Consider the following 55,065-nt stretch of genomic DNA (forward strand, 5'->3'; position numbering starts at 1 on the left):
TGGCCGAGTCCATCCCGCAGGAGTTCCTGGACGAGATCGCCGCGCGCTGACCGTAGATTGCCCGCATGGCGCGGACGATCAGGTTCCACGAGACCGGCGGGCCCGAGGTGCTCCGCATCGAGGACCTGCCGGTCCGCGCGCCCGGTCCGGGCGAGGTCCGGATCCGGGTCGACGCGGTCGGGCTGAACCGGGCGGAGGTCAACTTCCGCCGCGGGACCTACCTGGAGCAGCCGGTGCTGCCCGCCGGGCTCGGGTCCGAGGCGGCGGGTGAGGTGCTGGAGACCGGCCCGGACGTGCCGCGCTGGCGGCCGGGCGACCCGGTCTGCGTGATCCCGGCGTTCTCCCAGAACGACTACCCGGTCTACGCCGAGGAGGCCGTGGTCCCGGCCGCGGCGCTGCTGGCCCGCCCGCCCGGGATGGACGCCGTCACGGGCGCGGCGGTCTGGATGCCGTTCGTGACCGTGTACGGGATGACCCAGGAGATCGTGCGGGTCCGGCCGGGCGACCACGTCGTCGTCACCGCGGCGGCCAACAGCATCGGGCTCGCGGCGGTGCAGGTGCTGCGCCACCTCGGCGCGGTCCCGGTCGCCACGGTCGGCACCGACGCGGGCCGGGACGTGCTGCTCGACGCCGGGGCCGCCGCCGTCCTCGTCGACGACGGCTCCGACCTGGCCCCGGCCCTGCGCGCGGCCACCGGCGGGGCGGGCGCCGACCTCGTCCTCGACGCCGTCGGCGGGCCGCGGGTCGCCGAGCTCGTCCGGGCGTGCGCGCGCGGGGGCGCGGTGATCGTCCACGGCGGGCTCTCCGGCGAGCCCACTCCCCTGCCCGGCGGCCGCTACGCCCCGGTCTGGATGCGCCGCTACACCGTCTTCGAGATCACCGGCGACCCCGCCGCCCTGCGCCGCGCGGAGCACTTCGTGCGGGCCGGGCTGGCCTCGGGCGCGCTGGTGCCGTCGGTCGACCGGGTCTTCGACCTCGACGACGTCGCGGCCGCGCACGCCTACGTCGACTCGCCCGACCGGGCGCCGGGCAAGCCGGTGCTGCGGACTACTTCCCGGAGATGATGCCGCCGGAGCCGCCGTCCTTCTTGTCCCTCTTCTCGGCGCGCTTCTCCTTGATGGACTTGCCGGACTTCTTGCTCGCGGACTGACGGGGCGACTTGTCGGACACGGGAACTCCCTGGTCGCGCGCGGGGCGCAGTGGGGTGGGACCGCCGGGAACCGGTCCGGGCGCACATCCTTCGCTGCTGCCGGACCCGGTGTGCGGGACGGGAGGAGCCCCGGGCGGCCGGAGACCCGACGCTACGCGCGACCGGGACCGGGGTCCAGGTACTCGGGCTGCAGGATCCCCATCCGCAGGGCGTTGCGGTAGCGGCCGTCGGCGAAGAACTCCTCGCGCAGCTCGCCCTCGGTCACGAACCCGACCTTCCGGTAGACGTGGATGGCCGCGGCGTTCTCGACGTCGACGACGAGGTACACCTTGTGCAGGTTGAGCACCGCGAACGCGTAGTCCAGCGCCGCCCGGGTCGCCTCGCGCGCGTACCCGCGACCCTGGTGGGCGGGGTGCACGATGATCTGGAACTCGGCGCCGCGGTGGATGTAGTCGATCTCCACCAGCTCGACGATCCCGGCCCGCTCCCCGTCGGCCTCGATGACGAAGCGGCGCTCGCGGTTGTCGTGGACGTGCCGGTCGTAGATGTCGCGGAGCTCCACCAGCGCCTCGTAGGGCTCGGTGAACCAGTAGGACATGATCCGGGAGTCGTTGTTGAGCGCGTGCACGAACCCGAGGTCGTCGCGCTCGAGGGCCCGGAGCCGGATCGTCATGGCGCCATCCTCCCCGCTACCCGCCGACGACCTCCAGGCCGTCCGCCACGGCGCCCCGGCGGCCGAGGACCTCGCCCACCCGGGCGCGGGTCGCCGCGTCGGCCGGCACGACCCGCACGGCGTCGGCGCCGAGGTCGATGTGCAGCGGGACGGCCTCGGCCCGGGTCACGGCGAACCCGCCGTCGGCGCCGCGGGTGAAGGTGAACCGGGCGATCACCGAGTCCTCCGTGGCGAACCCGCGGGTGGAGTGCTGGGCGACGTGGTTGCCCAGCCCGTACGCCGCCCACTCCCCGTCGACGCGCTCGAACGGCTGCACGACGTGCGCGTGGTGGCCGAGCACGAGGTCGACGTCGGGCGAGACCAGCAGCGCGCGCACCGCCTCCACCTGCACCGGCGACGGGTCCGGGTCGTACTCGCTGCAGCAGTGCACGCTCGCGACCACCACCTCCGCCCCGGCCGCCCGCGCCCGCGCCGCGGCCCGCAGCGTCGCCGAGACGTCCGGGGCGTCGAACGTGTCGACGGCCCACTCGCGGCCGGCGGGCGGTGCCACCCCGTTGAGCGAGAACGTCACCGCGACGTGCCCCACCCGCACCCCGCCCGCGTCGACGACCGTCGGGGGCTCGTCGGCGCTGCGACGGGTGCCGGTGTGCGCCACCCCGGCGGCGTCGAGCGCGTCGAGCGTGCGGACCAGTCCGTCGAACCCGTCGTCGAGGGAGTGGTTCGACGCCGTCGAGCACACGTCGTAGCCGGCCCCGGCCAGCGCGTCGACGATCTGGGGCTGCACCGCGAAGCTCGGGTAGCCGCGGAACGGCCCGTCGGGCCCGGCGACCGGCGTCTCCAGGTGGCAGATCGCCAGGTCGGCGGCCTGCAGCAGCGGGGCGACGGGGGCCAGCACCCCCGAGAAGTCGTACCCGCCCCCGCCGGCCGCACCGGCGGTGAGCGACCCGCCCTGGTGGATCAGCACGTCGCCGGTGGCGACCAGCGTGAACTCCTGCGGCGCCGCAGCCGCGACCGGCGGAGCGGGAGGGGCGGGCGGCGCGGGCGGCGCGGCGCAGGCCGCGAGCAGCGCGCAGCCCAGCAGCCCGGCGCGCAGGCGCCCGCTCACCGGTCCGACGGCGGCGGCAGCACGCCCGGGGCCGGGCGCAGGCCGTCCACCAGCAGCGCGAGGTAGCGGCGCACGTCGGCGGGGTCGGCGTCGTGGTCGCGCACGGTGGCGAGCGCCATCACCACGACGGCGGCGAGGTCGCGGGCCAGCAGCTCGGGCCGCACCAGCCCGGCGTCGGCGGCGCGGCGCAGCGGCCGCTCCATGGAGCGCAGGTACCCGTCGACGAGGTCGACGTCGATCGCGCCCACCTCACGGGCCAGCCGCAGCACCGTGCGGTGCGCCGCGAACGACTCGACCGACGCCTCGAGCATGCCGACGAGGTCGCGCCACGGGTCGTCGGTGACGACCTCGGTCGCCGGGGAGATCTCCGTGGTCAGGACGTGCTCGACGACGGCGCGCACGAGCTGGTCGCGGTTGCGGAAGCGCCGGTAGAGGGTGGCGGCGCCGACCCCGGCGCGGCGCGCGACCTCGTCGAGCGCCACACCCGGGCCGACCTCCTCGAACGCGACGCCCGCGGCCGCGACGATGCGCTCGTGGTTGCGCGCGGCGTCCACGCGCATCGCCCGGCCCGCCGTCATGGGCGGACTATCTCACCCGATGACCCGCAGCGCCCCGGACGGACAGAGCGAGACGGCCTCGCGGGCGGCGGCCTCGTCGGCCCCCTCCGGCTCCTCGACGAGCACGAGGACGATCCCGTCGTCGTCCTGGTCGAACACGGCCTCGGCGTTCATGACGCACAGGCCCGCGCCGATGCACACGTCCCGGTCGGCGGCGATCTTCACGGCGTCCTCCTCATCGGGGCTCTCCTCACCAGGTGACGGGCAGCGAGTGCAGCCCGTAGACGAAGTGGAACGCGCGGAACGCGACGTCCTCGATCGGCACCGCGACCGCGAGGTCGGGGAACCGGCGCAGCAGCGCGGGGAACGCGATCCGCATCTCCATCCGCGCCAGCGGCGCGCCCAGGCAGTGGTGCACGCCGTGGCCGAACGCGAGGTGGCCCATCGCGCCGCGGGACACCTCGAGCACGTCGGGGTCCTCGACGTGGGCCGGGTCGCGGTTCGCGGCGGGCAGGGCGCACAGGACCAGCTCCCCCGCCGGGATCGTCCGGCCCGCGAGCTGGACCTCGGTCGTCGTCGTCCGCGCGACGCCGGTGTGCACGATCGAGAGCCAGCGCATGAGCTCCTCGACCGCGGCGTCGACGACGGAGGGGTCGTCGCGGACCTGCGCGAGCTGGTCGGGGTGGCGCAGCAGCGCGAGCGTGCCCAGCCCCAGCATGTTCGACGTCGTCTCGTGCCCGGCGACGAGCAGCAGCGACGCGATGCCGGCGAGCTCGTCGTCGCTCATCTCCTCGCCGTGCTCGCGCACCAGCATCCCGAGCACGTCCTCGCCCGGGTCGGCCTTGGCCCCCGCGACCAGCCGGTCCATGTACGCGCGGCTCTCCCGCTGCAGCGCGATCCGCTCGTCCATCGGGATGGAGAGGTCGAGCTGGCGGCCGGTCCGGTGCTGGAACTCGGCGCGGTCGGCGTAGGGCACGCCGAGCAGCTCGCAGATCACCAGCGACGGGATCGGCAGCGCGAAGGACGGCACGAGGTCGGCCGGGCTGCCGGCCGCCTCCATCGCGTCGAGGTGCTCGTCGACGATCTCGACGATCCGCGGCTCCAGCCGCTTCATCCGGCGCACCGTGAACTCCGGGGTGAGGAACCGCCGCAGCCGCGTGTGGTCGGGCGGGTCGGCGGCGAGCATCTGCCCGGCCATCGCCCGGCGCTTCTCCTGCTCGGAGCGGGTGTCTCCCGGCATGCGCAGGGCGAGGCCACCGGCGTTGCTGAAGCGGGTGGCGTCGCCGAGCACCTCGCGCACGTCGTCGTGGCGCGCGATCAGCCACGCGGGCACGCCGAACATCGACTCGACGCGCCGGATCCCGTCCCCCTCGCGGACCTCCGTCAGCTCGGCGGCGGGATCGAAGCGGTCGCGCCGCATGTGCAGCGGCGGAACGGGTGGTGCCTGGGTCATCCGATCGTCCTCTCCCCGACGTGCTCGACCCACCCGACGCTACCACCGAAGTGAGAGTGCACTCTCAGTTAGGACGAACCGGGCGATCTACGTGAACAGCGCCGCCCGGAGCACGCGCACCTGCTCCGCCCGGAACGCCCGCGCCACCGGACGGTCCGCGAACAGCGCGTCGAACCCGTGGAACGCGCCGGGGACGACGTGCCGCTCGCACGGCACCCCCGCCGCCTCCAGCCGGTCCGCGTACGCGAGGTCCTCGTCGTGGAACAGGTCGAGCGTCCCCACGCCGATCCAGGCGGGCGGCAGCCCGGCCAGGTCGGAGCGGCGGGCCGGGGCCGCGTACGGCGGCACGTCGGCCGAGCCGGGCTCCCGTCCGAGGTAGGACGTCCAGCCGTAGCGGTTGCTGCGCGGGGTCCACACGCGCACGCCGCGCGTGTCGACGTCGGTGCGCAGCACGGTGCGGTCGTCGAGCATCGGGTAGACGAGCAGCTGGAACGCCGGCCGGACCGCCGCGCGGTCGTGGGCGCACTGCGCGAGCGCCGCCGTGAGCCCGCCGCCCGCGCTGGCCCCGCCGATCGCGATCCGCTCCGGGTCGACGCCCGGCTGGTCCGCCAGCCACCGCAGCGCGGCGTGGGCGTCCTCCACCGCCGCGGGCGCCGGGTGCTCCGGGGCCAGGCGGTAGCGGATCGCGGCGACGGTGATCCCGAGCTCGCAGGCGAACGCGACGCTGCCGGCCTCGTCCTGCTCGGGCGACCCGACGAGGTACCCGCCGCCGTGGCTCCACAGCAGCGCGGGCGCGGTTCCCCGCAGCGAGCGGGGCCGGTGGAGCCGCAGCGACACCCCGGGCGCGGTGACGTCGGAGATCTCGACGTCGTCCGGGGCGGGCGGCGTGCGCACAGGAAGCCGCCGGGCGAGCGCGACGGTGCGGGGGCCGAAGGACAGGGGCGGGATGAACCGCCCGAGCCTCAGGTCGTGGTGGAAGGTGGGCACGGCTCCTCCTCGGGTGGTCCGGCGATCATGCCGCACCACCCGAGGGGGGCGGATCAGAGCAGCTCGAGGATGGTGGCGTTGGCCTGGCCGCCGCCCTCGCACATGGTCTGCAGGCCGTAGCGGATGCCGTTGTCGCGCATGTGGTGCACGAGCGTGGTCATCAGCCGGGCACCGGAGCCGCCGAGCGGGTGGCCCAGCGCGATCGCGCCGCCGTTGGGGTTGAGGGCCTTGGCGTCGGCGCCGATGTCGGCGAGCCAGGCCAGCGGCACGGGGGCGAACGCCTCGTTCACCTCGAACGCGCCGATCTCGTCGATCGACAGGCCGGACTTCGCCAGCGCCTTCTGCGTCGCCGGGATCGGCGCGGTCAGCATGATCACCGGGTCGGCGCCGGCGAGGACGGCGGTGTGCACGCGCGCGATCGGCGTCAGGCCCAGCTCGCGGGCCTTCTCGCTGGTCGTCATGAGCAGGGCCGCGGAGCCGTCGGAGATCTGCGAGCTGTTGCCCGCGGTGATCGTGCCGCCCTCCGGCCTGAACACGGTCTTGAGCCCGGCCAGGCCCTCGACGGTGCCGCCGCGGCGGATGCCCTCGTCCTTCGCGACGCCGGCGACCGGCGCGATCTGGCCGTCGAAGCGGCCCTCGTCCTGCGCCGCCGCGGCCTTCTCGTGGCTGGCGATCGAGTACTCGTCGAGCTGGGTCCGGGACAGGCCCCAGCGCTCGGCGATCATCTCGGCCCCGACGCCCTGGTTGGGCCGCGCACCGTCGTAGCGGGCGGCGAAGTCGGCGCCGTACGGGTCGGCCCCGTTCAGCGAGGACCCCATCGGCACCCGGCTCATCGACTCGACGCCGCCGGCGACGACCACGTCGTACTGGCCCGCGACCAGCCCGGCCGCGGCGAAGTGCACCGACTGCTGGCTCGACCCGCACTGGCGGTCGACGGTGACACCGGTGACCGTCTCGGGCCAGCCCGCCGCGAGCACGGCGGTGCGCGCGATGTCGAAGGTCTGCTCGCCGATCTGGCTGACGCAGCCCCAGATCACGTCGTCGACCACCGACGGGTCGACGCCGCTGCGCTCGGCCAGGCTGCGGAGCGCGTGCGCCGACAGGTCGACCGGGTGCACCCCGGACAGGCCGCCGTTGCGCTTGCCCACCGGCGTGCGCACGGCCTCCACGATCACTGCGTCCCGCATGACCCACTCCGTCTCCCGCGGGGCCTCGTCACCCCGGCGTAACAGTCAGTCCTGACCCTACCTCCGCGGAGGTCGCCGTCAACCCCGGTGCGGAACGCGCGACGCGCGTCACAGCGGGGTGCCGGGGAGGGGGCACGGGGGCGGCGGCCGCCGGGTGGCCGCCACTCCGTTGTGGCGGCCGGTCGTGCCCGTGGAGTAGACCAGACCGGCGCCCCCGATCTCTACGGCTGGGGTGGCTCAGGTCTCCAGGAGCACCCGGGCGGTGTCGACCCACTGGGCGATGTGCGGGTCGCGGCGCGGGTCGCGCCGGTCGAAGGCGTAGACCAGCGCCACGCCCCGCATGCTGGTGAGCAGCAGTTCCCGGAGCTGGGCGTACCGCGGGTGACCGGCCAGCTCGGGGCCCCACATGGCGTCGACGCTCGCCCGGATCGCGCCGCCCAGGCGTCGCTCGTTCGGCAGGAGCGACTCGGCGATCCCGTCGTTGGTGCGCGCCGCCGTCCACAGCTCGACGGCGGCCCAGAAGTAGGGCTCGTGGTAGGTCAGCCACATGAACTCGATGACCTGGGTGATCCGGTCGACGCCCGCCACCCCGGCGTCCAGGCCGATCCGGTCGGCGGCCTCGCGCACGCGCCGGCCCGCGAGGTGCTCGGCCGCGGCGACGAGCAGCGCCTCCCGCGACGGGAAATGGTGCAGCAGCCGCCCCCGCGACACCCCGGCCCTGGCCTGGATCGCCAGCGTGCTGGCCGCGCTGAACCCGTCCTCCACCAGGCACTCCACGGCCGCCTCGAGGATGCGCGACCGGCTGTCGACGGTGCGCTGCTCGCGGCGGGTCCGCTCGGTCGAGGAGGTGGGCACGGGGTCAGCCTACGGAGCACCGCGCGAAACGGTCAACGCTGATCGTCACGCCGGGCGGTGCGCGAGGGCGTCGACGTCCCAGCCGGCCCGGGTCGCCCCGGCCCGGTACGCGGCCTCGTAGAACTCCAGCACCGCGACGCGGCGGTCCGGGGCCGCGCGCGCGACCTCGTAGGGCAGGACCGCGAGGTGGCTCGCGCCGCGCTCGACCCAGCCGGCCCCGTGCGGCAGCGGGTCCTCGGCCAGCCCGGCCGGCTCCGGGGCGGTGTAGGAGTAGAACGCGGGCTCCGGGAACGTCGGGTCTCCGAACCAGAACCCGGAGCTGACGACCTCGCGGGAGTAGGCCTCGCGCGTCACGCGGTCGGTGCCCGGCGGGTGCTGCACGACCGTGTCGGAGAAGCGCGTGAGTGCGATGTCGAAGGTGTGCCAGAAGTGGTGCACCGGGCTGGTCTTGCCGGTGAACGCACCCGCGAACTCCTCCAGCAGGAGGTTCACCTGGCTGAGCACCTGCCAGTACCGGGTGACCGCGGCCGGGTCGTAGGTGGCGTGCTCGGTGTCGTCGGCGAAGGGCCGGTCGGCGTCGGGCAGGTCGAACGGGCGGGCCCCGTCGAGGACGGAGCCGTCGGCCCCGACGGCCGTCAGCGCGTCGACGAGGCCGGCGTGGAAGTCCGCGACCGAGCGCCCGACCAGCGGGAACGACGCCCGCCGCCCGTCGAGCGCGTCGACCGTCAGCCGGTGGTCGAGGAAGTCGAGGTCGATCGAGAAGGTCGGGTCCAGCCCCATCGGCCGGGTGGTCGTGCCCCGGCCGGTGAGGTGCAGGGGCACGTTCCACCAGTGGTTGCGCAGCGGGCTCGCGGCGAGCCGCACCTTGCCCACGACCTGAGCGAACCGGTGCAGGGTCGGGATCGTGCCGGACCAGCTCTCGTACGGGACGGCGGGGAGGAGTTCCACGGCCGTCGACGCTACCGCTCCCCCGCGTCCCCGCCCGCGGCCCGCACGATCGGGGCGACCTTCGTGCCGAGCAGCTCGATGCCGTGCAGCAGGTTGTCGTGGGCGAGGCGGACGTTCGTCATCTGCAGGGAGATGCGGTCGACGCCGCCCAGCGCGTCGGAGACGGCGAGCATCTTCGCGGCCACGGTCTCGGCGTCGCCGATGAAGTAGGCGCCGGTCGGGCCGGTGGTGGCCTCGTAGGCGCCGCGGGTGGGCGCGGACCCGCCGCGCTCCTTCGCGATCTTGGTGAAGATCTCCGACCAGCCGGGGTAGAAGTCGTCCTTCGCCTGCTGGGAGGTGTCGCCGACGAAGCCGAAGACGTGCAGCCCCACCTTCAGCGCCGCGGCGTCGTGGCCGGACCGGCGCCCGGCCTCGCGGTAGGCGTCGATCAGCGGCCGGAAGCGGTGCGGTTCGCCGCCGATGATGGCCACCATCAGCGGCAGCCCGAGCATCCCGGCCCGGATGAACGACTCCGGCGTGCCGCCGACGCCCAGCCAGATCGGCAGCGGGTCCTGCAGCGGCCGCGGGTAGACACCCTGCCCGGTCAGCGGGGCGCGGTGCTTGCCCGACCACGTGACCGTCGGGGACTCCCGGATGCGGAGCAGGAGGTCGAGCTTCTCGGCGAACAGGGAGTCGTAGTCGCGCAGGGACAGCCCGAACAGCGGGAACGCCTCGGTGAACGACCCGCGCCCGACGACCATGTCCATGCGGCCGCGCGAGATCAGGTCGAGGGTGGCGAAGTCCTGGAACACCCGCACCGGGTCGTCGGCGCTGAGCACGGTGACGGCGCTGTTGAGCCGGATCCGGCTGGTCCGCGCCGCGGCGGCGGCCAGCAGCACCGACGGCGCCGAGTCGTAGTACTCGCTGCGGTGGTGCTCGCCGATGCCGAAGGAGTCGAGCCCGACCTCGTCGGCGCGCTGGACCTCCTCCAGCAGGTGCGCCACCCGGTCCACCGGGCTGACGACCTCACCGGTGCCCGGGTCGGTGACGGCGGAGACGAAGCTGTCGATCCCGATGTGCATGCCTCCTATCCTGGCCCGATGGACCTGGAGTTCGCCGGTGAGGTGTGGCACTGGCGCGGCCCGGCACCGTACTTCTTCGTCACGGTCCCCGACCCCGAGTCCGCCGCCATCGAGTCGGCCTCGGCGCAGGTGACCTACGGCTGGGGCATGATCCCGGTCCGCGCCCGCATCGGCGCGACGCGGTGGACGACGTCGCTGTGGCCCAAGGACGGGCGGTACGTCGTGCCGCTGAAGGTGAAGATCCGCGCGGCCGAGGGCATCGAGCTGGGCGACGTCGTCACGGTGGGGCTGAGGGTGGACGTCTGAGGTCGGCGCCGCCCACCGTGCGGACGGCGACAGGGCGCGTACGCGACCGCTGTACTGCACTGTGCTGCGTTCCGCGGAACGCGCTGACCTGGGGTTGTTGCTCCTCCGACTGGATTCGAACCAGTAACCGCCCGATTAACAGTCGGGTGCTCTGCCGTTGAGCTACGGAGGACCGTATCGACGGGGCGCTAGCCCCGTCCGGCCCCGGAACCATAGCGCACCGCCACCGGGCGGACGGGCGGGGGTGGGTCGGGCAGGATGGGGTGGTGCCGGGGAGGTTCGTGCGCTACGTCGCCCTCGACGAGGACGCCGCGGGCACCGGCTACCCGTTCGACCTCCCCGTCGTCGACGGCCTGCGCCGCGCGTGGCTGACGCTCGGGCCGGGGGTCACGTTCCTGGTCGGTGAGAACGGGTCCGGCAAGTCGACGCTCGTCGAGGGCATCGCGGTGGCGGCCGGGTTCAACGCCGAGGGCGGGTCGCGGTCGTTCCGGTTCGCGACGCGCAGCAGCGAGTCGTCGCTGGGGCGGGCGCTGCGGGTGGGGCGGGCGCCGGGGCGGGAGAGGACGTCGTTCTTCCTGCGCGCCGAGTCGTACTACAACGTCGCGACGGAGCTCGAGAACATCGGCGGCGGGGTGCTCGACGGCTACGGCGGCGTCTCCCCGCACGACCGCTCCCACGGCGAGTCGTTCCTCGACCTGCTCACCCACCGCTTCCACCCCCGCGGCCTCTACCTCCTCGACGAGCCCGAGGCCGCCCTGTCCACCCGCGGCTGCATCCGCGCGCTGCGCCGGATCGACGAGCTGGTCCGCGGCGGGTCGCAGTTCCTCGTCGCGACCCACTCCCCCGTCCTGCTGGCCGTCCCGGGCGCCCGGATCCTGGAGATCGGCGACGACGGGTCGCTCACCCCCGTCCGCTACGACGACGCGCTGCCCGTCCGCACCACCCGTGCGTTCCTCGCCGACCCGGGCCGTCATGTGTGAAAATGTGGGAAAACGTTCGACTCTGACGTAGAGTGGGCCGGTGCTCGCCCGCCAGCGCCAGGAGCTGATCCTCGACGAGGTCCGCAGCACCGGCGGCGCGCGCGTGTCCGACCTGGTGGAGCGCCTCGGCGTGTCCGACATGACCGTGCGCCGCGACATCGAGACCCTCGCCGCCCGCGGCCTCGTCACGCGCGTGCACGGCGGGGCGACGGCGGTGGGGTCGAGCGTGGAGGAGCCCGGGTTCGCGGCCAAGTCGGCGCTGCGCACGGCGGCGAAGCAGGCGATCGCGACGGCCGCGGCGCGGCTGATCGAGCCGGGGGCGTCCGTGGCCCTGTCGGCGGGCACGACCACGCACGCGGTCGCCTCGGCGCTGCTCGGGGTGGCGGGGCTGACCGTCGTCACCAACTCGGTGCGCGTCGCCGAGGTGCTGTGGGCCGGCGACACGACGGTCGTGCTGACCGGCGGCGAGCGCACCCCGTCCGACGCGCTCGTCGGCCCCGTCGCGACGGCCGCGCTGGCGGACCTGCACGTCGACTGGCTGGTCATGGGCGTGCACGGCATGGACGCCGAGGCCGGGTTCACCACACCGAACCTGGCCGAGGCGCAGGCGAACCGCGCGCTCGTCGCGAGCGCGCGCCGGGTGGCCGTGGTGGCCGACAACTCGAAGTGGGGAGTGGTGGGGTTGAGCACGATCGCGGCGCTGCACGAGGTCGACGTGGTGGTCAGCGACGACGGGCTCGATCCCGCCGCGCGCACCGTCCTCGACGAGCGGTGCGGACGGCTGGTGCTGGCGTGATCCGCACCGACGCCCCCATGGCCGACGGCCGCACCCTGCGCTACTACGACGAGTCCCCCGGGCGCGTGCCGCCGCCGGACACCCGCGACCTGCCCGTCGTCGAGCACGGCTCGGTGATGCGCTACGACGTGCTCACCGGCGAGTGGGTCACGATCGCCGCGCACCGCATGAACCGCACGTTCATGCCGCCCGCCGACCTGTGCCCGCTGTGCCCGACCAGGCCGGGCGGCGAGGCGTCGGAGGTGCCGTCGGACCACTACGACGTCGTCGTGTTCGACAACCGCTTCCCGTCGTTCGGCCCGGGCAGCGGGCCGGTGCCCACCGAGGTCGACGGCGACCCGCTGTGGCCCCAGCGCCCGGCCACCGGCACCTGCGAGGTCGTCTGCTTCACCTCCGACCACAGCGCGGCGTTCTCCGAGCTGCCCGTCGGGCGGGTGCGGACGGTGATCGAGGCGTGGGCCGACCGGACGACGGAGCTGTCCGGGCGCGAGGGCGTCGAGCAGGTGTTCCTGTTCGAGAACCGCGGCGTCGAGATCGGGGTGTCGCTGCAGCACCCGCACGGCCAGGTCTTCGGCTACCCCTACGTCACCCCGCGCACCGCGCAGCTGCTGACGCGCTCGGCGGCGCACCGCCAGCGCACCGGCCGCGACCTGTTCGACGACGTGCTCTCCAGCGAGCGCAGGGCAGGCACCCGCGTGGTGATCGACGCCGAGCACTGGACGGCGTACGTGCCCGCCGCGGCCCGCTGGCCCGTCGAGGCCCATCTCGTGCCGCACCGCGCCGTGCCCGACATGGCCGCCCTCACCGACGACGAGCGCGCCGAGCTGGCCGTCGTGTACCGCGACCTGCTCGGCCGCGTCGAGCGCTACTTCGGTCCCGAGTCCACCGACCCGCCCTACATCGCGGCCTGGCACCAGGCCCCCGTCCACACCGGGCGCGACCTCACCCGCGTGCACCTGCAGCTGTTCTCGCTGCGCCGCGCACCGGGCAAGCTCAAGTACCTGGCCGGGTCGGAGTCGGGCATGGCGGCCTGGCTCAACGACGCCTCGCCGGAGAGGATCGCCGCCCGGCTGCGGGAGGTCGGCCCGTGACGTGGTCGGCGCCCGGGCGCGTCAACCTCATCGGGGAGCACGTCGACTACGCCCAGGGGCTGTGCCTGCCGTTCGCGCTGGCCGAGCGGACGGTCGTGGAGGCCTCGGTGCGCCCCGACGGGCGGTTCGTCGCCCGCAGCGACGCCGAGCGCGGCGCCACCGACCTCCCCCTCGACGACGTCGGCCCGGGCTCCCCCGCAGGCTGGGCCGGGTACGCGGCCGGGGTGCTGTGGGCCCTGCGGGAGGCCGGGCACGGCGTCGGCGGGATGGACCTGACGGTCACCGCGACCGTGCCGCTGGGGGCCGGGCTGTCGTCGTCGGCGGCGCTGGAGTGCGCGGTCGCGGTGGCCGCCGACGACCTGTTCGGCCTCGGCCTGGACCGCACCGACCTGGCCCGGGCGTGCGTGCGCGCGGAGAACGAGGTCGTCGGGGCGGCGACCGGCGGCATGGACCAGGCCGCGTCCCTGCTCTGCACGGCCGGGCACGCGCTGCTGCTCGACACCCGCGACGGCGCGGCGCGGCAGGTCCCCTTCGCCCCCGCCGACGACGGGCTCGCCGTCCTGGTGATCGACACCCGGGTCCGGCACCACCTCGCCGACGGGCGGTACGGGGCGCGGCGCTCGGCCGTGGAGGAGGCCGCGGCCGCGCTGGGGCTGCCGAGCCTGCGCGACGCGGCACCCGACGACCTCCGCGGGCTCGACGCGGACCTCCTGGCGCGCGCCCGGCACGTCGTCACCGAGATCGCGCGGGTCCGCGAGGTCGTGGACCTGCTCGACGACGGGCGGCTGCGCGACGTCGGCCCGCTCCTCGACGCCTCGCACGCCTCGCTGGCCGGCGACTACGAGGTGTCCTGCGCGGAGCTGGACCTCGCCGTCGAGGTGGCCCGGGCGGCGGGGGCGCTGGGGGCGCGGATGACCGGCGGCGGGTTCGGCGGGTCGGCGATCGCGCTGGTGCCGCTGACGAGCGTCGACGCGGTGACCGACGCCGTGCGGACCGCGTTCGCCCGCGCCGGACTCGCGACACCGGACGTGCGGGCGGCCGAGCCGAGCGCGGGGGCGCACCGCGACGCGTGAGCGGAACGCCACGGCTGTCCGATCACCCCCGGAGGACCGTGGTGTTCCGCTCACGCGCGGTCCCTACGCTGGCGGCATGACCCACCGCGCCCCGGGGACGCGCGAGCCCGTCACCGCCGGCGACCTCGCCGCCGCCGTCGCCGGGTCCGTCGACGCGCTGCGGGCGGGGCTCGACGCCGACTGGTCGGTCCGCGCCGGCGGGCTGGAGTGGTCGTGCCGGGACACCGCCGAGCACCTGGCCGACGACCTGTTCTGCTACGCCGCCCAGCTCGGCTCCGGCATCACCGACCACCCGCTCCCCCTGGCGGTCGCGGCCACCCGTCCCGGCGGCTCGGTCGGGAGCATCCGGGCCGCACCGGACGCCGGGCCGGAGGGGCTCCTCGAGATCGTGGCCGCGTGCGGGGCGCTGCTCGTCGCCGTCGTCTCCACCGCCCGGCCCGGGCAGCGCGGGTTCCACGTGTTCGGAGCGGCCGACGCGGTGGCGTCGGCGGCGATGGGGATCCTGGAGACGGTCGTGCACACCCACGACCTCGCGCAGGGCCTCGGGCTCGCCTACCGCCCGGACCCGGACGTCTGCGCCCGCGTGCTCGCCCGGCTGATGCCCGCCGTCGACCCCGGCGACGACCCGTGGGAGGCCCTGCTGCGCGCCACCGGCCGCCGCGGCGACGTCGGTCGCTGGCGCTGGTGGAACGAGGTCAGTTGAGGACGTCCCCCGCGTGCTCCACCGCCGTCCGGATCTGGAACGACGGCCGCAGCATCATCGTCACCTCGGTGCGCTCCAGCGCGTCGGCGAGGCGGTGGGCGTCGGCCGCGCTCAGCCGCCACGGCAGCAGCACCCGCCGGTAGAGCAGGGTCGGCGGGCCCGCGTCGAGGGTGACCAGCACCTCCAGCTCGCCGATGTCGCCGTCGCGGGCCAGGTGGGTGCGCGCCGACATCGCGCTGCACGCCGCGAGGGCGCCCGTCATGAGCTCGAGCGGGCTGGGGCCGGCGTCGCCGTGGTCGACGACGACCGTGTGCGCCCCGAGCCCCAGCGCGACCGGGCCGGTCGGGGCGATCCGCGCCTCGGCCGCGGCCAGCGGCATCTGCATCGTCACGCGGGGACCTCCGTGAGCGGCAGCCGCACCTGGAACCGGGTGTCGCCGGGCACGGAGTGCACCGCGATGTCGCCGTGGTGGCGCGAGACGACCACCCGGTAGCTGACGTCGAGACCGAGCCCCGTGCCCTTGCCGACGCCCTTCGTCGTGAAGAACGGCTCGAAGATCCGCTGCCGGACCTCCGGCGGGATGCCCGGACCGGTGTCGGCGATCTCGACGAGCACCCGGTCGTCGTCGAGCGCGGTGCGGACGGTGAGCGTGCCCGAGCCGTCCATCGCGTCGATCGCGTTGTCGATGATGTTGGTCCACACCTGGTTGAGCTCGGCGGAGTAGACCGGGACGGCCGGCAGCGTCCGGTCGTAGTCCTTGACGATCTCCACGCCCCCCTCGTCACCCAGCTTGCGGCCGAACATCACCAGCGTGGCGTCGAGGCCCTCGTGGATGTCGACGAAGCGGTGCGGCGCCCGGTCCATCTGCGAGTACTGCTTCGCCGCCAGCACCAGGTCGGAGATCCGGGAGGTGGCGTCGGTGATCTCCCGGAGCAGGCTCTCGGTCTCCACCGTGTAGGCCAGCCAGCGGATCGCGCCCTCCAGCACAGCCGGGTCGGACGCGGTGCGCACGGCCTCCAGGTCGTCGACCTCCAGCCCGCCCGCGACGAACACCGGCGCGAGGTCCCAGCCGCCGCTGATGCCGGCGTCGTCGAGCCAGTCGCCGAGCTCGTCCTCGCGGTCGGAGGTCTCGATCGGGGAGAGCGACGGGGCGTGGCGCACCTTCTTGACGAACTCGTCCTGCGCGAGCACCAGCTTGTGCAGCTGCGGCCCGGCGATGCGGCCGTCGGCGATCATCGCCAGCTTGTTGCGCATCCCGGTGACCTTGTCGCGCAGCGCGTCGGCCGCCCGGCCCGCCGCCGCGGCGGGGTTGTTCAGCTCGTGCGTCAGCCCCGCGGAGAGCTTGCCCAGCGCCAGGAGGCGCTCGCGCTCCGCGGTGATCTGCCCGCCCTTGCGCAGGCCGAGGATCATGCCCTCCAGCAGGTGGACGGCCATCGGGAACCACTGCTGGAACACCTGCGCGAACTCCGCGGCGGGCAGGGCGAGCACGCAGCAGTCGGTGACCGCCCGCACCGAGGCCGGGTAGGTCCGGGCGCTCTCGTCGTCGAGGTAGAACTGCACCGCCCCGAAGTAGACGCCGCGGTGGTCGGTGCGGGTGGTCTCCACCGGGTCGCCGCCGATGACCCGGCTCATCGCGATCGTGCCGGAGAGCAGCACGTAGAAGCAGCTCGCCGGATCGCCCTCCGTGACGACGGCGCCGCCCGCGGCCACCTCGACCTCGTCGGCGTGCTCGGCGATCCACGCCATCTGCTCGTCGCCGAGCGCCTCGAACAGGAACAGGCTGCGCAGATCGACCTGCGTGCTCACTGCTCCGCCAGGTAGCGGTGCACCAGCGTCACCGCCATCGCACCCTCGCCGACCGCCGACGCCACCCGCTTGACCGACTCCGACCGCACGTCGCCCGCCACGAACACCCCGGGGACGCTCGACTCCAGGTGGTACGGGTCGCGGTCGAGGGTCCAGCCGGGCGGCGGGGAGCCGCCGCTGAGCAGGTCCGGGCCGGTCGGGACGAAGCCCCGTGCGTCGCGGACGACCACGCCGTCGAGCCACTCGGTGCGCGGCGCGGCCCCGATGAACACGAACATCGCCCCCGCCCCGACGGTCTCCTTCTCCCCCGAGTTCCGGTCCGACAGCACCAGCCGCTCGAGGTGCCCGTCGCCGCACGCCTCGGCGACCTCGGTACCGGTGCGGACGTGCACGTTCTCGATCGCGTCGAGCTGCTTGATCAGGTAGTGCGACATCGACGCCTCCAGGTTCGGCCCGCGCACCAGCACCGTGACCGTCGCCGCGTGCTTGGAGAAGAACACCGCGGCCTGTCCCGCCGAGTTGGCGCCGCCGACGATGTAGACGTCCTCGCCCGCGCAGGCCGGGGCCTCGGTGGCCGCGGAGCCGTAGAACACGCCGCGCCCGGTGAGCTCGGCGACGCCCGGCGCGTCGAGGCTGCGGTAGGCGACCCCGGTGGCGAGCACGACGGCGTGCGCCGCGATCTCGGTGCCGTCGCCGAACCGGACCACCCGCGCCGAGCCCCGCGCCTCCAGCGCGACGACGTCGCGGGCGGTCAGCACCTCGGCGCCGAACTTGGCGGCCTGGCGCCGCGCGCGGTCGGTGAGCTGGGCGCCGGACACGCCGTCGGGGAAGCCCAGGTAGTTCTCGATCCGCGAGCTCTGGCCGGCCTGCCCGCCGGTGGCCTGACGCTCGACGAGCACCGTGCGCAGCCCCTCCGACGCCCCGTAGACCGCGGACCCGAGCCCCGCCGGTCCCCCGCCGATCACGATGAGGTCGTAGAAGTCGGCGACCGGGTCGACGGTGAGCCCGCACGCGGCCGCGATCTCCGCGTCGCTCGGGGCGCGCAGCGCCGTGCCGTCGGTGGTGATGACGACCGGCAGGTCGTCGGTGGAGGCGCCCGCGGCGTCGAGCAGCCGGGCCCCCTCGCCCTCGTCGCAGGAGTACCAGCGGTAGGGCACGGAGTTGCGGGCCAGGAAGTCGCGCGCGGCGAACGACTCCGCGGACCACCGGTGGCCCACCACCCGGATCTCGTCGACGGGCCTCTGGCCCACCGCGCGCCAGGTCTCCACCAGCGCGTCGACGACGGGGTAGAGCTTCTCCTCGGGCGGGTCCCACGGCTTGAGCAGGTAGTGGTCGACGTCGACGACGTTGATCGCCTGGATCGCGGCGTCGGTGTCGGCGTAGGCGGTGAGCAGGGCGCGGCGGGCGTGCGGGACGACGTCCATCGCCTGCTCGAGGAACTCGATGCCGTTCATCCCGGGCATCCGGTAGTCGGCGAGGATCGCGGCCACCGGCTCGCCGCGCAGCGTAAGCTCGCGCAGGGCCTCCAGCGCGTCGGCGCCGGACTCGGCGCGGACGATCCGGTGGTCCTGCCCGTAGCGGCGCCGCAGGTCGCGGGCCACCGAGCGGCTGACGCCGGGGTCGTCGTCGACCGTGAGGATGACGGGCTTGCTGACGGCGGGTTGGGTCAACGGATCTCCCTGGTGCGGCGACGGTGCGCGCGCGACACTGCACGGCCGCCACCGAAACTAACCCTCCCGGCGCGGCTGTGCGAGCACCTTCACGCCGTGCGGGCGACCGCGAAGATCCGGCGGAACGGGAACCAGGTGCTGCCGTCGGGCCGGGCGGGGTAGGCGGCGCGCAGGCGCGGGGCCAGCTCGGCGCGGAAGGCGGCGTAGTCGGCGGGCTCCAGCGCGTCGCGGACCGGGCGCAGGGCGGTGCCGCTGATCCACTGCAGCACCGGGTCCTCGCCGGTGAGGCGCTGCAGGTAGGTGGTCTCCCAGGCGTCGACCGCGGCGCCGGAGAGCAGGTCGGCGTAGCCGGCGGGGTCGAGGACCGCGGTGCCGTCGCGCAGGTCGGTGGTGCCCGCCCAGCGCGGCTCGGTCAGCAGCTCCCGGACCAGTGCGTGCGACGGGGCCTCGAGGTTGCCGGGGACCTGCATCGCGAACCACGCCCCGGACGGCAGCGCCGCGAGCCAGCCCGGCAGCAGCGCGACGTGCTCGGGCACCCACTGCAGCACCGCGTTGTTGACGACGACGTCGGTGTCGGGGGCGGGCGTCCAGTCGCGGACGTCGAGCTGCTCGGCGTCGACGTCGCGCGCACGCGCGGCGTCGACCATCTCCGCCGAGGAGTCGAACGCGCCGACCGCCGCACCGGGCCAGCGGGCGGCGAGCACCGCAGTGAGGTGGCCGGGGCCGCAGCCCATGTCGACGACCCGGCGCGGCGCGACCGCTCCGATGCGCGCGAGCAGGTCGTGGAACGGGCGGGACCGGTGGTCGTCGAAGTCCAGGTAGAGCGCCGGGTCCCAGGAGGTGGAGGTCACGACCCCAGGCCCAGCGCCGCGGCCGCGTCGGCCGCGACCTGGCGGGCGGCGGCGGGGTCGGTGCCCGGGTCGGGGCGGACCTGCAGCACCGTCCCGTCGCGGCCGGGGACCTTGCGCTGCACGAACCACGCCCCGCCGCCGGGCAGGTCGCGGTGGTGGCGGCTGCGGATCGAGCCGGTGACGCGCTCGTGCACGATCTCCGGCACCCGCCCCGGGTCGGCCAGGCGCAGCCGGCGCACCGGCCGGTCGACGAGCAGCACCGCCCCTCCGGCCCGCTCCTCCTCCGCCTCGACGAGCTCGATCGCGCCGTTGCCCCAGGCCGCCCGGCTCACCAGGTGCCAGCCGACGCGGCGGACGTCGCCGTCGTCGGCGGGGATCCACAGCCCCCAGGACGTGACGACCAGGTGCCCGCCCCCCGTGAGCACGGCGACGGCGAGCACCCGCTCGTCGGCCTCCAGCGTCGCCGGGAACCCCTCGGGCAGCTCGTCGCGACCCAGCACCCGGCGGATCGCCTGCAGCGGGCTCAGCCTCGCGGGCCTCATCGGCGTCCACCCCTCGTGCGCGGAAACGGCTGCCCCGGCGCGCTCTTCCGCGCACGGGTGGTCATCGGGACGCCTGCTCACGCAGCGCGATCCGGTACTGCTCCAGCGGCACCAGGTCGCCGAAGAGCTGGTGGTAGGCGTCGGCGTCCTCCAGCGGGTTGGTGCGCTGCAGCCGACCCTTCAGCTCGGCCACCTGGGCCTCGACCAGCGCCAGCTTCACCCCGGCCACCACGCTCCCCACGTACCGCGCCTCCTCCATCCCGCGCCGCGGCATCTGCAGCGGCTCGACGGCCAGCTCGTGCACCAGCGGCCGCACCTCCGGCACGCACTCCACGCTGACGGCCTCCAGCCACGTCGGGCCCTCCAGCCCGGCGCAGACGCCGCCCGCGGCCTGCACCGCGCGGTGCACCCCGGCCAGCGCCGGGTGGCTGAACACCTGCTCGGGCAGCTCGTCGTAGGCGGGGCCGGCGATCGCGGGCAGCTGCAGGGCGGCCTTGAGCGCCTCGCGCTGCAGGTGCAGGCGGGGGTCGTTGCGCGGCGGCGGGGCCGGGACCTCCCGGCGCCCGCGCACCTTGTCCGGCGGCACGCCGGCCTCCTCGCGCACCCGCCGCACGACGGCGAACTCGTCGGGCCAGCCGGTCCAGCCGGCGAGGCGGCGCGCGTACTCGTCGCGGAGGTCCTCGCGCTTGATCCGCGCGACCAGCGGCACCGCGCGGCGCAGGGCCGCGGTCTGGCCCTCGGCGGTCTCCAGGTCGTGCTCGCGCAGCATCGAGCGGATGACGAACTCGTAGAGCGGTTCGCGCCGCGCCACGAGGTCGCGGACCGCGGTGTCGCCGTGGGTCTGGCGCAGCTCGCACGGGTCCTGGCCGTCGGGGGCGATCGTGACATAGGTCTGGCCGGTGTAGCTCTGCTCCCCCTCGAACGCCTTGAGCGCGGCGGCCTGCCCGGCCGCGTCGCCGTCGAAGGTGTAGATCACCTCGCCCAGGTCGAACGAGTCGTCGCCGATCAGCCGGCGGATCACCGCGATGTGCTCGGTGCCGAACGCGGTGCCGCAGGACGCCACCGCGGTGGTGACGCCGGCGAGGTGCATCGCCATGACGTCGGTGTAGCCCTCCACCACCACCACCTGGCGGCGCTTGGCGATCTCGCGCTTGGCCAGGTCGAGGCCGAACAGCACGTTGGTCTTCTTGTAGACCGGCGAGTCGGAGGTGTTGAGGTACTTGGCGTCGATGCCGTCGTCGTCGAAGATCCGCCGCGCCCCGAACCCGACGACCTCGCCCCCGAGGTCGCGGATCGGCCACAGCAGCCGGCGGTGGAACCGGTCGATCGGCCCGCGGCGGCCCTCCTTGGACAGCCCGGCCTTGACCAGCTCGTCGACGGAGAACCCGGCGGCGAGCAGGTGCTTGGTGAGGGTGTCCCAGCCGGCGGGGGCCCAGCCGCAGCCGAACGTGGCCGCGGCCGCCGCGTCGAACCCGCGGGAGGTGAGGAACTCGACGCCCTTCGCGGCCTCGGGCGTCTGCAGCTGCGCGGCGTAGAACTCCGCGGCCCGCTTGTTGGCCTCCAGCAGCCGCGACCGGGTGCCCTTGTCGCGCTGCACCGACGCCCCGCCGCCGGTGTAGGTGAGCCGGAACCCGATGCGGTCGGCGAGGCGCTCCACGGCCTCCGCGAACCCGACGACCTCGATCTTCATCACGAAGTCGAAGACGCTGCCGCCCTCGCCGCAGCCGAAGCAGTGGAACGTGCCGTGCGTGGGACGGACGTTGAAGCTCGGCGACTTCTCGTCGTGGAAGGGACACAGGCCCTTGAGCGACCCTGCGCCCGCGCGCCGCAGGGCCACGTAGTCGCCGATCACCTCGTCGATGCGGGTGCGGTCGCGGACCTCGGTGATGTCCGAATCCCTGATGCGTCCCGCCACGGGGCCGAGTCTAGGCGCGTTCGGTGAAGGTCAGCTCCAGGGCGTCCAGCACGGGGCGGTAGCCGATCCGGGGGTAGATCGCGTTGCTGACCGGGTTGGCCAGGTCGGTGAACAGCACCACCTCGCGGGCCCCCGCGTCCTGCGCCCACGCCGTGGCCGCGGCCGTGACGGCCGAGCCGTAGCCGTGCCCGCGGTGCTCCGGTGGGGTGTAGACGGGCCCGACCCGCGACATCGGACCGACCGGTCGGCGCGCGGCGGCGTAGGCGACGGGGCGGCCGTCGACCTCCCACAGCAGGTGCCCCCCGCCCCGCTCCATCGACTCGACGACGCCCGGCCGCGCGTCGGCCGGCGGGCCGAGCGACCGGATCGCCTCCGCCCCGAACGCCGCCTGCCACCGCGCCACGAGGTCGACGTCGGCCGGCCCCGCGACGCGCGCGCACCCCGGCACCCGCGGCGGCGGCGTGAGCGCGACCAGCCGGAACAGCCGCATCCGCATCGCGACCTCGCTGCCCCGGCCGGTCCGGGCGGTGTACGCGGCCGCGAACGCCTCCGCCTGCGGCACCTCCCCGTTGACGGCGGGCAGGTCGGTGCCTGCCCGCTCCGCCACCGCGGCGGCGAGCCCCGGGGGCAGCGCGGAGGCCACCGCGGGCCGCCGGACCTCCTGCAGCAGCGCGCCGACCGTCTCCCCGGCCCGGGCGACCGTCACCAGCAGGGCGGCGCGGTCGGGCCGGTCGCGGAGCCGGTCCAGCACGGTGTGGGCGAGCGTGTGCCGGACCGGGTCGGCGGCGTAGAGCGGACCGGCCGCGGCGTCGAACGCCGCGACCGACTCGTGGACGGTGACCCGCATGCCCCCATCGTCGCACCGGGGGCGAGCGGGTTCCGTCAGAGAACCGGCAGGTAGGTGGCCAGTTCGTAGGGGGTGACGTTGCGCCGGTAGGCGTCCCACTCGGCGCGCTTGTTGCGCAGGAAGAAGTCGAACACGTGCTCGCCGAGGATCTCGGCCACCAGCTCCGAGCCCTCCATCGCGTGCAGCGCCTCGGTGAGGTTCTGCGGCAGCGGCTCGTAGCCCAGTGCGCGGCGCTCGGTGTCGGTGAGCGACCACACGTCGTCCTCGGTGGCCGGGCCCAGCTCGTAGCCCTTCGCGACGCCCTGCAGGCCGGCGCCGAGGATCACCGCGAACGCCAGGTAGGGGTTGCACGCGGTGTCGAGCGTGCGGATCTCCACCCGGCGCGTCGAGGACTTGCCCGGCGAGTACATCGGCACGCGCGCGAGCGCGGAGCGGTTGGCGTGTCCCCAGGACACCGCCGTCGGGGCCTCGCCGCCGGTGATCAGGCGCTTGTAGGAGTTGACCCACTGGTTGGTGACGGCGCTGATCTCCCGCGCGTGGCGCAGCACGCCCGCCACGAACGCCTTGCCCGTCTCGGACAGCTCGTAGGGGTCGTTCGGGTCGTGGAAGGCGTTGCGGTCGCCCTCGAACAGCGAGAAGTGCGTGTGCATCGCCGAGCCGGGGTGCTGGGAGAACGGCTTGGGCATGAACGACGCGCGCACGCCCTGGGTGATCGCCACCTCCTTCACCACGTACCGGAAGGTCATGATGTTGTCGGCCATGGTCAGGGCGTCGGCGTAGCGCAGGTCGATCTCCTGCTGGCCCGGCCCGCCCTCGTGGTGGCTGAACTCCACCGAGATCCCCATCGACTCCAGGGTCTCCACCGCGTTGCGCCGGAAGTGCGGGGCGACGTCGTGGCTGGCCTGGTCGAAGTAGCCGCCGGAGTCGGCGGGCACCGGCGGGGTGCCGTCGGCGGTGAGCTCGCGGAGCAGGTAGAACTCGATCTCGGGGTGGACGTAGCAGGTGAACCCGGCCTCGGCGGCCTTGCTCAGCGCGCGGCGCAGGACGTGGCGGGGGTCGGCCCAGGACGGCGAGCCGTCGGGCATGGCGATGTCGCAGAACATGCGGGCGGAGTAGTGCTCGCCGGACGCGGTCTCCCACGGCAGCACCTGGAACGTCGACGGGTCGGGGCGGGCGACCATGTCGGACTCGTAGACGCGGGCGAAGCCCTCGATCGCCGATCCGTCGAACCCGATGCCCTCGGCGAAGGCCCCCTCCAGCTCGGCGGGCGCGACGGCCACCGACTTGAGGTAACCGAGCACGTCGGTGAACCAGAGCCGCACGAAGCGGATGTCGCGTTCCTCGAGCGTGCGGAGCACGAACTCCTGCTGGCGATCCATGGGCCGGAGAGTAGGAACGCCGCGTTACGAACGTGTTTCGTGCCTGGTCACTGTGGTGTCGGCGACGTCATCAGATCGTGCAGGAGGCCCCGTCGGCCGGGATCTCCAGATCCACGAGGTACCGCGTGACGGCGTCGTCGACGCACGGCACGCCGGTCAGCGCGACGGTGTGCTGGTTGCCCTCGACCGACAGCAGCGCGGCGCCGAGCTGGTCGGCGAGGCGCACCCCGGCCTCGTACGGCGTGGCCGGGTCGCCGGTCACCGAGATCACCAGCACCGGCGGGAGCCCGTCGACGACGGGCAGCGCGGGCTCGGTGGTCGGCGGCACCGGCCAGAACGCGCACGGCGGGCGGGCCGCGCTCGGGCCGCGGCCGTCGTCGCGGAACGGGGCGACCTCGCGGTACCGGGTGTCGATCTCCAGGTACACCGCGGGGTCGGTGATGCGCCGGTCGTCGACGCAGGCGATCACCGGGAACGCCTCGAGGTCGTTGTCGTAGGTGCCGTCCTCGGCGCGGCCCTCGTAGCTGTCGGCGAGCAGCGCGAGGACGCGGCCGCTGCCGGCCGTCAGCTCGGTGAGCCCGAGCCGCAGGACCTCCCAGAGCTGGTCGCTGTAGAGGGCCTGGACGACGCCGGTCATGGCGTCGGCGTAGCCGAGCTGCCGCCCGTCGCCGACGGCCGCCGGGGTGTCGTAGAGCGGCAGGACCAGCGCCCGGAACGCGTCGACGGCGGCCGCGGGGTCCGTCCCGAGCGCGCAGTCCGGCCGGGTGGCGCAGTCGGCCGCGAACGCGTCGAAGGCCAGCTGGAACCCGGCCGCCTGGTCCACCGAGCTCTCCACCGGGTCCTGCGCGGGGTCGACCGCCCCGTCGAGGACGAGCGCCCGCACGTTCGCCGGGAACGCCTCGGCGTACTTCGCCCCGATGAACGTGCCGTAGGAGTAGCCGAGGAAGGTCAGCTGCCGGTCGCCGAGGGCGTCGCGCAGGATGTCGAGGTCGCGGACGACCTCGCGGGTGCCGACGTTGGCCAGCACGTCGAGCCCGACGCGCTCGACGCAGCGGTCGACGAACTCCTGCGAGTCGGCCTCCACCAGCGCGACGCCGGCGGGCGAGCCGTCGGCGTCGATGTCGGCGCGCTCCTCGTCGCGCTCGGTGTCGGTCTCGCAGTCGATCGCGGGCTCGCTGGCCCCGACCCCACGCGGGTCGAAGCCGATGAGGTCGAACCGCTCGGCGAGCGGCGTGCCCGCGATCCCGGCGGCGATCGACGGCCCGAAGCTCATCCCGGACGCGCCGGGCCCGCCCGGGTTGAGCAGCAGCGACCCGATCCGGTCCCCGGTGGCGCGCTTGCGCAGCATCGCGATCTCGGCGGTGTCGCCGTCGGGCCGCGCGTAGTCCAGCGGCACCGTGACAGTGGCGCAGTCCAGGGCGGGGTCGGCGTAGGAGTCGCGGTCGTCGGCGGTCACCGCGAACGGCGCGCACGGCCCCCAGCTCGGCTCCTGGCCGTAGAACGACTCCAGGCCGGCCGGCGCGGGTGACCCCGCGGCGGTACCGGTGCCCGCGACCGTGGTGGTGCACCCGGCCACCAGCGCCAGCGCGAGCGCGGCGGCGGGGGCGGCGACACGTCGGACGTCCATCGTCCCGAGCATGCCAGCCGACCGGCGGCCCCCGTCCGGCGGATCACCCGGCCGGTGTGAACTCCGTCGCTCGCCGGTGCCGCCGGCCCCGCGGGCTGTCACGCTCTCCCTCGTCACCACCTGACAACCCGGGGACCCCGACGGGCCTCGAGGGAGGACGGACAACGATGTCTGACAACGCCGAGGTGCAGGCGCCCTACCGCGCCCCCGCCGCCCCCAAGCGCACCCGCGTGCACCACCTGCGGGAGATGAAGGACCGCGGCGAGCGCTGGCCGATGCTCACCGCCTACGACGTCTACTCCGCGGAGATCTTCGACGAGGCCGGCATCCCGGTCCTGCTCGTCGGCGACTCCGCCGGCAACAACGTCTACGGCTACGACAACACCATCCCCGTGACCGTCGACGAGCTGATGCCGCTGGTCAAGGCCGTCGTCCGCGGGGCGAAGAGCGCGCTCGTCGTCGCCGACCTGCCCTTCGGCAGCTACCAGGTCAGCCCCGAACAGGCGCTGACCACCGCCTTCCGGTTCATGAAGGAGGGCGGCGCGCACGCCGTCAAGCTCGAGGGCGGGGCCCGCTACGCCCCGCAGGTCGAGGCGCTGACCGGGGCCGGGATCCCGGTGATGGCCCACCTCGGGTTCACGCCGCAGAGCGAGCACGCCCTCGGCGGGTTCCGCATCCAGGGCCGCGGCGACCACGGCGAGCGGCTCATCGAGGACGCGCTGGCCATGCAGGCCGCCGGGGCGTTCGGGGTCGTGCTGGAGATGGTGCCCGCCGACGTCGCGAAGCGCGTCACCGGCGAGCTCGCCATCCCCACGATCGGCATCGGCGCGGGCCCCGACTGCGACGCGCAGGTGCTCGTCTGGTCGGACATGGCCGGCATGAACCGCGGCCGCAAGCCGCGCTTCGTGCGGCAGTACGCCGACGTCGGCTCGATCCTGGTCGACGCGGCGCGGCGGTTCGGCGACGAGGTGCGCGGCGGGGAGTACCCCGACGCGGAGCACTCGTACTCCTGACGTCCCGAGACCTCCCGCAGGGGCGCGCGTCGACGCGCGCCCCTGCGGAGAGCCCTACCGCGACGCGCGCTTGGCCGCGCGGCGCAGCTGCAGGATCCGCAGCCCACCGGGGATCGCGACGAGCAGCAGCCCCGCGATCGCGGCCAGCAGCAGGGCCACCCCGGTCGGCAGCGACCCGGTGAAGCCCAGGAAGTTGATCTCCACCGGCACGTTGTTCTGCAGGATGAACACCAGCAGGAAGATGCCGACGATCGCCGAGAGGATCAGCCCGGTCCACAGCCCGCCGCTGCGGGTGTGCCCGATGACGGGGTCGGGACGCGGGGGCGTCGTGGGGACGGGGGCCGTGTCCGGGTCCGAGGGGACCGCGACGGTCCGCCCCTCGGGGTCCGTGGCCGGGCCGACCGGGCGCATGCCCGGGTTGGTGGCCGGGTCGGCGTGCGGGTCGTGCGGACCGACACTGCCGTAGCTGGGCCCCCCAGATCGCGTCGCCCGGGTCGGGTCCTCGCTCATGCCGCCACCATCCTGTTCGTCTCACCGGTTGCGCGGCGAAGTATCCCGCAACCGGCCGTGTGAGGCAGAGCACGGTCGGTTAACGTCCGACCATGGACTACGCCGCCGCGCTGGACACCTTCTTCACCGCCCCGCCGGACACCACCGGCCCGGCCGGCGGACCGTCCCCGACCCCCGCACGCGCCCTGCGCGACGCCCTCGAACCGGTCGCGATGCACGCCGTCTGGTCCGCCCCGGTCAACCGGGCGCTCGCCGAGCGCGGCCACGACTTCCTCACCGGCTACGTGACCGGCCGCGCCGCGCCGCTGGGCGAGGTGCCGTCGTCGGTCGTGGCGGCCACGTTCGCGGTGTTCGAACCCGGCCTCGTCGACGCGCTGTGGACCGCGGGCCGCGCGCTGGTCCCGCTGCCCGAGCTCATCGCGCTGCGCGACGCCGCCACCGCCGCGAGCCTGCGCGCCGTGCTCGGCGACGCCGCGGAGCCCGAGGCGGCACGGGTCGCCGGGATCCTGGAGGACGCCGTCGCGGGACTCGACGGCACCGGCCGCGTCCTGTTCGCCGCGCTGCGCGCCCAGCCCCGCCTCGACGACGCCTTCGGCCGCCTGTGGCGCGCCGCCGACCTCGTGCGCGAGCACCGCGGTGACGGCCACGTCGCCGCGTCCGTCGCCGCCGGGCTCGACCCGGTGCGGATGGGGGTGCTCATGGAGGTCTGGCTGGGCTACCCGGTCGGCGAGTACTCCGGCACCCGGGCCTGGCCCGAGGAGACCGCCGCGGCCGCCGTCGCGCGGCTGGAGGCCGACGGCCTGCTCGCCGACGGCGCACTCACCGAGCGGGGCCGCGCCGTCCGCGACGGGATCGAGGACGCCACCGACACCTCCCAGTACGCGCTGGTCGCGGCGCTGGGCGACGACCTCGGCCCGGTCACCGCGGCGCTCGCGGGCTGGTCGGAGCAGTGCGTGGCGGCGGGCGCGTTCCCGCCGGACCCGCGCAAGCGCGCGGCGGGCTGAGCCCCGCCGGGCCCCTAGCGGGCGCCGCGGCGCATCGACTGGTGCGCGACGCCGTCCCAGTCGAAGGGCTCGCCGACGGCCTCGAACCCGAGCCTGCGGTAGAAGTCGGCGAGGTGCGACTGCGCGTCGAGGACGCAGGGGCGGTCGCCGATCTCGCCGAGCACGGCCTCCATCAGCCGCCGGCCCAGACCGTGCCCGCGCGCCGAGGCGGCGGTGCACAGCCGCCCGATCCGGTGCTCGCCGGTGGGCTCCTTGAGCAGCCGCAGCGTGCCCAGGATCGGCTCGGGGCGGCCCTCGCCGCCGAGCCAGTAGTGCCGGGCGCGGTCCTCGAGGTCCCGGCCGTCGAGCTCGGGGTAGGCGCAGTGCTGCTCGACGACGAACACGTCCACGCGCAGCCGCAGCAGCTCGTAGAACGTGCGCGGGTCCAGGTCGGCCGCCCAGGCCCGGTGCACCGTGGCCGCGAACACGTCGTTGCTCATGCGCCATCAGTACCAGACACCGGCCGCTCCACCCGGTCGAGGAGCCGCTGCAGTGCCGCGTCGAACGCGTCGGGGGCCTCCAGGTTGGGCAGGTGCGCCACCCCGTCGACGACGGTGAGCTCGGCGTCGGGCAGCGCGTCGGCCGTCCGGCGGGCCTCCTCGACGGAGGTGAAGCCGTCGCGCGTCCCGACCACGACGGCCGCGGGCACCGCCACGTCGTGCAGCGGGTAGGCGGGCCGGTCGGCGCGGCCGCGCTGAGCGGCGGCCGCACCGTGCGGGTCCGCGGCCCGCATCATCGCCTCGACGTGCGCGGCCGCGGGCGAGCCGGGGACGACCATCCGGTCCAGCACCTCGTCCGTGTAGGGCCCCGTCCCCTCGCGCTCGAGCCGCTCGGCCGCGGCGAGGCGCACCGCGCGGTCGGGCTCGGCCGCCGGGGTCGTCGCCGCCAGGAGCAGCCCGGCCACGCGCCGCGGGGCGATCCGGTGCAGCTCCATCGCCACCTGCCCGCCCATCGACAGGCCGACGACCACCGCGCGCGGCACCGCTCGGCCGTCGAGCAGCGCCACGAGGTCCTCGGCCAGTGCCCGCCACGACGGCGTCGCGCCGCCGGTGGCGCCGTAGCCGCGCAGGTCGGGGGCGAGCACGCGGCGCCGCGGGCCGAAGCGCGCGAGCTGGGGCCGCCACATCGAGCGGTCGAAGGGATGCCCGTGCACCAGCAGCAGCGGTACGGGCCCGATGTCGTCGACGGCGATCACGGTCCGAGTCTGCGCGGTACATTCACCGCATTCAAGACGGACAATGTTCTCGGAGCAATCGTGGACGACTACCGCACGCTGGCCGACGCCCTCGCCGCCGACGTCGACGCCGGACGCCTGCGCCCCGGCGAGCGGCTGCCGACCCAGCGCCGGTTCGCGCGCGACCGCGGGATCGCCGTGTCCACCGCGTCGCGGGTCTACGCGGAGCTGGTGCGGCGCGGGATCGCGGTCGGCGAGGTCGGGCGCGGCACGTTCGTGCGGGCCCGGGACCCCGGCCCCGACCTGCCCGACCCCGCCGACGGGCGCGTGGACCTGGAGCTCAACTTCCCCGTCGTCGACGGCCAGGCCGAGATCCTCGCGCGCGCCGTCGGCCCGCTGCTGCGCGCCGACGCGCTCGCCGCCGCGCTCGCGCCGGTCGGCGTCATGGGCACCCCGGCGGCCCGCGCGGCCGCCGCCGCCACGTTCGCGCGCCCGGGCTGGGCCCCCGACCCGGACGCGATCCGGTTCGCGGGCAACGGGCGCCAGGCCGTCGCCGCCGCCGTCGCCGCGCTCGTCGGCGTCGGGGGGCGGCTCGGCGTCGAGTTGCTCACCTACCCGGTCGTGCGCGGGATCGCCGCGCGGCTGGGCGTGCGGCTCGTCCCGCTGCCCGTCGACGACCACGGCCTCGTCCCCGACGGCGTGCGCGACGCCGGCCCGCTCGACGCCGTCTACGTCCAGCCGACGCTGCACAACCCGCTCGGGGTGACCATGCCGCCCCGGCGCCGCGCGGAGCTGGCCGCGGTGCTGCGCGAGCGCGACCTGCCGTGCGTCGAGGACACGGTCTACGCGTTCCTGCGCGACGGTCCCCCGCCGCTGGTCACGTGGGCCCCGGAGCGGACGCTCGTCGTCGACGGGCTGTCCAAGCGCCTCGCGCCGGGCCTCAGCGTCGGGATCGTGGTGCCCCCGCCCGCCTGGGCCGAGCGGGTGTCCGCGGCGCTGCGCTCGGGCGGCTGGACCGCCACCGGCTTCGCGCTCGACGCCACCGCCCGGGCCATGGCGTCGGGGGCGGTCGCCGAGATCGAGGCCGCGAAGCGCGTCGACGCCGCCGCCCGCCAGGCCCTGGTGCGGGAGCGGATCGCGGTGCGCGCCGACCCGGCGGCGTACCACTGCTGGTGGGAGCTGCCGGCGCCGTGGCGGGCGGAGACGTTCGTGGCCGCGGCGGCCCGGCTCGGCATCGCGGTCACCCCGGCCGCGGCGTTCGCCGTGGGTCCCGCGCACGCGCCCGACGCGGTGCGCCTGGCGCTGGCCGCTCCCCCGCTGCCGGTGCTCGCCCGGGCGCTGGACCGGCTCGCCGCGCTGGCCCGCGGCGCACCGGGGGACGACGGGATCGAGTAGCCGCGAGGTCGGGGCCCGTACGGGGTGGTGACGGTTCGCGGACGGGTCCGACGAGGACCACCGACCCCGGTTAACCTCGCCGGGTGCGCCACCACGATCTCGCCGTCATCGGCACCGGCTCGGGCAACTCCATCGTCGACCCCCGCTTCGACCACCTCGACGTGGCGATCGTCGAGCACGGGGTGTTCGGCGGCACGTGCCTGAACGTCGGCTGCATCCCGACGAAGATGTACGTCTACCCCGCCGACGTCGCCCGGCTCATCCGGAAGTCGTCGACGTACGGGATCGACGCCTCCGTCGACAAGGTGCGCTGGACCGACATCCGCGACCGCGTGTTCGGCCGCATCGACCCGATCTCGGCGGGCGGGCGCGAGTACCGGGTCGACCGCTGCCCCAACGTCACCGTCTACGAGGGGCACGCCCGGTTCACCGGCCCGCGCGAGATCTCCGTCGACGGCGGGGAGCCGTTCAGCGCCGACCGGATCGTCATCGCCGCGGGGGGCCGCCCCGCGATCCCGCAGCCGATCACCGACTCCGGCATCCCGTACGAGACGTCCGACACGATCATGCGGATCGACACGCTGCCCGAGCACCTGCTCGTCGTCGGCGCGGGCTACATCGGCGCCGAGTTCGCGCACGTGTTCTCCGCGCTCGGCTCGCGGGTCACGATCATCGGACGCGGCCGGCAGCTGCTGCGCTCGCAGGACGAGACGGTGGCCGAGCGGTTCACCGACGCCGTCCGCGACCGCTGGGACGTCCGTCTCGGGCAGTCGATCACCACCGCCCGGCACGGCGCCGACGGCATCGAGCTCACCTTCCAGGACGGCTCGTCGGTCCGCGGCGACCTCGTGCTCGTCGCGACCGGGCGCAAGCCGAACTCCGACCGCCTCGACCTGGACAGGGCCGGGATCGCGGTGCACGTGGACGGCCGGATCGCCGTCGACGAGCACCAGCGCACGAGCGTCGACGGGGTGTTCGCCCTCGGCGACATCAGCTCGCCGTACCAGCTCAAGCACGTGGCCAACCACGAGGCGAAGGTCGTGGCGCACAACCTCGCCCACCCCGACGACCTGCGCGCCACCAACCACCACGCGGTGCCCGCCGCGGTGTTCACCGACCCGCAGATCGCGGCCGTCGGACGCACCGAGGCGCAGTGCCGCGCGGAGGGGCTCGACGTCGCGGTGAAGATCCAGGCCTACGGCGACGTCGCCTACGGCTGGGCGATGGAGGACACCACCGGGTTCTGCAAGATCATCGCCGAGCGCGGGACCGGGCGCATCCTCGGGGCGCACGTCATGGGACCGCAGGCGAGCACGGTCATCCAGCCGCTGGTCCAGGCCATGGCGTTCGGTCTCGGCGCCCGCGAGATGGCCGAGGGGCAGTACTGGATCCACCCCGCGCTGCCGGAAGTGGTCGAGAACGCACTGCTCGGGCTCGATCTGTAGGGGCTCGGGCGTCGAATGCTGGATACTGGGGTGGCCAGTGAGGCCACCCTTCCTCCGTCGACACCCGAGGTGCCGCCCATGTCCGTAGCCGAGAGCCCCACCCGGCCGTCCGGTCCGAAGCCGATCCTCGACGGGCAGCGCGGGGTCGCGTCGACCGTCGCCGTCTACATCTTCGTGATCACCCCGCTCCTCGCGCTGCTGGCCGCCGTGCCGATCGCCTGGGGCTGGGGCCTGAGCTGGGTCGACATCGCGATCGCGCTGCCGTTCTACGTCGTCAGCGGCCTCGGCATCACCGTCGGCTTCCACCGCTACTTCACCCACGGCTCCTTCAAGGCCAACCGGGTGCTGCGCGTCGCGCTGGCGATCTCGGGCAGCCTGGCGCTGCAGGGGCCCGTCATCGACTGGGTGGCCGACCACCGCCGCCACCACGCGTTCTCCGACAAGGAGGGCGACCCGCACTCCCCGTGGCTGTTCGGCACCGGACCGCGCGCGCTGGCCAAGGGCTTCTACCACTCGCACATGGGCTGGCTGTTCGGCCGCGACCAGACCAACGAGGAGCGCTTCACCCCCGACCTGCTCGCCGACCGCGACATCGTGCGGGTCGACCGGCTGTTCGTCCTGTGGGCCACGCTCTCGCTCGTCCTGCCGGGCGTCATCGGCGGGCTGGTCACGCTGTCCTGGGCCGGCGCGCTCACCGCGTTCTTCTGGGGCGGGCTCGTGCGCGTCGCGCTGCTGCACCACGTCACCTGGTCGATCAACTCGATCTGCCACATGATCGGCGAGCAGCCCTTCGCCTCGCGCGACCACTCCCGCAACGTGTGGCCGCTCGCCGTCCTGAGCTTCGGCGAGTCGTGGCACAACCTGCACCACGCCGACCCCACCTGCGCCCGGCACGGCGTGCAGCGCGGCCAGGTCGACATCTCCGCCCGCGTCATCCGGATCTTCGAGAAGCTCGGCTGGGCCCACTCGGTCCGCTGGCCCACCACGAAGCGCCTGGAGAAGCTGGCCCGCGCCTAGATCACCAGCAGCGCGGCGCGCGCCCCGAACACCAGCAGCGCGGACCCGGCCCCCACGCCGGCCACCGGCCCGCGAGACGCGCGCATCTCACCGATGATCGCCAGAAGTGGTCGGCTGGTGTCACCGGTGACACCAGCCGACCACTTCCGCCGATCATGCCGCCGCTAGGAGCGAGTCCGCGATCTCCCGCACGCAGGCGGCGGGCCTGCCGTCGAGGTCGTGCCATGTGTAGCGGAGCAGGTCCCAGCCGCTGCGGTGCAGGGCGTTGCCCTTGCGCCGGTCGTTGCGGAACCTCTCGACGTCGACGTGCCACGCCCACCCGTCGACCTCGATCGCCAGCTTCGCCCGCGGGAACGCGACGTCGATCCGCCACGGCCCGAACGGGTGCCCGAGCACCCAGCCGGTGATCCCCGCGTCGCGCAGCAGGGTGACGAGCAGGCGCTCCGCCGCCGAGTCGGCCCGGTCGGCGGCCGCGGCGATCAACCGACCGGCCGCACCCGACCCGCGGCGGCCGAGGTTGCGGCAGTAGGCGCGGTAGAGCGTCGGGAAGCGGACGTGGCGCTGCAGCGCCCGGTCGAGGAAGGCCGATCCCCCGGGCAGGACGAGAGCCGTCTCCAGCGCTGTCAGCGGTGGGGCCGTCAGGACGAGGTGACGGTCCTCGACGCGGTCGACGGGTGACAGGTCACGCCGCACGACCGACCCGCCCGGACCGGGCCGCAGGTGTCGACGTCGCGGCACCGTCAGCTCGACGACGGCCGGGGCCCGGTCGAGCATCCCGTACCAGTACGCCGCAGCGGGCCCGCTCACCATCGCCGGCGCGCCACCGGCCCCGAGCCATGCGGCCCGGATGCGCACCTCGTCGGTGTACCGGTGGCCGCCGACCAGGTAGACGCCGGGCTGCAGCAGCTCCCACGCACCGGAGCGCACCCGCCGGTGCACCGAGCTCGCCGACATCCCGGCGGCCACGGCCTGCCGCAGCGTGACCACACCGGCCTGCCGGGCGAGCAGCGGTGCGAGCAGGGCTTCGGAGGACACCGGGTGAGCATGGCGCGCAGGCCGCCCGGCCCGTGGCCGAACGGGACGCCCCGTCGTCGACGATCGTCAGGAGTGGTCAGCGGGTGTCACCAGCGGCACCGGCGGACCACTCCTGGCGATCATGGTCGCGGGGCGCGGGCCATCACGATGCGGTCGGGCGCTCCTCGGCCGGGGTCGGGTCCACGGCGGGCGGGCCGGAGGGGAGCTCGGCGCGGGCCGTGGCCGGGTCGTAGGGCACGGCCGGGGGCGTCTCGCCGCGGATCCCCGCCACCAGCGCGGTGACGTCGGCCATGATCGCGCCGGTGGCGCCGTCGAGGGCGGTGCGGGTGCGGGGGCCGCCGAGCCACTGCGACAGGTCGACGGGCGGGCCCGCCACCACGGTGACGCGCCGGCGCGGGAAGAACAGCCGCGGCGTCGACGTGCCGGGGGGCAGGACGTCCTGGGTGCCCCAGTTCGCGACGGGGATGACGGGCGCCCCGGTGACCAGCGCGATGCGGCCGATGCCGTTCTTGGCCTTCATCGGCCAGCCCGCGGGGTCGGCGGTGTAGGTGGCCTCCGGGTAGAACGCCACGACCTCCCCGCGCTGGACCGCCTTGATCGCCTCGCGGTAGGCGTCGCCGGCGCGCGCGGACGAGCGGTAGACGGGGATGTGGCCGCCCTTGCCCAGCACCGAGCGCACGACCGGCACGTCCCACAGCTCCGACTTGGCCAGGAACCGCGGCATCCGCCCGTGCGAGACGGTGAACGCGACGTCGAAGATCGGGTCGGCGAACGAGACGTGGTTGAGCGCGAGGAGCGCGCCGCCGGTGCGCGGGATGTGCTCCCCGCCGCTCCAGCCGATCCGGGTGCCGAACATCGTGAACGGCCACAGCAGCCAGATCGCGAAACCGAACCAGAAACCGGAGGTGTCCCACCGCCGCGTGACGGTGAGGCGCAGCTTCTGCCAGGTCGTGAGCGGCCTCATGCGTCCATTGTGTCGCACGGGTCCGGTGTGACGTGCGTCCCAGCCCCCATCCGGCGACGGGACCGCGACGGAATGTCCGGCGACACTGATTCCGCCCATCCCCCCGTACGTGAGGTCGTCGTGCCCGACAAGTCCGGTCTGCCCCGGTTGGAACCCGTGGGACGCGAGCAGGACGCCCCGTCCGCCCTGGTCCTCGTCCTGCACGGCGGTCGCGCGCACAGCCGGGAGAGCGGCGAGCGCAAGCGGCTGACCTACCGGCGGATGGTGCCGTTCGCCCGCGCGCTGAGCCGCCGCGGGCCCGCGGTGTACCTGCTGCGCTACCGCTACCGCGGCTGGAACGCCCCCGCCAAGGACGCCCTGCGCGACGCCCAGTGGGCCCTCGCCGAGCTCGCCGAGCGGTTCCCCGGGGTGCCGGTCGCGCTGGTCGGGCACTCGATGGGCGGGCGGGCCGCGCTCGGCGCCGCCGGATCGTCCAACGTGGTGGCGGTCTGCGCGCTCGCCCCCTGGCTCGACCGGTCCGACCCCGTCGTCCAGCTCGACGGCCGCACCGTCCTGATCGCCCACGGCGACCGCGAGCGCTGGACCGACCCCGGCGAGTCCTACCGCTACGCGGTGCGGGCGAAGGAGCGGGGCGTGGCCGTCTGCCGCTTCGACGTGCCCGGCGCCGGCCACTTCATGCTCACCCGCGTCGGTGACTGGCACGCCCTGACGCAGCGGTTCGTGCTCGGCGCCCTCGGGATCGAACCCGTGGACCCCACCATTGCGAATGCTCTGCACCAACCGACCCCGACCGGCCTGCGGGCCGTACTGCATGGAGCACACACATGAGCCAGCTGCCCGCGACCGACCGGCCCACCGCAGCCGTCGTCGGGTCCGGCGTCGCCGGTCTCACCGCCGCGTACCTGCTGCAGCGCCGCTACGACGTCACGCTGTTCGAGGCCGACGCGCGCCTGGGCGGCCACGCCCACACCCACGAGCTCCCCACCCCCGACGGCGGCACCGCGTTCGTCGACTCCGGGTTCATCGTGCACAACGAGCGCACCTACCCGAACCTGCTGCGCCTGTTCGCCGAGCTCGGCGTCGCGACGCAGGAGTCGGACATGTCGATGAGCGTGCGCTGCGAGGGCTGCGGGCTGGAGTACGCCGGGGCGCGCAAGCTCGGCGGGCTGTTCCCGCAGGCGTCCAACGCGGCCCGCCCGCAGTACCTGCGGATGCTCGGCGAGGTCGTCCGCTTCCACCGGCACGCCCGGCGGGTGCTGGCCGACGAGCGCGCCGGCGACGTCACCCTGGGCGCGTTCCTGGCCATCGGCGGCTACTCGCGCTACTTCGTCGAGCACTTCATGCTCCCGGTCGTGAGCGCGGTCTGGTCCGCGGGCGAGTCGGTGTCGATGTCCTACCCCGCGCGCTACCTGTTCACCTTCCTCGACCACCACGGCCTGCTCTCCGTCGGCGGGTCGCCGCAGTGGCGCACCGTCACCGGCGGGTCGCGGTCCTACGTGGAGCGGGTCGTCAAGAGCCTCTCCGCGGTGCACGTGTCGAACCCGGTGAAGGCCGTCCGCCGCTCGGGCGACGGTGTGGAGATCGAGGCCGACGGCACGCAGCGCTTCGACAAGGCCGTGATCGCCACCCACCCCGACCAGGCCCTCGCGCTGCTCGCCGCCCCCACCGCCGACGAGCGCGACGTGCTGGGCGCCTTCGCCTACTCCGCGAACACCACGCAGCTGCACCACGACACGTCGGTGCTGCCGCGGAACGCGGGTGCGCGCGCGTCGTGGAACTACCTCAAGTCGGCCTGCTCCAGCCAGGACGCCCCGGTGCTCGTGTCCTACGACATGAACCGGCTCCAGCGCCTGGCCGAGCCGGAGGACTACGTGGTGACGCTCAACGGCACCGACCGCGTCGAGCCGGGGTCGGTCATCGCGACCATGCACTACGAGCACCCGATCTACACCCCGGAGTCGGTGGCCGCGCAGCGCCGCCTGCCCCAGCTCAACGACGGCACGGTCGCGTTCGCCGGGGCCTACCACGGCTGGGGATTCCACGAGGACGGGTGCGCCGCGGGCGTGCGCGCGGCCGCCAGCCTGGGGGCGGGCTGGTGACGTCGCCGCAGCAGGAGTCCTCGCGGCAGGAGATCGTCCGCGCGCCGGTCGTCGTGCCGTCGCTCTACGACGCCGAGGTCCGCCACGTCCGCCGCAAGGCCGTGCAGCGCAGCTTCGGGCACGCGGTCTACCTGTGGCTCGTCGACGTCGACGCCCTGCCCGAGCTGCCCCGCTGGCTGCGCCCGTTCGCCCGGTTCGAGGCGCGCGACCACCTCGGCGACCCCGACCGGACCATCCGCCAGAACCTCGACGCGTGGCTGGCCACCCAGGGCGTCGACCTGCGCGGCGGCCAGGTGCTCATGCTCGCCAACGCCCGGGTGCTCGGCTACGTGTTCAACCCGATCAGCGTGTACTGGTGCCACCGGCCCGACGGCGCGCTGGAGTGCGTCGTCGCGGAGGTCCACAACACCTACGGCGAGCGGCACTGCTACCTGCTGCGCACCGACGACGCCGGCCGCGCGGAGACCGGCAAGGACTTCTACGTCTCCCCGTTCCTCACCGTCGAGGGCACCTACCGGATGACGCTGCCGCTGCCCGGCGACCGCCTCGCCGTCACCGTCGCCCTGCGCCAGGACGACGCCACCGCCCTGACCGCCACCGTCGTCGGCACCCGCCGGCCCGCCACCCCCGCCGCGCTCGCCCGGATGCTCGTGCGGCGCCCGTTCATGACCCACCGCACGTCGGCGCTGATCCGCCGCCACGGCATCACGCTGTGGCTCAAGCGCCTGCCCGTCGTCCGTCGCCCGCAGCACGTACCCCAGGAAGGCGTCCAGTGACCACTGAACCCGTCAGCTCGGCGCCCGTCCGGCGCTCCAACAACCACCTCGTGCCCCGGCCGAACGAGGGCGTGTGGCCGGGCCTGGCCACGCCGCCGCGGGCACCGGGGAAGGCCCGGATCGCCGAGGCGCTGTTCCGGCGCGCGGTGAAGCCGCTGCCGGTGCGGGTGGTGTTCCCCGGCGGCGAGCGGATCGGCGCGGGCGGCCCCGACTCGCCCGTCATGCGGATCGTGCGGCCCGAGGCGTTCTTCCACCGGCTCGGCGCGAACTCGAAGATCGGGTTCGGCGAGGCGTACATGGTCGGCGACTGGACCACCACCGACCTGGCCGACCTCCTCACGCCGTTCGCCGCGAAGCTCTCCACCCTCATCCCGCCGACGCTGCAGCGGATCGGGCGGCGCTTCGCCGAGGCCCGGCAGCCGAGCGAGGAGGTGAACACGGTCGAGGGCTCGCGGGAGAACATCCAGCGCCACTACGACCTGTCCAACGACCTGTTCGCCACGTTCCTCGACGAGACGATGTCCTACTCCGCAGGCTGGTTCGCCGACGGCAGCGACGATCTCGTCCACGCCCAGGAGCGCAAGATCGACGGCATCCTGGACATGGCAGGCGTCGGCCCCGACAGCCACGTGCTGGAGATCGGCACCGGCTGGGGCGGGCTCGCCACCCGGGCCGCCCAGCGCGGCGCCCGCGTCACCACGCTCACCATCTCCGCCGAGCAGGCCAAGCTCGCCGAGGAGCGCCTGACGAAGGCCGGCGTCGCCGACCGCGTGCAGGTGCTGCTGCGCGACTACCGCGAGGCCCAGGGCAGCTACGACGCCGTCGTCAGCGTCGAGATGATCGAGGCCGTCGGCGTCGCCTACTGGCCGACGTACTTCGCCGCGCTCGACCGCCTGCTCAAGCCCGGCGGCAAGGTCGGCCTGCAGGCGATCACCATGCCGCACGACCGCCTGGTGGTGTCGCAGAACGACTACACGTGGATCTCGAAGTACATCTTCCCCGGCGGCGTGATCCCCTCGGTCGACGCGATCGAGCAGAACCTGCGCGACCACACCGGCCTGCGCATCGCCGAGCGCCGCAGCCTCGGCCCCGACTACGCGCGCACGCTCGCCCACTGGCGCGAGACGTTCCTCGCCCGCTGGGAGACCGTCGCCGGCCTCGGCTTCGACGAGACGTTCCGCCGCATGTGGGAGTTCTACCTCGCCTACTGCGAGGCCGGGTTCCGCGTCGGCTACCTCGACGTCTACCAGCTCTCGCTGCAGCACCGCCGCTCCTACTGACTCCTGGAGACACACCGTGCCCACCCCCGTCGCCCCGCAGCTCGCCGGGCTCGTCGAGCGCCTCATCGGTGCGCCGCTGCCCATCCGCCTGCGGGCGTGGGACGGCTCAGAGGCCGGTGCCCCCGACGGCCCGGTCGCGATCATCCGACACCGCCGGGCGCTGCGGCGCCTGCTCTGGAACCCCGGCGAGCTCGGGCTCGCGCGCGCGTTCGTCGCCGGTGAGCTCGACGTCGAGGGCGACGTCGCCGAGGGCCTGTCCCGGTTCTGGAAGCTCGCGCGCGCCCAGGACCTGGGCGCGCTGAGGCTCACCGCCGCCGACAAGGTCGACGCCGCGAAGCTCGCCGCGAAGCTGGGGATCCTCGGCCCGCGCCCGAAGCCCCCGGCGTCGGAGGCCCGGCTCGACGGCGGGCTGCACACCCGCCGCCGCGACCGCGCCGCGATCGCGCACCACTACGACCTGTCCAACGACTTCTACGAGTTCCTCCTCGACCCGCAGATGGCCTACTCGTGCGGCTACTGGACGCAGGAGACGAGCGCGGGCTACGGGCTGCAGCAGGCCCAGACCGACAAGCTCGACCTCATCTGCCGCAAGCTCGGCCTGCAGCCGGGCATGCGCCTGCTCGACGTCGGCTGCGGGTGGGCGTCGCTGCTCGTCCACGCGGCGAAGCACTACGGCGTCACGGCCGTCGGGGTCACGCTGTCGGCCGAGCAGCGCGCGTTCGGGATGGCCAGGGTCGCGGCGCTCGGGCTGTCGGAGCAGATCGAGATCCGCCTGCAGGACTACCGCGAGATCCCCGACCAGCCCTTCGACGCGATCTCCTCCATCGAGATGGGCGAGCACGTCGGCCAGGACAACTACCCGGTCTACGCCGCGCAGCTGCACAAGCTGCTGCTCCCCCACGGTCGCCTGCTGCTGCAGCAGATGTCGCGCGGGGCGGCCGGGGCCAACACCGCGCCGGGCGGCGGGGCGTTCATGGAGTCCTACGTCGCACCCGACATGTACATGCGCCCGCTCGGCGAGACGCTGAACTTCCTGGAGGCCGCCGGTCTCGAGGTCGTCGACGTCCACTCCCTGCGCGAGCACTACGTCTGGACCGTCCGCCCGTGGCTGGACACGCTGCAGGACAACAGGGCCGAGGCGGTCCGGCTCGTCGGCGAGGAGCAGTTCCGGGTCTGGCTGCTCTACCTCGCGGGCGCGGCGCTGGCGTTCGAGGAGAACCGGATGGGCGTGCACCAGATGCTCATGGTCCGCCCCGACGCCGACGGCCGGTCCGGGCTGCCGCGCGGGCGCACCTCCACGCTGGGCCGCGACCCGGAAATGGATCACGTCTCGGTGACGAACGGCAGCTCGGCCAACGGCTCGGCGCGCACGGCGCTGGTCGAACCGACACGATGACGGGATGAGTGCCTATCCGTGGGGCGCGGCGCTGACGAACCTCTGGGTCAGCGCCGTCGTCGTGCTCGTCCTGTTCGCCGGTGCGCTGGTCGTCGCCCTGAAGGTCCGCGGCAACCGCCACGACGGCATCGACGTCGTGTGGGGAGCCGGGTTCGGGATCGTCGCGATCACCTCGCTGATCCTGTCCGTCGGCGACGGCGACCTGTGGCGCCAGCTGCTGATCACGGCGCTGACGTGCGTCTGGGGCTTCCGCCTCGCCTGGCACATCGAACGGCGCAACCGCGGCAAGGACGAGGACCCGCGCTACGTCGAGATCATGGCGAAGGCGCAGGGCGACCCGGTCCTGCACATCGTCCGCGCGGTCTACGTGCCGCAGGCCGTGATCATGTGGGTCGTCTCGCTGCCGGTGCAGCTCGGCCAGTACGGCTACGCGGACGGCGCGCTGGCGATCACCGTGACGGTGCTGGGCGTGCTGTCCTGGGCGGTCGGGTTCTTCTTCGAGACCGTCGGCGACGCGCAGCTCGCCGCGTTCAAGGCCGACCCGGCCAACAAGGGCCAGGTCATGGACCAGGGCCTGTGGCGCTACACCCGGCACCCGAACTACTTCGGCGACGCCGCCGTCTGGTGGGGCCTCACGCTGCTCGCCCTGCACCACCCGGCCGGCCTGATCGGGCTCGTCAGCGCCGCGCTCATGACGTGGCTGCTGGCCAAGGGCACCGGCGCGAAGCTGCTGGAGTCGACGATCGGCAACCGCCGCCCCGGCTACGTCGAGTACGTGAAGCGGACGAGCGGGTTCATCCCGCTGCCGCCCAAGAAGACGGTCTCCTGAACCGCCCGGACCGCTGCTGCGAAACTCCGGGCAACACCCCGAACCAGAGAGTGAGTGCCATGAACCCCGGTGACCAGGTCAGCGACTTCGAGCTGAAGGACGAGACGGGCACCCCCCGCAAGCTGTCCGCCCTGCTGGAGAACGGCCCCGTGGTGCTGTTCTTCTACCCGATCGCCTCCAGCGGCGGCTGCACCCAGGAGGCCTGCCACTTCCGGGACCTGGCCGGCGAGTTCGCGGCGCTCGGGGCGCAGCCGGTGGGGATCAGCGGTGACAACGTCACCGCGCAGAGCACGTTCGCCACCGCCCACTCGCTGGGCTACCCGCTGCTGTCCGACGAGGGCAAGAAGGTGGCCAAGGAGCTCGGCGCGAAGCGCTCGTGGCTGCCCGGCGGCCTGGCGACCAAGCGCAAGACCTTCGTCATCGGCCAGGACCGCCGGATCATCGAGGTCATCGCCAGCGAGACCAAGTTCGACATGCACGCCGACGACGCGCTCGCCGCGCTGAAGAAGCACAAGGCGTCTGCGTGAGCTCCGACCACGCCGTGATCGACGGCCGGACGGTCACCGCCTCCACGGTGGTGGCCGCTCCGCCCGCCGAGGTGTTCGCCCTGCTCGCGAACCCGCACCGGCACCACGAGTTCGACGGCTCGGGCACCGTCCGCGGCGCCACCTCCGGCCCGGAGAGGCTCGCGCTGGGCGACCGGTTCGGCATGGACATGAAGATCAAGCTGCCGTACAAGATCACCAACCGGGTGGTGGAGTTCGAGCAGGACCGGCTCATCGGCTGGTGCCACCCCGCGAAGGCGATCTGGCGCTACGAGCTGGAGCCCGTCGACGGCGGCACCCGCATCACCGAGACGTTCGACTACGCCGGTTCGCCGGTCGCGAAGGGCATCGAGCTGTTCGGGATGCAGAAGGGCAACGCGAAGTCGATCCGCGACACCCTGCGCCGCCTCGTCACGATCTTCGGGTCGCCCGCCTAGCGCGAGGGCGCCGGGAGCCCCGGCAGGCCGTCGATGCTCGTCGCGTTGCGCGTGGCGTGGTAGGTGGCGATCCTGTCGGGGCCGCGGGTGTCGGACCAGGCGTCGAGGATCCCCCGCTCCTCCACCAGCTCCATCCGCGGCACCGCGTAGCCGCACGCGTCGGACACGCGGCCCACGTCGACGGTGATCACCGCCCGGGTCTGGGGCCTGCGGCTCTCCCCCGCTCGCCCGAACGCCGCGAGCGCGTCGTCGAAGCCGGGGTCGGCCGCGAACAGCACGCGGCCGGTGCCGTGCAGCCGCACGATCCTGGGTCCGCCGTCGAACGCGCAGAACATCACGCAGATCCGGCCGTTCTCGCGCAGGTGCGCCACCGTCTCCACCCCGCTGCCGGTGAGGTCGAGGTAGGCGAACGTGCGGGCGTCGACGACCCGGAACGTGCCCTGCGTGCCCTTCGGTGACAGGTTGACCAGCCCGTCGCCGGACAGCGGGGCGGTGGCGACGAAGAACATCGGCTGGTGGGCGATCCACGCCGTCATCCGCTCGTCGATGTCGTCGTAGACCTTCGCCATGCGTTTCACGGTCGCATCCGCGGCCCCCGACCGTCCAGGATGTCGGGTGTGATCACGACCTTCGTCCTCGTCCACGGCGCCTTCTGCAGCGCGGCGGTCTGGTCGCCGCTGGTGCGCGAGCTGACGCTGCGGGGCCACCGCGCCCTCGCCGTCGACCTGCCGGGCCACGGCCCGACCGCCCGCGTCCCCGACGGCGGCAGCGCGCTGGCCGGCGTCGGGACCGCCGACGACGTGGCCGCCGTGCGCGCGGTCGTCGAGCGGGCGGCGCGCAACGGGCCGGTGGCGCTGGTCGGCACGAGCCGCGGCGGGCTGACGGTCACCGCCACGGCCAACGCGGTGCCCGATCTGCTCGCCCGCGCCGTCTACGTCTCCGCGTGGTGCTGCACGGCGCCGCGCGCGAGCTACGACGGCGTCGGGGAGAGCCTGCTCGACCCGCTCGTGGGCGGCCTGCTGGCCGCCGACCCGGTCGCGCTCGGGGCGCTGCGCGTCGCCTGGCCCACCTCCGGGGAGACCTTCGACGGGCTGCGGCGCGCCCTGCTCGCCGACGGCACCGCCGACGAGCTGCGTGGCTACCTCGCGTCGATGGACACCGACGAGTCGCTGCACATCGACGAGGAGGCGATCCGGCTGCGCGCCGGCGCCGCGGTGCCCCGCACCTACGTGCGGCTCACCGAGGACCGCGCCCTGCCGCTCGCGCTGCAGGACCGGTTCGTCGCCGACGCCGACGCCGCGTTCCCCGACCACCCGTTCGACGTGCACGACCTGCGCAGCAGCCACGTCGGCTTCCAGCTGCGCCCGGACGGGCTGGCCGACCTGCTCACGGGAGCGTGAGGATCTCCGCCCCCTCGGCGGTGACCAGGACCGTGTGCTCGAACTGGGCGGTGCGGGAGCGGTCCTTGGTGACGACGGTCCAGCCGTCGGACCAGATGTCGTAGTCGATCGAGCCGAGGGTGATCATGGGCTCGATCGTGAACGTCATGCCCTCCTCGAGGACGGTGTCGACGCTCGGCTCGTCGTAGTGCAGCACCACCAGGCCGCTGTGGAAGCTGCGGCCGATGCCGTGGCCGGTGAAGTCGCGGACCACGCCGTAGCCGAAGCGCTTGGCGTAGGACTCGATGACGCGGCCGACGACGTTGAGCTCGCGGCCCGGGCGCACCGCCTTGATCGAGCGCATCATCGCCTCGCGGGTGCGCTCGACGAGCAGGCGGCTCTCCTCGTCGACCTCGCCGGCCAGGAACGTGGCGTTCGTGTCGCCATGGACGCCGCCGACGTAGCCGGTGACGTCGATGTTGACGATGTCGCCGTCCTGGATCACCGTCGTGTCCGGGATGCCGTGGCAGATCACCTCGTTGAGGCTGGTGCAGCAGGACTTCGGGAAGCCCTTGTAGCCCAGCGTCGACGGGTAGGCGTCGTGGTCGAGCAGGAACTCGTGGACCACGGCGTCGACGTGGTCGGTGGTGACGCCCGGCGCCACCGCCGCCCCGCCCGCGGCGAGGGCCTGCGCGGCGATCCGCCCGGCGTGGCGCATGAGCTCGACGGTCTCGGCGTCCTGCACCCACGGCTCGGTGCTGCGCGCCGGGGCCTTCTTGCCGACGTACTCCGGCCGCGGGATGTGCGCGGGGACGGGGCGGATCGGGGTGGGGGTGCCGGGGGTCAGCAGCGTGCGGGTGGACATGGCGTCCAGTGTAGGTCGGGTCGGCGCCCCTCGTTCAGGGCACGCGGTGGGCGGCCCGGCGGGCCACGACCAGCGACAACGCGCGCCAGCCCAGCAGCAGCACGGCGAGGGAGAGCGCCGTCACGACCGCGAAGCTCGGCGGCAGCGATCCGGTGAACCCGGCCCGCAGGGCCAGCCCGACGACGACGGCCCCGGCCAGCACCGCTCCCCCGGCCCGCAGCCCCGACGGGTCGGCGCGCACGACCGGCGTGGCCCACGCGGCCACGACCCCGGCGGCGAACGGCGCGAGCGTGACGAGCAGCCCCCACAGGTCGCCGGACTCGGCGTGGCTGAGCCGGCCGACGGCGGCGAACACGACCACCGCCACCAGGTCGGCGGCGAGGGCGAGCGCGGGGATCCGGCTGCGCGGCATGCGACCCAGGATAGGACTCCGGGCCCGGGCGCGGTGACCGGTCGCCGAATGCCGGCCCGGGGCGGGCGCCGCAGGACGAGCCGGCGTACCGGATCGGCGAACTCGCCGGGTGGGGACGGCGGACTCGCCGGGTGGGGACGGCAAACTCGCCGGTCAGGGGGTGGTGGCCGCCAGGAAGCGGGCCGCCGCCTCCACCGCGGGCGCCGAGCTCCCGCCGTCGACGACCAGCACCGCGATCGCCACGTCGCCGCGGTAGCCGACGAACCAGCCGTGGGCGCGGCCGTCGTCGGTGTACTCCGCCGTGCCGGTCTTGCCGTAGACCTCGCCGAGCCCGGCGAGCGCCGTCGCGGAGCCCTCGGTGACGACCGCGCGCATCATCGGGCGGACGACGTCGAGCACGGCCGGGTCGGGGGCGGTCGGGGGCACGAGCTCCTGCGTCGGGACGCCCTCGATCAGCGTCGGGACGACGGTCTGCCCGCGGGCCACCGTGGCCGCCACGAGCGCCATCCCGAACGGGCTGGCGAGCACCTGGCCCTGCCCGAAGCCGTTCTCCGCGCGCTGCACCTCGGCCTGCGCGACCGGGACCGAGCCGGTGATCGTGGTCAGCGCGGGCACGGCGTAGTCGGCGCCCAGGCCCAGGGTGAGGGCCGCGGCGGGCAGGGCGCCGGGGGCCAGGGCCGCGCCGATCTGCGCGAACGTCGTGTTGCAGGACCGGGCGAACGCGGTGCGCAGCGGCACGGTGCCGAGGTCGAACTCGTCGATGTTGGGCACCGGGCGCCCGCCGATCGTCAGCCTGCCGGGGCAGGCGACCGGGGTGTCGAGCGCGAGACCGTCCTCGGCGATCCCCGCGGCCGCCGTCACGATCTTGAACGTGGAGCCGGGCGGGTAGCGGCCGGTGAGCGCGAGCGCCCCCTCGGCGTCGGCCGGGCCGTTCTGCCCGACGGCGAGCACCTCGCCGGTCGACGGCGCGATCGCCACGATCATCGCCTGCTGGCCGATCGGCTCGACGGCGTCCTCGGCGGCGGTCTGCAGGCGCCGGTCCAGCCCGATCGCGACGGTGGAGCCGGGCTGCGGGGGTGTCTCGGCGAGCGCGGTGACGTCGGAGCCGGTGCCGTCGACGATCCGCACCGACCACCCGTCGACGCCGTCGAGCTGCGGTGCGACCTGCGTGCGGACCGCGGGCAGCACCTGGCGCGCGAACGCGGCGTCGGGGGCGAGCAGGCGCTGTGCGGTGACGAAGCGGACGCCGGGCAGCTCGTAGATCGCGTCGCGGACGGAGCGGTAGTCGGTCTCGCGCAGCACGGCGACGGTGTAGACCTGCCCGTCGGGGGTGCGGGCGGCGCCGTCGGTGATCGAGGCCTGCGTGATGGCCGCATCCAGCGGGGCGAGCGCCTGCGCCAGCGCCCCCGTGACCGCCGGGAGGTCGCCCGCGGCGGTGCGGTCGAGCAGCACCGAGACGACGGGGGTCGCCTCCAGCAGCGGGGCGCCGTTGCGGTCGACGACGGGCGCGGGCGGCGGGGTGTCGGTGCGCAGCGCGAGGCGCTGGCCCGTGCCGAGCTGCGGATGGACGACGGTGGGGCCCCAGCGGACGAGCCAGCCGGTGCCCTCGTCGCCCGCCCGCTCGGGCGTGGGGGCCAGTTCCAGCTCGCCGAGGTAGCTCCACGTGCGGCCCCCGCCCAGGTCCCAGGTGACGTCGACCGACGCCGTCGCGCGCGAGGTGGCCGTGCGGACCTGCGCGGCCTCGGCCGTCAGGGCCTGCGGGGCGAGCGCGTCGCGGGTGGCGGTGAGCAGCGTGGTGGCCGCGGCCGGGTCGTCGGTGAGCGCCGCGGCGCCCGCGACGTCACCGGCGCTCCACGCGGCCAGGAACCGCTCGACGGTCTCCTCGGGCCCGCCCCCGCCGAACAGGCCGCACCCCGCGGTGACGCCGAGCACCGCCGCCGTGGTCAGCAGGGCGAGCAGGCGGCGGGATGGCACCGGTCGAGTATGGAGGAGCGGACCGCGTCCGCGATCGGGTGACACGGCCGGAGGGCCGCACCGGCCCGACAACTACGATCGACTTCCCGCACGAGACGCAGACGACGCGAAGGCATCCATGCTGATCCAATCCACGCCCCTCGACGGTGCCGCTCTGATCGACCTCAAGCGCCTGGAGGACGACCGCGGCTTCTTCGCCCGCTCCTTCTGCCGCCAGGAGTTCATCGACGCGGGCCTCGACCCGGTCGTCGAGCAGACGAACATCTCGTTCAACCACAAGGCCGGCACCCTGCGCGGGATGCACTTCCAGTTCTCCCCGCACCAGGAGACGAAGCTCATCCGCTGCCTGCGCGGCGCGATCTGGGACGTCATCGTCGACCTGCGCCCGGACTCCCCCACCTTCATGCAGCACTACGGCGTCGACCTCACCGAGGACAACATGACCTCGCTGCTGGTGCCGAAGGACTTCGGGCACGGCTACATCGCGCTCACCGACGGCGCCACCGTGCACTACCAGGTCAGCACCGCCTACACCCCGGGCGCCGAGGGCGGCCTGCGCTGGGACGACCCGGAGCTCGCGCTTCCGTGGCCGATCCAGCCGACGGTGATCTCGCCGAAGGACGCGGCCTGGCCGCTGCTCTCCGAGAAGCCGTGGGGTCAGCGATGATCATCACCGACACCGCCCTGCTGAAGCGCCAGGCCGAGGGCCGCCCCATCCGGGTCGGCATGGTCGGCGCCGGGTTCATGGGCCGCGGGCTCGCGAACCACATCGTCAACACCGTGCCCGGCATGCTGCTCGTCGCCGTGGCCAACCGGACGCTGGCCAACGCCGAGCGCGCCTACACCGAGGCCGGCGCCACCCCGGTCCGGGTCAGCACCGGCTCCGAGGTCGACGCCGCGATCGCGGCGGGCACCCCCGCCGTCCTCGAGGACGCGTTCGAGCTGCTCAAGGCCGAGCAGATCGACTGCATCGTCGACGTCACGGGCGCGGTCGAGTTCGGCGCGCGCGTCACGGTCACCGCCATCGAGCGCGGGCTGCCCGTCGTCACGATGAACGCCGAGCTCGACGGCACCGTCGGACCGCTGCTCGCCCAGCGCGCCCGCGAGGCGGGCGTCATCCTCACCGGCGTCGACGGCGACCAGCCCGGCGTGCAGGGCAACCTGATCCGGTTCGTGAAGAGCCTGGGCGTCACGCCGCTGGTCTCGGGCAACATCAAGGGCCTGCAGGACGAGTACCGCAACCCGACGACCCAGAAGGGCTTCGCCGAGAAGTGGGGCCAGGACCCGTACATGGTCACGAGCTTCGCCGACGGCACCAAGGTGTCGTTCGAGGAGGCCATCGTGGCCAACGCGCACGGGTTCACCGTGCCGAAGCGGGGCATGTTCGGGCGTGACCACCACGGCCACGTCGACGAGCTCACCGAGATGTACGACCTCGACCAGCTCCGCGAGCTCGGCGGGATCGTCGACTACGTGGTGGGTGCGCAGCCCGGGCCCGGCATCTACGTCCTGGGCACCCACGACGACCCCAAGCAGCGCCACTACCTCGAGCTCTACAAGCTCGGGAAGGGCCCGCTGTACTCGTTCTACACGCCGTACCACCTGTGCCACTTCGAGGTGCCGAACACGGTGGCGCGCGCGGTCGACTTCGCCGACGCCGCGCTCACGCCGCCCGGCGGCCCGCGCGTCGACGTCGTCGCGGGCGTGAAGCAGGACCTCAAGGCGGGTCACACCGTCGACGGGCTGGGCGGCTACGACACCTACGGGCTGGCCGAGTCGACGCCGGTCACGCGGGCCGAGGGCCTGCTGCCGATGGGCGTGGCCGAGGGCTGCGTGCTGCTGCGCGACGTCAAGAAGGACGAGGTGCTCACCTACGCCGACGTCACGCTGCCCCCGGGCCGCCTGATCGACGAGCTGCGGGCCGAGCAGGAGAAGCTCTTCCCGAACAGCGGCTGACGCCGCCCGTGCGCGGAGGAGGTGGCCCTGGCCGCATCCTCCGCGCACGAGGGGTCAGGCCGGCACCCGGCGGCGGACCGCACCCGACGCCGCCGCCACCACCGCCTCCAGGGGGCCGCGGCGGCCCGCGCGCCGGAACAGCCCGCCCACGACCAGCGCCACCACGGCCTGCAGGACCCACACCGCCGTCCCGAACGGGCCGAGCAGCCCACCGACGACGACGTGCGCGGTGTAGAGCGTCAGCGGGATCGCGCCCGGCCCGGCGAGGACGGCGCCCACCACCCGCGGGGCCAGCAGGCACAGGCCCAGCACCAGCAGCGCCGTGCCGGTGGTGTGGGCGAGGTCGAACGGCGTGCCGGAGTGGCGGGCGGCGGTCAGGAGCCACGCCCAGTCGTCGGACGGGGTGATCCCGGCGCGCTGCTCGCCGCTCGGGCCGCCCCCCAGCAGGGCCGACGAGCCGAGCGCCAGCACCGCGAGCGCCGCCCCGGTGCCGACGAGCCGCCGCGCCGTGCGCGCCGACGCGAGGTCCAGCCGCCCGACGCCGAGTCCCACCAGCAGGTAGGTGGTCCAGGTGAGCACCGGGTAGTAGCCGGTGAGCCCGAGCGTCACCAGCAGCTCGCCGGGCGGCATCGTGAACGACGGCTGCGGGCCGGGGCCGTCGGGCATCCCCGCGCGCAGCACGTGGCTCAGCACCGGGGACGCCACGCACCACACGGCCGCCGCCGCGAACAGCGCGGGCGCCGGGACGCGCAGCAGCGGCACGGCGACCAGGAACAGCAGCGCGTACTGGGCGAGGATCACCGCGGGCGGGGCGTCGAGGACGGTCTCCAGGCCGAGACCGAGCGCGCCGACGAGCAGCGCCCGCACCACCAGCGCCGCCCCGGCACCCTCGCCCCGGCGCGACCCCAGCGCGATCCCGACCCCGGCCAGCACCGCGAACAGCGCCGACGCCCGGCCCGCCACGAGGTCGCCCACGACCGTCGCCCGGCCGTCGGGTCCGGTGGTGGCGTGCAGGTGCGCGGCGGCCATGCCGAGCAGGGCGAGCCCGCGGGCGGCGTCGACGCCGGTGATCCTCATCCGTCCTCGCCGAGCGTGCGCAGGACGGTGTGCAGCAGGTCGTCGAGGGTGCGGAGCTGGCCGGGGTCGAGCCCGAGTCCGGCCTCGAACCGCCGCACCCCCGGCAGCGCGGCCGCCACCAGCTCCCGGCCGGCGTCGGTGATCGCGATCCCGCTGCGCCGCCCCCGTCCGCCCGGGCCGTCGCGCGACACGAGCCCGCGCTCCAGCAGCGGGACCAGCAGCTCCCCCAGGCTCTGCGGCCGCACGAGCACCCGCCGCGCGAGCTCGGCCTGGGTCAGCGCGGGTTCGTCGGCGAGGTGGGCGAGCACCCCGAACTGCGTCGGCGTGAGCCCGACCTGCGCGAACACCGCCGTGAACCCGCGCGCGACGACGTGCGAGGCCCGCACCAGCGTCCACGCGACGAACGACTCCTCCGACACCTCCGACACCTCCGACACCTCCGAAAAGTATCAGGTACCTTCTTAATGCAGGCACCTGATACCGGGAGGACCACGCGGTGCACGCCATGCCGCCGACCGGGGGCCGCGCGGCCGCCACCGCCGTACGCGACGCCGACCTGCTGGCCACCCACCTGCTCGACGTCCGCGCGGGCACCTCGACGATCCCGCTCGCCGTGCGGGCCTACGAGCAGCGGATGCCGTCCTACGCGGTGGGCGCGATCCGGGAGTCGCTCGCACCGCTGGCCTGGATACGGCGGCTGGCCGCCCCGCGGACCCGGCTGCCGGCCCGGGCCGGGCTCGCCGCACTGGCGGCGGTCCGGCGGTGGCGGCGGCCCTGATCGCGGGCGGCTCTTGACCTCGACCGCGGTTCAGGTCCGAGGCTGGTGCCATGCCCCTGGACCCCCTCGCCCGCCGCGTCGCCGCCGTGCTCGTCCTCGGCGGGTTCATGGTCGTGCTGGACACGACGGTCACCGTCGTGGCCCTGGCCGCGCTCGCCCGTGACCTCGACGCGTCGATCTCGGCGGTGCAGTGGGCCACCACCGCGTACACGCTCGCTCTGGTGGCGGTGATCCCGTTGGCCGCGTGGGCGACGGCCCGGCTCGGCTCCCGCGGCACCTACGTGCTGGCCGTCGTGGTCTTCACGCTGGGCTCGGTGCTGGCCGCAGCCGCAGGGGACGTCGGGACACTGGTCGCGGCACGCGTCGTGCAGGGTCTCGGCGGCGGGCTGATCAACCCGGTCGGCATGGCGATCGCGCTGCGCACCGTGGCGGCCGGGCAGCGGGGCCGGATGATGAGCCTGTTCGGGGTGCCGGTGCTGATCGCGCCGCTGGTCGGACCGGTGCTCGGCGGCTGGCTGATCGACACCCTGTCCTGGCGGTGGATCTTCCTGATCAACGTGCCGGTCGGGCTGGCCGTGATCGCCTGCCGGCGGTGGCTGGTCGCCGACGGGCAGGGCGCCGCGGCCCCGCTGGACGTCATCGGCCTGGCGCTGCTCGCCCCCGGCGCCGCGGCGCTCGCCTACGGCTTCACCGCGATCGGCGACGCCGGGCGGCTCACGGCGGGCGGGGCGGTGCCGGCGGCGGTCGGGGCGGTGATGGTCGCGGCGTTCGTCCCGTGGTCGCTGCGGCGCCGCAGGCCGCTGCTGCGGCTGCGGCTGCTCCGGGAGCGCGCGCTGGCGGCCGGGCTCGCGACCGTGGCCCCGTTCGGCGCCGCCTACTTCGGCGCGATGTTCGTGCTGCCGCTGTACTGGCAGGTCGTGCGCGGGGAGGGCGCGACGTTCGCCGGGGCCGTCGGCATCCCGCAGGTGCTCGCCACCGGCCTCACGATGCAGGTGGCGACGCGCCTGGTCGACCGGGTCCCGCCCCGGCGGATCGTCGTCGCCGGGGTCGCGACGGCCCTCACCGGGCAGCTGCTGGTGCTGGCCCAGCTCACGGCCACCGCGCCCGTGGCCGGGCTGATGGCGGCGGGGGCCGTCACCGGGGTGGGCGTCGGCGCCACCCTGATGCCCGCGATGACCGGCGCCACCCGCGATCTGCCCCACGACGACATCCCGGGCGGTTCCACGATCCTCGCCATCACCCAGCAGCTGGCGGTGGCGCTCGGCGTCGCGGCGGTGTCGGCGCTGCTCACGACCCTGGTGGCGACCCGGGCACCGGTGCTCGGCGCGGGCGGGCTCGGGGCGGCGACGGACCTCGACCCGGCCGCCCGGCTGGCGCTCGCCCCGGACCTGGCGGCGGCCCTGCAGCTCACGCTGGTGCTGCCGGTGGGGCTGACGGCGCTGTCGCTGGTCGTGGCCGTCACCGCGTTGCGGGCGGCCCCGCTGGTGGCCGCCCGCTGATCTCGGCCCCCAGCCCGCCGAGGATCTAGAACAGGATCGTGGAGAAGCTGGCGACCTGGGTGAACCCGATGCGGGCGTAGGAGGCGCGGGCGACGTGGTTGAACCCGTTGACGTACAGGCTCGACACCCGGTCCATCCCGGCGAGCCGCTCCACCACGGCGGCGGTGCCCGCCGTGCCGAGGCCCCGCCCGCGGCAGGCGGGGTGCACCCAGACGCCCTGGATCTGCCCGACCCGGCTCGACAGCGCCCCGATCTCGGCCTTGAACACCACCTGGTCGCCCTCGAAGCGGGCGAACGCGCGGCCCGCCGCCACCAGTTCCGCGACGCGGGCGCGGTAGCCGGCGCCGCCGTCGCCCGCGCGGGGGTCGACGCCGACCTCCTCGGTGAACATCGCGATCGCGGCCGGGAGGTAGCGGTCGAGCTCGTCGGGGCGGACCGGGCGCACCGCCGGGTCGGGGGTGACGGCGGGCAGGCCCGGCAGCACCATCAGCGGCTGGTCGGCGCGGACCTCGCGGGCGGGCGCCCAGTGCGGGGCCAGCTCCTCCCACAGCGGCAGGACCAGCTCGGCGCGTCCGACGATCGAGGAGCAGGAGCGGCCGTGGCGACGGGCCCGCTCGGCGAAGCTGCGGATCGCGGAGCGCTCGCCGCGCAGCGGGACGAGGTTGGCCCCGGAGAAGCACAGCCCGTCGTGGCGCGAGCCGGACGCCCACACCTCGCCGCCGAGCCGCCACGGATCCAGACCGGCGATCTCGACGCGCGCCGCAACCATGCACGACGCCACCGGATCCGCGTCGAGCGCGGCGCGGACGACCGGACGGTCCCGGTCGTCGAGAAGCCGGGCACCGGCGACTCTGAGCACCTGCCTACGGTGCCACACCTGCGCCCCGATGCCCACGGCGGATCAGCCCACCGACACCTGCGGCTCGCCGGACGCCTCCATCGTCTCGGCCAGCTTCATGGCCTCCTCGATGAGCGTCTCGACGATCGCGTGCTCGGGGACGGTCTTGATGACCTCGCCCTTGACGAAGATCTGGCCCTTGCCGTTGCCCGACGCGACACCCAGATCGGCCTCGCGGGCCTCCCCCGGCCCGTTGACGACGCAGCCCATGACGGCGACGCGCAGCGGCACCTCCATGCCCGTCAGCCCGGCGGTGACCTCGTCGGCGAGCTTGTAGACGTCGACCTGGGCGCGCCCGCAGGACGGGCAGGACACGATCTCCAGCTTGCGGGGCCGCAGGTTGAGCGACTGCAGGATCTGCGCCCCGACCTTGATCTCCTCGACGGGCGGGGCCGAGAGCGAGACGCGGATCGTGTCGCCGATCCCCTGGCGCAGCAGCGCCCCGAACGCGACGGCGGACTTGATCGTGCCCTGGAACGCCGGCCCGGCCTCGGTCACGCCGAGGTGCAGCGGGTAGTCGCACTGCTCGGCGAGGAGCTCGTAGGCGCGGATCATCACGACGGGGTCGTTGTGCTTGACCGAGATCTTGATGTCGTGGAAGTCGTGCTCGGCGAACAGGCTCGCCTCCCACATCGCCGACTCGGCCAGCGCCTCGGGCGTGGCCTTGCCGTACTTCTCCATCAGCCGCTTGTCCAGCGAGCCCGCGTTGACGCCGATCCGGATCGGGGTGCCGCGGTCCTTCGCGGCGCGCGCGATCTCCTTGACCTGGTCGTCGAACTTGCGGATGTTGCCCGGGTTGACGCGCACCGCGGCGCAGCCGGCGTCGATCGCGGCGAAGACGTACTTGGGCTGGAAGTGGATGTCGGCGATCACCGGGATCTGCGACTTCGCCGCGATCGCGGGCAGCGCGTCGGCGTCGTCCTGGCTCGGGCAGGCGACGCGCACGATGTCGCAGCCGGCCGCGGTGAGCTCGGCGATCTGCTGCAGCGTCGCGTTGACGTCGGAGGTCAGGGTGGTGGTCATCGACTGCACCGAGATCGGGTGGTCGGAACCGACGCCGACCGTCCCCACCTGCAGCTGACGGGTCTTCCGGCGGTCGGAGAGGGTCGGTGCAGGAGGAACGGGCATGCCCAGGGAGACGCTCACGACCCCGAGTATCCCCCGTGGCGCCGACCGCCGCCGCTCACCGTGTCGGGAAGCACCACCTTTGCTCTGCTTACCCGTACGCACCGCCGGCCGATGCGTACGGGTAAGCAGAGCACAGGAGGCATCAGGTGCGGCCCTGGCGCTCCTGCGCGCTCTGCAGGGTCGACGAGTGCGGCAGCCAGGTGGCCAGCTCCACCGGCCAGCCGTCGGCCTCCAGCACCGCGACGACGGCCGGGTCGTCGTCGAGGACCGACACGATCTCCCGGCTCGCCGAGAGCCCCCGCAGCACCTCGCGCTTCATCCAGCGCGCGGGGCGGGAGTCGTGGTCGTCGCGCATGATCAGCGGGCCCGTCGGGAGGTCGTGCCTGGCGAGCCAGCGCTCGGTGAGCCGCCGCGTGCGCTCCGGGCGGCCCGTCAGGTACAGCACGTCGTGGTCGGCGAGCGCGGCGCGGAGCCGGTCGGCCCCCTCCACCAGCAAGGGGTCGCGGTCCGCGGCCTGGAAGAAGCGCTCCCAGCGCTGCGGCCGGGCGCGCAGGTGGTGCAGCCGGTGGGTGACGTCGG

At 74.5% G+C, this 55,065-nt stretch carries 60 protein-coding genes and 1 tRNA gene (2 of these 61 running past the window's edge); 26 read left to right on the forward strand and 35 right to left on the reverse strand.

From position 1 onward, the window contains the following. Together H6H00_RS30650 and H6H00_RS30655 are read left to right on the forward strand one after the other, a co-directional pair. Positions 1 to 50: the final stretch of a GDSL-type esterase/lipase family protein gene (locus H6H00_RS30650; RefSeq protein ID WP_185719094.1), read on the forward strand. Its footprint begins 1,306 nt before the window's first position; the window shows 50 of its 1,356 coding nt (coding positions 1,307-1,356); its start codon lies beyond the left edge, outside the window; it ends in the stop codon at positions 48 to 50. Positions 51 to 65: 15 nt separating this feature from the next. Continuing rightward, positions 66 to 1,064 (forward strand): zinc-dependent alcohol dehydrogenase family protein, encoded by a 999-nt coding sequence (locus tag H6H00_RS30655; RefSeq protein ID WP_185719095.1) that lies wholly within the window; start codon positions 66 to 68, stop codon positions 1,062 to 1,064. Here the strand turns inward: H6H00_RS30655 and H6H00_RS32625 are convergent. The 11 genes from H6H00_RS32625 to H6H00_RS30705 all read right to left on the reverse strand — a co-directional run bounded on the left by H6H00_RS32625 (position 1,048) and on the right by H6H00_RS30705 (position 9,976). Then, on the reverse strand, positions 1,048 to 1,170 hold the full coding sequence (locus H6H00_RS32625) for a hypothetical protein (protein ID WP_255425459.1): 123 nt from the start codon (positions 1,168 to 1,170) through the stop codon (positions 1,048 to 1,050). The two genes, H6H00_RS30655 and H6H00_RS32625, sit on opposite strands and share 17 nt — an antisense overlap. 131 nt (positions 1,171 to 1,301) lie before the next feature. Next, positions 1,302 to 1,823 carry a spermidine N1-acetyltransferase gene (gene speG, locus H6H00_RS30660; RefSeq protein ID WP_185719096.1) on the reverse strand — a complete coding sequence of 174 codons (522 nt, stop codon included), beginning with the start codon at positions 1,821 to 1,823 and terminating at the stop codon, positions 1,302 to 1,304. Positions 1,824 to 1,839: 16 nt separating this feature from the next. After that, a complete protein-coding gene (locus tag H6H00_RS30665) occupies positions 1,840 to 2,928 on the reverse strand; it encodes a CapA family protein (protein WP_185719097.1) in 1,089 nt (362 codons plus the stop codon). Beyond that, positions 2,925 to 3,506 (reverse strand): TetR/AcrR family transcriptional regulator, encoded by a 582-nt coding sequence (locus H6H00_RS30670; RefSeq protein WP_221775725.1) that lies wholly within the window; start codon positions 3,504 to 3,506, stop codon positions 2,925 to 2,927. The genes H6H00_RS30665 and H6H00_RS30670 overlap by 4 nt, the downstream gene beginning before the upstream one ends. Positions 3,507 to 3,518: 12 nt before the next feature. Then, positions 3,519 to 3,710 carry a ferredoxin gene (locus H6H00_RS30675; RefSeq protein ID WP_185719098.1) on the reverse strand — a complete coding sequence of 64 codons (192 nt, stop codon included), beginning with the start codon at positions 3,708 to 3,710 and terminating at the stop codon, positions 3,519 to 3,521. Between the two features lie 25 nt (positions 3,711 to 3,735). Then, positions 3,736 to 4,938 (reverse strand): cytochrome P450, encoded by a 1,203-nt coding sequence (locus H6H00_RS30680; protein WP_185719099.1) that lies wholly within the window; start codon positions 4,936 to 4,938, stop codon positions 3,736 to 3,738. A gap of 87 nt (positions 4,939 to 5,025) precedes the next feature. Further along, positions 5,026 to 5,925 (reverse strand): alpha/beta hydrolase, encoded by a 900-nt coding sequence (locus H6H00_RS30685; RefSeq protein WP_185719100.1) that lies wholly within the window; start codon positions 5,923 to 5,925, stop codon positions 5,026 to 5,028. A gap of 53 nt (positions 5,926 to 5,978) precedes the next feature. Beyond that, positions 5,979 to 7,112, reverse strand: coding sequence for a thiolase family protein (locus H6H00_RS30690; RefSeq protein ID WP_185719101.1), 1,134 nt, complete (start codon positions 7,110 to 7,112; stop codon positions 5,979 to 5,981). Between the two features lie 237 nt (positions 7,113 to 7,349). Then, positions 7,350 to 7,967, reverse strand: coding sequence for a TetR/AcrR family transcriptional regulator (locus H6H00_RS30695; protein WP_185719102.1), 618 nt, complete (start codon positions 7,965 to 7,967; stop codon positions 7,350 to 7,352). Positions 7,968 to 8,012: 45 nt separating this feature from the next. Continuing rightward, positions 8,013 to 8,915 carry a DUF5996 family protein gene (locus H6H00_RS30700; protein ID WP_185719103.1) on the reverse strand — a complete coding sequence of 301 codons (903 nt, stop codon included), beginning with the start codon at positions 8,913 to 8,915 and terminating at the stop codon, positions 8,013 to 8,015. A gap of 11 nt (positions 8,916 to 8,926) precedes the next feature. Then, a complete protein-coding gene (locus tag H6H00_RS30705) occupies positions 8,927 to 9,976 on the reverse strand; it encodes an LLM class flavin-dependent oxidoreductase (protein WP_185719104.1) in 1,050 nt (349 codons plus the stop codon). Between the two features lie 18 nt (positions 9,977 to 9,994). On the opposite strand from H6H00_RS30705, the gene H6H00_RS30710 reads away from it, so the two are divergent. Further along, positions 9,995 to 10,282 carry a DUF1905 domain-containing protein gene (locus tag H6H00_RS30710; RefSeq protein WP_185719105.1) on the forward strand — a complete coding sequence of 96 codons (288 nt, stop codon included), beginning with the start codon at positions 9,995 to 9,997 and terminating at the stop codon, positions 10,280 to 10,282. Positions 10,283 to 10,382: 100 nt separating this feature from the next. Here H6H00_RS30710 and H6H00_RS30715 read toward each other — a convergent pair. Then, positions 10,383 to 10,454, reverse strand: a tRNA-Asn gene (locus tag H6H00_RS30715). Between the two features lie 94 nt (positions 10,455 to 10,548). Here H6H00_RS30715 and H6H00_RS30720 point away from each other — a divergent pair. The 5 genes from H6H00_RS30720 (at position 10,549) to H6H00_RS30740 (ending at position 14,925) form a co-directional block, all read left to right on the forward strand. Next, positions 10,549 to 11,262, forward strand: coding sequence for an AAA family ATPase (locus H6H00_RS30720; protein ID WP_255425460.1), 714 nt, complete (start codon positions 10,549 to 10,551; stop codon positions 11,260 to 11,262). A gap of 40 nt (positions 11,263 to 11,302) precedes the next feature. Beyond that, a complete protein-coding gene (locus H6H00_RS30725) occupies positions 11,303 to 12,058 on the forward strand; it encodes a DeoR/GlpR family DNA-binding transcription regulator (protein WP_185719107.1) in 756 nt (251 codons plus the stop codon). Beyond that, positions 12,055 to 13,149, forward strand: coding sequence for a galactose-1-phosphate uridylyltransferase (gene galT / locus H6H00_RS30730; protein WP_379540030.1), 1,095 nt, complete (start codon positions 12,055 to 12,057; stop codon positions 13,147 to 13,149). Before H6H00_RS30725 ends, galT begins: the two co-directional genes overlap by 4 nt. Further along, entirely contained in the window at positions 13,146 to 14,222 is a 1,077-nt protein-coding gene (gene galK / locus H6H00_RS30735; protein WP_255425461.1) for a galactokinase, read from the forward strand. Before galT ends, galK begins: the two co-directional genes overlap by 4 nt. 76 nt (positions 14,223 to 14,298) lie before the next feature. After that, the gene (locus tag H6H00_RS30740; protein ID WP_185719108.1) at positions 14,299 to 14,925 is read left to right on the forward strand and encodes a maleylpyruvate isomerase N-terminal domain-containing protein; all 627 of its coding nucleotides are present in this window, start codon (positions 14,299 to 14,301) and stop codon (positions 14,923 to 14,925) included. Here H6H00_RS30740 and H6H00_RS30745 read toward each other — a convergent pair. From H6H00_RS30745 to H6H00_RS30785, 9 genes are all read right to left on the reverse strand, one after another. Continuing rightward, positions 14,918 to 15,310 carry an OsmC family protein gene (locus tag H6H00_RS30745; RefSeq protein WP_255425899.1) on the reverse strand — a complete coding sequence of 131 codons (393 nt, stop codon included), beginning with the start codon at positions 15,308 to 15,310 and terminating at the stop codon, positions 14,918 to 14,920. The two genes, H6H00_RS30740 and H6H00_RS30745, sit on opposite strands and share 8 nt — an antisense overlap. A gap of 2 nt (positions 15,311 to 15,312) precedes the next feature. Continuing rightward, positions 15,313 to 16,671: an ATP-binding protein gene (locus H6H00_RS30750; protein WP_185722896.1), complete on the reverse strand. Its 1,359-nt coding sequence runs from the start codon at positions 16,669 to 16,671 to the stop codon at positions 15,313 to 15,315. A gap of 56 nt (positions 16,672 to 16,727) precedes the next feature. After that, on the reverse strand, positions 16,728 to 18,401 hold the full coding sequence (locus tag H6H00_RS30755; protein WP_185719110.1) for an NAD(P)/FAD-dependent oxidoreductase: 1,674 nt from the start codon (positions 18,399 to 18,401) through the stop codon (positions 16,728 to 16,730). Between the two features lie 89 nt (positions 18,402 to 18,490). Then, complete coding sequence (locus H6H00_RS30760; RefSeq protein WP_185719111.1) at positions 18,491 to 19,252, reverse strand: trans-aconitate 2-methyltransferase; 762 nt, start codon at positions 19,250 to 19,252, stop codon at positions 18,491 to 18,493. Then, positions 19,249 to 19,794: a hypothetical protein gene (locus H6H00_RS30765; protein ID WP_185719112.1), complete on the reverse strand. Its 546-nt coding sequence runs from the start codon at positions 19,792 to 19,794 to the stop codon at positions 19,249 to 19,251. Before H6H00_RS30765 ends, H6H00_RS30760 begins: the two co-directional genes overlap by 4 nt. 61 nt (positions 19,795 to 19,855) lie before the next feature. Continuing rightward, positions 19,856 to 21,709, reverse strand: a complete 1,854-nt coding sequence (gene dnaG / locus H6H00_RS30770) for a DNA primase (protein ID WP_185719113.1) — start codon at positions 21,707 to 21,709, stop codon at positions 19,856 to 19,858. A gap of 10 nt (positions 21,710 to 21,719) precedes the next feature. Continuing rightward, positions 21,720 to 22,556 (reverse strand): GNAT family N-acetyltransferase, encoded by an 837-nt coding sequence (locus tag H6H00_RS30775; protein WP_185719114.1) that lies wholly within the window; start codon positions 22,554 to 22,556, stop codon positions 21,720 to 21,722. A 35-nt stretch (positions 22,557 to 22,591) separates the two neighbouring features. Beyond that, positions 22,592 to 23,935, reverse strand: a complete 1,344-nt coding sequence (gene glnA, locus H6H00_RS30780) for a type I glutamate--ammonia ligase (protein ID WP_185719115.1) — start codon at positions 23,933 to 23,935, stop codon at positions 22,592 to 22,594. Positions 23,936 to 24,005: 70 nt separating this feature from the next. Then, a complete protein-coding gene (locus tag H6H00_RS30785) occupies positions 24,006 to 25,562 on the reverse strand; it encodes an alpha/beta hydrolase (RefSeq protein WP_185719116.1) in 1,557 nt (518 codons plus the stop codon). Between the two features lie 95 nt (positions 25,563 to 25,657). Between H6H00_RS30785 and panB the strand changes: the two genes are divergently transcribed. Then, complete coding sequence (gene panB / locus H6H00_RS30790) at positions 25,658 to 26,575, forward strand: 3-methyl-2-oxobutanoate hydroxymethyltransferase (protein ID WP_379540035.1); 918 nt, start codon at positions 25,658 to 25,660, stop codon at positions 26,573 to 26,575. 54 nt (positions 26,576 to 26,629) lie between these two features. On the opposite strand, the gene H6H00_RS30795 is transcribed toward panB, so the two are convergent. Further along, a complete protein-coding gene (locus H6H00_RS30795; RefSeq protein ID WP_255425462.1) occupies positions 26,630 to 27,085 on the reverse strand; it encodes a LapA family protein in 456 nt (151 codons plus the stop codon). Between the two features lie 92 nt (positions 27,086 to 27,177). Here H6H00_RS30795 and H6H00_RS30800 point away from each other — a divergent pair, with 92 nt between their 5' ends. Then, positions 27,178 to 28,089, forward strand: coding sequence for an SCO6745 family protein (locus tag H6H00_RS30800; RefSeq protein ID WP_185719118.1), 912 nt, complete (start codon positions 27,178 to 27,180; stop codon positions 28,087 to 28,089). 14 nt (positions 28,090 to 28,103) lie between these two features. Here the strand turns inward: H6H00_RS30800 and H6H00_RS30805 are convergent, their stop codons facing one another. Both H6H00_RS30805 and H6H00_RS30810 read right to left on the reverse strand, forming a co-directional pair. Then, a complete protein-coding gene (locus H6H00_RS30805; protein WP_185719119.1) occupies positions 28,104 to 28,568 on the reverse strand; it encodes a GNAT family N-acetyltransferase in 465 nt (154 codons plus the stop codon). Beyond that, complete coding sequence (locus H6H00_RS30810) at positions 28,565 to 29,323, reverse strand: alpha/beta fold hydrolase (RefSeq protein ID WP_255425463.1); 759 nt, start codon at positions 29,321 to 29,323, stop codon at positions 28,565 to 28,567. The genes H6H00_RS30805 and H6H00_RS30810 overlap by 4 nt, the downstream gene beginning before the upstream one ends. Before the next feature lie 60 nt (positions 29,324 to 29,383). Between H6H00_RS30810 and H6H00_RS30815 the strand changes: the two genes are divergently transcribed. The 3 genes from H6H00_RS30815 to H6H00_RS30825 all read left to right on the forward strand — a co-directional run bounded on the left by H6H00_RS30815 (position 29,384) and on the right by H6H00_RS30825 (position 33,159). Next, on the forward strand, positions 29,384 to 30,697 hold the full coding sequence (locus H6H00_RS30815; protein ID WP_255425464.1) for an aminotransferase-like domain-containing protein: 1,314 nt from the start codon (positions 29,384 to 29,386) through the stop codon (positions 30,695 to 30,697). Positions 30,698 to 30,780: 83 nt separating this feature from the next. Further along, the gene (locus H6H00_RS30820) at positions 30,781 to 32,142 is read left to right on the forward strand and encodes a mycothione reductase (protein ID WP_185719121.1); all 1,362 of its coding nucleotides are present in this window, start codon (positions 30,781 to 30,783) and stop codon (positions 32,140 to 32,142) included. Positions 32,143 to 32,220: 78 nt separating this feature from the next. Further along, positions 32,221 to 33,159: an acyl-CoA desaturase gene (locus H6H00_RS30825; RefSeq protein WP_185719122.1), complete on the forward strand. Its 939-nt coding sequence runs from the start codon at positions 32,221 to 32,223 to the stop codon at positions 33,157 to 33,159. 153 nt (positions 33,160 to 33,312) lie between these two features. On the opposite strand, the gene H6H00_RS30830 is transcribed toward H6H00_RS30825, so the two are convergent. Both H6H00_RS30830 and H6H00_RS30835 read right to left on the reverse strand, forming a co-directional pair. After that, positions 33,313 to 34,194 carry a type IV toxin-antitoxin system AbiEi family antitoxin domain-containing protein gene (locus tag H6H00_RS30830; protein ID WP_221775727.1) on the reverse strand — a complete coding sequence of 294 codons (882 nt, stop codon included), beginning with the start codon at positions 34,192 to 34,194 and terminating at the stop codon, positions 33,313 to 33,315. 142 nt (positions 34,195 to 34,336) lie between these two features. Next, entirely contained in the window at positions 34,337 to 35,158 is an 822-nt protein-coding gene (locus tag H6H00_RS30835) for a lysophospholipid acyltransferase family protein (RefSeq protein WP_185719123.1), read from the reverse strand. A gap of 156 nt (positions 35,159 to 35,314) precedes the next feature. Between H6H00_RS30835 and H6H00_RS30840 the strand changes: the two genes are divergently transcribed. Genes H6H00_RS30840 through H6H00_RS30875 form a run of 8 tightly spaced genes read left to right on the forward strand, consistent with a single transcriptional unit; the run spans position 35,315 to position 42,520 of the window. Next, positions 35,315 to 35,986, forward strand: a complete 672-nt coding sequence (locus tag H6H00_RS30840; protein ID WP_255425465.1) for an alpha/beta hydrolase — start codon at positions 35,315 to 35,317, stop codon at positions 35,984 to 35,986. Then, complete coding sequence (locus H6H00_RS30845; protein ID WP_185719125.1) at positions 35,983 to 37,257, forward strand: NAD(P)/FAD-dependent oxidoreductase; 1,275 nt, start codon at positions 35,983 to 35,985, stop codon at positions 37,255 to 37,257. The genes H6H00_RS30840 and H6H00_RS30845 overlap by 4 nt, the downstream gene beginning before the upstream one ends. Beyond that, positions 37,254 to 38,033, forward strand: a complete 780-nt coding sequence (locus tag H6H00_RS30850) for a DUF1365 domain-containing protein (RefSeq protein WP_255425466.1) — start codon at positions 37,254 to 37,256, stop codon at positions 38,031 to 38,033. The genes H6H00_RS30845 and H6H00_RS30850 overlap by 4 nt, the downstream gene beginning before the upstream one ends. Further along, positions 38,030 to 39,313: an SAM-dependent methyltransferase gene (locus H6H00_RS30855; protein ID WP_255425467.1), complete on the forward strand. Its 1,284-nt coding sequence runs from the start codon at positions 38,030 to 38,032 to the stop codon at positions 39,311 to 39,313. The genes H6H00_RS30850 and H6H00_RS30855 overlap by 4 nt, the downstream gene beginning before the upstream one ends. Before the next feature lie 16 nt (positions 39,314 to 39,329). Beyond that, positions 39,330 to 40,709 carry a class I SAM-dependent methyltransferase gene (locus H6H00_RS30860; protein ID WP_185719126.1) on the forward strand — a complete coding sequence of 460 codons (1,380 nt, stop codon included), beginning with the start codon at positions 39,330 to 39,332 and terminating at the stop codon, positions 40,707 to 40,709. Between the two features lie 4 nt (positions 40,710 to 40,713). Beyond that, positions 40,714 to 41,538, forward strand: coding sequence for a DUF1295 domain-containing protein (locus H6H00_RS30865; RefSeq protein ID WP_185719127.1), 825 nt, complete (start codon positions 40,714 to 40,716; stop codon positions 41,536 to 41,538). Positions 41,539 to 41,597: 59 nt separating this feature from the next. After that, complete coding sequence (locus H6H00_RS30870) at positions 41,598 to 42,065, forward strand: peroxiredoxin (protein ID WP_185719128.1); 468 nt, start codon at positions 41,598 to 41,600, stop codon at positions 42,063 to 42,065. Continuing rightward, positions 42,062 to 42,520, forward strand: a complete 459-nt coding sequence (locus H6H00_RS30875) for an SRPBCC family protein (RefSeq protein ID WP_255425468.1) — start codon at positions 42,062 to 42,064, stop codon at positions 42,518 to 42,520. The genes H6H00_RS30870 and H6H00_RS30875 overlap by 4 nt, the downstream gene beginning before the upstream one ends. Here H6H00_RS30875 and H6H00_RS30880 read toward each other — a convergent pair. Further along, the gene (locus H6H00_RS30880; RefSeq protein WP_185719129.1) at positions 42,517 to 43,089 is read right to left on the reverse strand and encodes a pyridoxamine 5'-phosphate oxidase family protein; all 573 of its coding nucleotides are present in this window, start codon (positions 43,087 to 43,089) and stop codon (positions 42,517 to 42,519) included. The genes H6H00_RS30875 and H6H00_RS30880 overlap by 4 nt on opposite strands. A 39-nt stretch (positions 43,090 to 43,128) precedes the next feature. On the opposite strand from H6H00_RS30880, the gene H6H00_RS30885 reads away from it, so the two are divergent. After that, positions 43,129 to 43,920, forward strand: a complete 792-nt coding sequence (locus tag H6H00_RS30885; protein WP_255425469.1) for an alpha/beta hydrolase — start codon at positions 43,129 to 43,131, stop codon at positions 43,918 to 43,920. On the opposite strand, the gene map is transcribed toward H6H00_RS30885, so the two are convergent. From map to H6H00_RS30900, 3 genes are all read right to left on the reverse strand, one after another. Further along, positions 43,907 to 44,764, reverse strand: a complete 858-nt coding sequence (map, locus tag H6H00_RS30890) for a type I methionyl aminopeptidase (RefSeq protein WP_185719131.1) — start codon at positions 44,762 to 44,764, stop codon at positions 43,907 to 43,909. The two genes, H6H00_RS30885 and map, sit on opposite strands and share 14 nt — an antisense overlap. A gap of 34 nt (positions 44,765 to 44,798) precedes the next feature. After that, on the reverse strand, positions 44,799 to 45,176 hold the full coding sequence (locus tag H6H00_RS30895) for a DUF3054 domain-containing protein (protein ID WP_185719132.1): 378 nt from the start codon (positions 45,174 to 45,176) through the stop codon (positions 44,799 to 44,801). A gap of 153 nt (positions 45,177 to 45,329) precedes the next feature. Next, entirely contained in the window at positions 45,330 to 47,150 is a 1,821-nt protein-coding gene (locus tag H6H00_RS30900) for a penicillin-binding transpeptidase domain-containing protein (protein WP_185719133.1), read from the reverse strand. Between the two features lie 118 nt (positions 47,151 to 47,268). Between H6H00_RS30900 and rfbC the strand changes: the two genes are divergently transcribed. Both rfbC and H6H00_RS30910 read left to right on the forward strand, forming a co-directional pair. Beyond that, positions 47,269 to 47,817 carry a dTDP-4-dehydrorhamnose 3,5-epimerase gene (gene rfbC / locus H6H00_RS30905; RefSeq protein ID WP_185719134.1) on the forward strand — a complete coding sequence of 183 codons (549 nt, stop codon included), beginning with the start codon at positions 47,269 to 47,271 and terminating at the stop codon, positions 47,815 to 47,817. Beyond that, positions 47,814 to 49,106 (forward strand): NAD(P)H-dependent oxidoreductase, encoded by a 1,293-nt coding sequence (locus H6H00_RS30910; protein WP_185719135.1) that lies wholly within the window; start codon positions 47,814 to 47,816, stop codon positions 49,104 to 49,106. Before rfbC ends, H6H00_RS30910 begins: the two co-directional genes overlap by 4 nt. A gap of 54 nt (positions 49,107 to 49,160) precedes the next feature. On the opposite strand, the gene H6H00_RS30915 is transcribed toward H6H00_RS30910, so the two are convergent. Both H6H00_RS30915 and H6H00_RS30920 read right to left on the reverse strand, forming a co-directional pair. After that, positions 49,161 to 50,183, reverse strand: a complete 1,023-nt coding sequence (locus tag H6H00_RS30915; protein ID WP_185719136.1) for a heparan-alpha-glucosaminide N-acetyltransferase domain-containing protein — start codon at positions 50,181 to 50,183, stop codon at positions 49,161 to 49,163. Then, positions 50,180 to 50,620, reverse strand: a complete 441-nt coding sequence (locus H6H00_RS30920) for a MarR family winged helix-turn-helix transcriptional regulator (protein ID WP_185719137.1) — start codon at positions 50,618 to 50,620, stop codon at positions 50,180 to 50,182. The genes H6H00_RS30915 and H6H00_RS30920 overlap by 4 nt, the downstream gene beginning before the upstream one ends. A 68-nt stretch (positions 50,621 to 50,688) precedes the next feature. Here H6H00_RS30920 and H6H00_RS30925 point away from each other — a divergent pair, with 68 nt between their 5' ends. Next, positions 50,689 to 50,961, forward strand: coding sequence for an FAD-dependent monooxygenase family protein (locus H6H00_RS30925; RefSeq protein ID WP_185719138.1), 273 nt, complete (start codon positions 50,689 to 50,691; stop codon positions 50,959 to 50,961). A gap of 50 nt (positions 50,962 to 51,011) precedes the next feature. After that, entirely contained in the window at positions 51,012 to 52,460 is a 1,449-nt protein-coding gene (locus tag H6H00_RS30930; protein ID WP_185719139.1) for a DHA2 family efflux MFS transporter permease subunit, read from the forward strand. 25 nt (positions 52,461 to 52,485) lie between these two features. On the opposite strand, the gene H6H00_RS30935 is transcribed toward H6H00_RS30930, so the two are convergent. The 3 genes from H6H00_RS30935 to H6H00_RS30945 form a co-directional block, all read right to left on the reverse strand. Next, a complete protein-coding gene (locus tag H6H00_RS30935) occupies positions 52,486 to 53,319 on the reverse strand; it encodes a GNAT family N-acetyltransferase (RefSeq protein ID WP_185719140.1) in 834 nt (277 codons plus the stop codon). A 42-nt stretch (positions 53,320 to 53,361) separates the two neighbouring features. Further along, positions 53,362 to 54,504 carry a flavodoxin-dependent (E)-4-hydroxy-3-methylbut-2-enyl-diphosphate synthase gene (gene ispG / locus H6H00_RS30940; protein ID WP_185719141.1) on the reverse strand — a complete coding sequence of 381 codons (1,143 nt, stop codon included), beginning with the start codon at positions 54,502 to 54,504 and terminating at the stop codon, positions 53,362 to 53,364. A 124-nt stretch (positions 54,505 to 54,628) separates the two neighbouring features. Beyond that, positions 54,629 to 55,065, reverse strand: partial view of a phosphatase domain-containing protein gene (locus H6H00_RS30945; protein WP_185719142.1) — the 3' portion only. The gene runs 64 nt beyond the window's last position; 437 of the gene's 501 nt are visible here — the last part of the coding sequence; the start codon falls outside the window, past its right edge — the gene reads right to left on this strand; it ends in the stop codon at positions 54,629 to 54,631.

This window comes from Pseudonocardia petroleophila (assembly GCF_014235185.1).
In the GTDB taxonomy this organism is placed as follows: Bacteria; Actinomycetota; Actinomycetes; order Mycobacteriales; family Pseudonocardiaceae; genus Pseudonocardia; species Pseudonocardia petroleophila.

Bases quoted from the DNA above. Each gene is read 5' to 3' on its own strand.
- H6H00_RS30655 (WP_185719095.1), top strand. From the start codon at position 66: ATGGCGCGGACGATCAGGTTCCACGAGACCGGCGGGCCCGAGGTGCTC.
- speG (WP_185719096.1), bottom strand. From the start codon at position 1,823: ATGACGATCCGGCTCCGGGCCCTCGAGCGCGACGACCTCGGGTTCGTG.
- H6H00_RS30670 (WP_221775725.1), bottom strand. From the start codon at position 3,506: ATGACGGCGGGCCGGGCGATGCGCGTGGACGCCGCGCGCAACCACGAG.
- H6H00_RS30680 (WP_185719099.1), bottom strand. From the start codon at position 4,938: ATGACCCAGGCACCACCCGTTCCGCCGCTGCACATGCGGCGCGACCGC.
- H6H00_RS30690 (WP_185719101.1), bottom strand. From the start codon at position 7,112: ATGCGGGACGCAGTGATCGTGGAGGCCGTGCGCACGCCGGTGGGCAAG.
- H6H00_RS30705 (WP_185719104.1), bottom strand. From the start codon at position 9,976: ATGCACATCGGGATCGACAGCTTCGTCTCCGCCGTCACCGACCCGGGC.
- H6H00_RS30710 (WP_185719105.1), top strand. From the start codon at position 9,995: ATGGACCTGGAGTTCGCCGGTGAGGTGTGGCACTGGCGCGGCCCGGCA.
- H6H00_RS30740 (WP_185719108.1), top strand. From the start codon at position 14,299: ATGACCCACCGCGCCCCGGGGACGCGCGAGCCCGTCACCGCCGGCGAC.
- H6H00_RS30745 (WP_255425899.1), bottom strand. From the start codon at position 15,310: ATGCAGATGCCGCTGGCCGCGGCCGAGGCGCGGATCGCCCCGACCGGC.
- H6H00_RS30750 (WP_185722896.1), bottom strand. From the start codon at position 16,671: ATGGCGTGGATCGCCGAGCACGCCGACGAGGTCGAGGTGGCCGCGGGC.
- H6H00_RS30765 (WP_185719112.1), bottom strand. From the start codon at position 19,794: ATGAGGCCCGCGAGGCTGAGCCCGCTGCAGGCGATCCGCCGGGTGCTG.
- H6H00_RS30775 (WP_185719114.1), bottom strand. From the start codon at position 22,556: ATGCGGGTCACCGTCCACGAGTCGGTCGCGGCGTTCGACGCCGCGGCC.
- glnA (WP_185719115.1), bottom strand. From the start codon at position 23,935: ATGGATCGCCAGCAGGAGTTCGTGCTCCGCACGCTCGAGGAACGCGAC.
- H6H00_RS30785 (WP_185719116.1), bottom strand. From the start codon at position 25,562: ATGGACGTCCGACGTGTCGCCGCCCCCGCCGCCGCGCTCGCGCTGGCG.
- H6H00_RS30795 (WP_255425462.1), bottom strand. From the start codon at position 27,085: ATGAGCGAGGACCCGACCCGGGCGACGCGATCTGGGGGGCCCAGCTAC.
- H6H00_RS30800 (WP_185719118.1), top strand. From the start codon at position 27,178: ATGGACTACGCCGCCGCGCTGGACACCTTCTTCACCGCCCCGCCGGAC.
- H6H00_RS30805 (WP_185719119.1), bottom strand. From the start codon at position 28,568: ATGAGCAACGACGTGTTCGCGGCCACGGTGCACCGGGCCTGGGCGGCC.
- H6H00_RS30825 (WP_185719122.1), top strand. From the start codon at position 32,221: ATGTCCGTAGCCGAGAGCCCCACCCGGCCGTCCGGTCCGAAGCCGATC.
- H6H00_RS30835 (WP_185719123.1), bottom strand. From the start codon at position 35,158: ATGAGGCCGCTCACGACCTGGCAGAAGCTGCGCCTCACCGTCACGCGG.
- H6H00_RS30845 (WP_185719125.1), top strand. From the start codon at position 35,983: ATGAGCCAGCTGCCCGCGACCGACCGGCCCACCGCAGCCGTCGTCGGG.
- H6H00_RS30865 (WP_185719127.1), top strand. From the start codon at position 40,714: ATGAGTGCCTATCCGTGGGGCGCGGCGCTGACGAACCTCTGGGTCAGC.
- H6H00_RS30870 (WP_185719128.1), top strand. From the start codon at position 41,598: ATGAACCCCGGTGACCAGGTCAGCGACTTCGAGCTGAAGGACGAGACG.
- H6H00_RS30880 (WP_185719129.1), bottom strand. From the start codon at position 43,089: ATGGCGAAGGTCTACGACGACATCGACGAGCGGATGACGGCGTGGATC.
- H6H00_RS30885 (WP_255425469.1), top strand. From the start codon at position 43,129: ATGTCGGGTGTGATCACGACCTTCGTCCTCGTCCACGGCGCCTTCTGC.
- map (WP_185719131.1), bottom strand. From the start codon at position 44,764: ATGTCCACCCGCACGCTGCTGACCCCCGGCACCCCCACCCCGATCCGC.
- H6H00_RS30895 (WP_185719132.1), bottom strand. From the start codon at position 45,176: ATGCCGCGCAGCCGGATCCCCGCGCTCGCCCTCGCCGCCGACCTGGTG.
- rfbC (WP_185719134.1), top strand. From the start codon at position 47,269: ATGCTGATCCAATCCACGCCCCTCGACGGTGCCGCTCTGATCGACCTC.
- H6H00_RS30910 (WP_185719135.1), top strand. From the start codon at position 47,814: ATGATCATCACCGACACCGCCCTGCTGAAGCGCCAGGCCGAGGGCCGC.
- H6H00_RS30915 (WP_185719136.1), bottom strand. From the start codon at position 50,183: ATGAGGATCACCGGCGTCGACGCCGCCCGCGGGCTCGCCCTGCTCGGC.
- H6H00_RS30925 (WP_185719138.1), top strand. From the start codon at position 50,689: ATGCCGCCGACCGGGGGCCGCGCGGCCGCCACCGCCGTACGCGACGCC.
- H6H00_RS30930 (WP_185719139.1), top strand. From the start codon at position 51,012: ATGCCCCTGGACCCCCTCGCCCGCCGCGTCGCCGCCGTGCTCGTCCTC.